The 54,701-nt window shown below is 63.8% G+C and carries 57 protein-coding genes and 1 tRNA gene (2 of these 58 only partly in view); 32 read left to right on the forward strand and 26 right to left on the reverse strand.

From position 1 onward, the window contains the following. The 8 genes in view from ASD07_RS02805 to ASD07_RS02840 are tightly spaced (at most 12 nt apart) and all read left to right on the forward strand, a layout consistent with a single transcriptional unit that may run on beyond the window. Window positions 1-560, forward strand: the final stretch of a protein-coding gene (locus tag ASD07_RS02805; RefSeq protein ID WP_055924814.1) for an acyl-CoA dehydrogenase family protein. Its footprint begins 628 nt before the window's first position; the window shows 560 of its 1,188 coding nt (coding positions 629-1,188); the start codon falls outside the window, past its left edge; it ends in the stop codon at window positions 558-560. A gap of 3 nt (window positions 561-563) precedes the next feature. Then, entirely contained in the window at window positions 564-1,370 is an 807-nt protein-coding gene (locus tag ASD07_RS02810) for a methionine ABC transporter ATP-binding protein (RefSeq protein WP_055924817.1), read from the forward strand. Beyond that, the gene (locus ASD07_RS02815) at window positions 1,363-2,025 is read left to right on the forward strand and encodes a methionine ABC transporter permease (RefSeq protein WP_055924822.1); all 663 of its coding nucleotides are present in this window, start codon (window positions 1,363-1,365) and stop codon (window positions 2,023-2,025) included. Before ASD07_RS02810 ends, ASD07_RS02815 begins: the two co-directional genes overlap by 8 nt. A 12-nt stretch (window positions 2,026-2,037) precedes the next feature. Beyond that, window positions 2,038-2,865 (forward strand): MetQ/NlpA family ABC transporter substrate-binding protein, encoded by an 828-nt coding sequence (locus ASD07_RS02820; RefSeq protein WP_055924825.1) that lies wholly within the window; start codon window positions 2,038-2,040, stop codon window positions 2,863-2,865. A gap of 4 nt (window positions 2,866-2,869) precedes the next feature. Beyond that, a complete protein-coding gene (locus tag ASD07_RS02825) occupies window positions 2,870-4,258 on the forward strand; it encodes an LLM class flavin-dependent oxidoreductase (RefSeq protein WP_055924827.1) in 1,389 nt (462 codons plus the stop codon). Continuing rightward, window positions 4,255-5,238, forward strand: coding sequence for an aliphatic sulfonate ABC transporter substrate-binding protein (locus tag ASD07_RS02830; RefSeq protein ID WP_055924830.1), 984 nt, complete (start codon window positions 4,255-4,257; stop codon window positions 5,236-5,238). Before ASD07_RS02825 ends, ASD07_RS02830 begins: the two co-directional genes overlap by 4 nt. Then, complete coding sequence (locus tag ASD07_RS02835; RefSeq protein WP_082507070.1) at window positions 5,235-6,095, forward strand: ABC transporter permease; 861 nt, start codon at window positions 5,235-5,237, stop codon at window positions 6,093-6,095. Before ASD07_RS02830 ends, ASD07_RS02835 begins: the two co-directional genes overlap by 4 nt. Beyond that, window positions 6,088-6,816 carry an ABC transporter ATP-binding protein gene (locus tag ASD07_RS02840; protein ID WP_055924833.1) on the forward strand — a complete coding sequence of 243 codons (729 nt, stop codon included), beginning with the start codon at window positions 6,088-6,090 and terminating at the stop codon, window positions 6,814-6,816. The genes ASD07_RS02835 and ASD07_RS02840 overlap by 8 nt, the downstream gene beginning before the upstream one ends. Here the strand turns inward: ASD07_RS02840 and epsC are convergent. Then, window positions 6,813-7,730, reverse strand: a complete 918-nt coding sequence (epsC, locus tag ASD07_RS02845) for a serine O-acetyltransferase EpsC (RefSeq protein WP_055924837.1) — start codon at window positions 7,728-7,730, stop codon at window positions 6,813-6,815. The two genes, ASD07_RS02840 and epsC, sit on opposite strands and share 4 nt — an antisense overlap. Window positions 7,731-7,856: 126 nt before the next feature. On the opposite strand from epsC, the gene ASD07_RS02850 reads away from it, so the two are divergent. After that, window positions 7,857-9,059 (forward strand): multidrug effflux MFS transporter, encoded by a 1,203-nt coding sequence (locus ASD07_RS02850; protein ID WP_055924840.1) that lies wholly within the window; start codon window positions 7,857-7,859, stop codon window positions 9,057-9,059. Here ASD07_RS02850 and ASD07_RS02855 read toward each other — a convergent pair. The 4 genes from ASD07_RS02855 to ASD07_RS02870 are packed head-to-tail and all read right to left on the reverse strand — an operon-like array spanning window position 9,029 to window position 11,914. Then, window positions 9,029-9,286, reverse strand: a complete 258-nt coding sequence (locus tag ASD07_RS02855) for a hypothetical protein (protein ID WP_055924842.1) — start codon at window positions 9,284-9,286, stop codon at window positions 9,029-9,031. The genes ASD07_RS02850 and ASD07_RS02855 overlap by 31 nt on opposite strands. Window positions 9,287-9,336: 50 nt before the next feature. Beyond that, window positions 9,337-9,957: a metalloregulator ArsR/SmtB family transcription factor gene (locus ASD07_RS02860; RefSeq protein WP_055924846.1), complete on the reverse strand. Its 621-nt coding sequence runs from the start codon at window positions 9,955-9,957 to the stop codon at window positions 9,337-9,339. Next, the gene (locus ASD07_RS02865) at window positions 9,954-11,195 is read right to left on the reverse strand and encodes an MFS transporter (protein ID WP_055924849.1); all 1,242 of its coding nucleotides are present in this window, start codon (window positions 11,193-11,195) and stop codon (window positions 9,954-9,956) included. Before ASD07_RS02865 ends, ASD07_RS02860 begins: the two co-directional genes overlap by 4 nt. Before the next feature lie 56 nt (window positions 11,196-11,251). Continuing rightward, window positions 11,252-11,914, reverse strand: coding sequence for a GntR family transcriptional regulator (locus ASD07_RS02870; RefSeq protein ID WP_055924852.1), 663 nt, complete (start codon window positions 11,912-11,914; stop codon window positions 11,252-11,254). Window positions 11,915-12,043: 129 nt separating this feature from the next. Here ASD07_RS02870 and dctP point away from each other — a divergent pair, with 129 nt between their 5' ends. Genes dctP through ASD07_RS02920 form a run of 10 tightly spaced genes read left to right on the forward strand, consistent with a single transcriptional unit; the run spans window position 12,044 to window position 21,007 of the window. Continuing rightward, window positions 12,044-13,060 carry a TRAP transporter substrate-binding protein DctP gene (dctP, locus tag ASD07_RS02875; protein WP_055924855.1) on the forward strand — a complete coding sequence of 339 codons (1,017 nt, stop codon included), beginning with the start codon at window positions 12,044-12,046 and terminating at the stop codon, window positions 13,058-13,060. Continuing rightward, complete coding sequence (locus tag ASD07_RS02880) at window positions 13,057-13,611, forward strand: TRAP transporter small permease (RefSeq protein WP_055924858.1); 555 nt, start codon at window positions 13,057-13,059, stop codon at window positions 13,609-13,611. The genes dctP and ASD07_RS02880 overlap by 4 nt, the downstream gene beginning before the upstream one ends. Then, a complete protein-coding gene (locus tag ASD07_RS02885) occupies window positions 13,608-14,957 on the forward strand; it encodes a TRAP transporter large permease (protein WP_055924861.1) in 1,350 nt (449 codons plus the stop codon). Before ASD07_RS02880 ends, ASD07_RS02885 begins: the two co-directional genes overlap by 4 nt. Beyond that, window positions 14,958-16,625, forward strand: coding sequence for a malonate decarboxylase subunit alpha (mdcA, locus tag ASD07_RS02890; protein ID WP_055924864.1), 1,668 nt, complete (start codon window positions 14,958-14,960; stop codon window positions 16,623-16,625). A gap of 8 nt (window positions 16,626-16,633) precedes the next feature. After that, the gene (gene mdcC / locus ASD07_RS02895) at window positions 16,634-16,948 is read left to right on the forward strand and encodes a malonate decarboxylase acyl carrier protein (RefSeq protein WP_055924867.1); all 315 of its coding nucleotides are present in this window, start codon (window positions 16,634-16,636) and stop codon (window positions 16,946-16,948) included. Next, window positions 16,945-17,829 (forward strand): biotin-independent malonate decarboxylase subunit beta, encoded by an 885-nt coding sequence (locus tag ASD07_RS02900; RefSeq protein WP_055924869.1) that lies wholly within the window; start codon window positions 16,945-16,947, stop codon window positions 17,827-17,829. The genes mdcC and ASD07_RS02900 overlap by 4 nt, the downstream gene beginning before the upstream one ends. A 2-nt stretch (window positions 17,830-17,831) precedes the next feature. Then, complete coding sequence (mdcE, locus tag ASD07_RS02905) at window positions 17,832-18,548, forward strand: biotin-independent malonate decarboxylase subunit gamma (protein WP_055924874.1); 717 nt, start codon at window positions 17,832-17,834, stop codon at window positions 18,546-18,548. Continuing rightward, the gene (gene mdcG / locus ASD07_RS02910; RefSeq protein ID WP_082507071.1) at window positions 18,532-19,194 is read left to right on the forward strand and encodes a malonate decarboxylase holo-[acyl-carrier-protein] synthase; all 663 of its coding nucleotides are present in this window, start codon (window positions 18,532-18,534) and stop codon (window positions 19,192-19,194) included. The genes mdcE and mdcG overlap by 17 nt, the downstream gene beginning before the upstream one ends. After that, complete coding sequence (mdcB, locus tag ASD07_RS02915) at window positions 19,191-20,117, forward strand: triphosphoribosyl-dephospho-CoA synthase MdcB (protein ID WP_082507072.1); 927 nt, start codon at window positions 19,191-19,193, stop codon at window positions 20,115-20,117. Before mdcG ends, mdcB begins: the two co-directional genes overlap by 4 nt. Further along, window positions 20,114-21,007: an acyltransferase domain-containing protein gene (locus tag ASD07_RS02920; protein ID WP_055924877.1), complete on the forward strand. Its 894-nt coding sequence runs from the start codon at window positions 20,114-20,116 to the stop codon at window positions 21,005-21,007. Before mdcB ends, ASD07_RS02920 begins: the two co-directional genes overlap by 4 nt. Here the strand turns inward: ASD07_RS02920 and trxC are convergent. After that, a complete protein-coding gene (gene trxC / locus ASD07_RS02925; RefSeq protein ID WP_055924880.1) occupies window positions 21,004-21,438 on the reverse strand; it encodes a thioredoxin TrxC in 435 nt (144 codons plus the stop codon). The genes ASD07_RS02920 and trxC overlap by 4 nt on opposite strands. A 61-nt stretch (window positions 21,439-21,499) precedes the next feature. On the opposite strand from trxC, the gene ASD07_RS02930 reads away from it, so the two are divergent. Continuing rightward, complete coding sequence (locus ASD07_RS02930; protein WP_055924883.1) at window positions 21,500-22,381, forward strand: alpha/beta fold hydrolase; 882 nt, start codon at window positions 21,500-21,502, stop codon at window positions 22,379-22,381. On the opposite strand, the gene ASD07_RS31340 is transcribed toward ASD07_RS02930, so the two are convergent. Genes ASD07_RS31340 through ASD07_RS02960 form a run of 6 tightly spaced genes read right to left on the reverse strand, consistent with a single transcriptional unit; the run spans window position 22,378 to window position 29,948 of the window. Then, window positions 22,378-23,184, reverse strand: a complete 807-nt coding sequence (locus tag ASD07_RS31340) for a substrate-binding domain-containing protein (protein ID WP_055924886.1) — start codon at window positions 23,182-23,184, stop codon at window positions 22,378-22,380. The two genes, ASD07_RS02930 and ASD07_RS31340, sit on opposite strands and share 4 nt — an antisense overlap. Next, the gene (locus ASD07_RS31345) at window positions 23,185-23,829 is read right to left on the reverse strand and encodes an energy-coupling factor ABC transporter ATP-binding protein (RefSeq protein WP_055924889.1); all 645 of its coding nucleotides are present in this window, start codon (window positions 23,827-23,829) and stop codon (window positions 23,185-23,187) included. It lies immediately after the preceding gene. A 5-nt stretch (window positions 23,830-23,834) separates the two neighbouring features. Beyond that, window positions 23,835-24,542, reverse strand: coding sequence for an ABC transporter permease (locus ASD07_RS02945; RefSeq protein WP_055924892.1), 708 nt, complete (start codon window positions 24,540-24,542; stop codon window positions 23,835-23,837). Then, window positions 24,542-25,498, reverse strand: coding sequence for a formate dehydrogenase accessory sulfurtransferase FdhD (locus ASD07_RS02950; protein WP_082507073.1), 957 nt, complete (start codon window positions 25,496-25,498; stop codon window positions 24,542-24,544). Before ASD07_RS02950 ends, ASD07_RS02945 begins: the two co-directional genes overlap by 1 nt. Continuing rightward, complete coding sequence (gene fdhF, locus ASD07_RS02955) at window positions 25,495-28,278, reverse strand: formate dehydrogenase subunit alpha (protein WP_055924894.1); 2,784 nt, start codon at window positions 28,276-28,278, stop codon at window positions 25,495-25,497. The genes ASD07_RS02950 and fdhF overlap by 4 nt, the downstream gene beginning before the upstream one ends. Further along, window positions 28,275-29,948, reverse strand: coding sequence for an NAD(P)H-dependent oxidoreductase subunit E (locus ASD07_RS02960; RefSeq protein WP_055924895.1), 1,674 nt, complete (start codon window positions 29,946-29,948; stop codon window positions 28,275-28,277). The genes fdhF and ASD07_RS02960 overlap by 4 nt, the downstream gene beginning before the upstream one ends. A 99-nt stretch (window positions 29,949-30,047) precedes the next feature. Between ASD07_RS02960 and ASD07_RS02965 the strand changes: the two genes are divergently transcribed. Further along, on the forward strand, window positions 30,048-30,458 hold the full coding sequence (locus ASD07_RS02965; RefSeq protein ID WP_156397824.1) for a hypothetical protein: 411 nt from the start codon (window positions 30,048-30,050) through the stop codon (window positions 30,456-30,458). Here ASD07_RS02965 and ASD07_RS02970 read toward each other — a convergent pair whose 3' ends face one another. Both ASD07_RS02970 and ASD07_RS02975 read right to left on the reverse strand, forming a co-directional pair. Continuing rightward, a complete protein-coding gene (locus tag ASD07_RS02970) occupies window positions 30,459-31,496 on the reverse strand; it encodes a CocE/NonD family hydrolase (protein WP_156397846.1) in 1,038 nt (345 codons plus the stop codon). A gap of 201 nt (window positions 31,497-31,697) precedes the next feature. Then, the gene (locus tag ASD07_RS02975; RefSeq protein WP_055924899.1) at window positions 31,698-32,255 is read right to left on the reverse strand and encodes a TetR/AcrR family transcriptional regulator; all 558 of its coding nucleotides are present in this window, start codon (window positions 32,253-32,255) and stop codon (window positions 31,698-31,700) included. A 116-nt stretch (window positions 32,256-32,371) separates the two neighbouring features. Between ASD07_RS02975 and ASD07_RS02980 the strand changes: the two genes are divergently transcribed. From ASD07_RS02980 to ASD07_RS02990, 3 genes are read left to right on the forward strand one after another with little or no spacing between them, the layout of a single operon-like run. Next, entirely contained in the window at window positions 32,372-32,707 is a 336-nt protein-coding gene (locus tag ASD07_RS02980) for a flagellar basal body rod C-terminal domain-containing protein (RefSeq protein ID WP_055924902.1), read from the forward strand. A gap of 54 nt (window positions 32,708-32,761) precedes the next feature. Further along, window positions 32,762-33,403, forward strand: a complete 642-nt coding sequence (locus ASD07_RS02985) for a phosphoribosyltransferase (protein ID WP_055924906.1) — start codon at window positions 32,762-32,764, stop codon at window positions 33,401-33,403. A 54-nt stretch (window positions 33,404-33,457) separates the two neighbouring features. Next, window positions 33,458-34,411: a gamma-glutamyl-gamma-aminobutyrate hydrolase family protein gene (locus ASD07_RS02990; RefSeq protein WP_055924908.1), complete on the forward strand. Its 954-nt coding sequence runs from the start codon at window positions 33,458-33,460 to the stop codon at window positions 34,409-34,411. On the opposite strand, the gene ASD07_RS02995 is transcribed toward ASD07_RS02990, so the two are convergent. The 6 genes from ASD07_RS02995 to ASD07_RS03020 form a co-directional block, all read right to left on the reverse strand. Next, window positions 34,408-34,884: a hypothetical protein gene (locus tag ASD07_RS02995; protein WP_055924911.1), complete on the reverse strand. Its 477-nt coding sequence runs from the start codon at window positions 34,882-34,884 to the stop codon at window positions 34,408-34,410. The two genes, ASD07_RS02990 and ASD07_RS02995, sit on opposite strands and share 4 nt — an antisense overlap. After that, on the reverse strand, window positions 34,859-35,557 hold the full coding sequence (locus tag ASD07_RS03000; RefSeq protein WP_055924914.1) for a phytanoyl-CoA dioxygenase family protein: 699 nt from the start codon (window positions 35,555-35,557) through the stop codon (window positions 34,859-34,861). The genes ASD07_RS02995 and ASD07_RS03000 overlap by 26 nt, the downstream gene beginning before the upstream one ends. 3 nt (window positions 35,558-35,560) lie before the next feature. Beyond that, a complete protein-coding gene (locus tag ASD07_RS03005; RefSeq protein ID WP_055924917.1) occupies window positions 35,561-35,875 on the reverse strand; it encodes a hypothetical protein in 315 nt (104 codons plus the stop codon). 30 nt (window positions 35,876-35,905) lie between these two features. Then, window positions 35,906-36,985, reverse strand: a complete 1,080-nt coding sequence (locus ASD07_RS03010) for an MBL fold metallo-hydrolase (RefSeq protein WP_162246525.1) — start codon at window positions 36,983-36,985, stop codon at window positions 35,906-35,908. A gap of 101 nt (window positions 36,986-37,086) precedes the next feature. After that, a complete protein-coding gene (locus ASD07_RS03015; RefSeq protein ID WP_055924920.1) occupies window positions 37,087-38,205 on the reverse strand; it encodes a YbdK family carboxylate-amine ligase in 1,119 nt (372 codons plus the stop codon). Window position 38,206: 1 nt separating this feature from the next. Continuing rightward, complete coding sequence (locus tag ASD07_RS03020; RefSeq protein ID WP_055924921.1) at window positions 38,207-39,391, reverse strand: cation:proton antiporter; 1,185 nt, start codon at window positions 39,389-39,391, stop codon at window positions 38,207-38,209. 74 nt (window positions 39,392-39,465) lie between these two features. Between ASD07_RS03020 and fghA the strand changes: the two genes are divergently transcribed. Beyond that, a complete protein-coding gene (gene fghA / locus ASD07_RS03025; RefSeq protein ID WP_055925332.1) occupies window positions 39,466-40,311 on the forward strand; it encodes an S-formylglutathione hydrolase in 846 nt (281 codons plus the stop codon). 7 nt (window positions 40,312-40,318) lie between these two features. Here fghA and ASD07_RS03030 read toward each other — a convergent pair whose 3' ends face one another. Both ASD07_RS03030 and ASD07_RS03035 read right to left on the reverse strand, forming a co-directional pair. Continuing rightward, window positions 40,319-41,272: a chemotaxis protein gene (locus ASD07_RS03030; RefSeq protein WP_055924924.1), complete on the reverse strand. Its 954-nt coding sequence runs from the start codon at window positions 41,270-41,272 to the stop codon at window positions 40,319-40,321. Window positions 41,273-41,414: 142 nt separating this feature from the next. After that, window positions 41,415-41,490: transfer RNA gene (locus ASD07_RS03035), tRNA-Gly, on the reverse strand. A 77-nt stretch (window positions 41,491-41,567) separates the two neighbouring features. Between ASD07_RS03035 and ASD07_RS03040 the strand changes: the two genes are divergently transcribed. The 4 genes from ASD07_RS03040 (at window position 41,568) to ASD07_RS03055 (ending at window position 45,767) form a co-directional block, all read left to right on the forward strand. Continuing rightward, window positions 41,568-43,211 carry a Na+/H+ antiporter gene (locus ASD07_RS03040; RefSeq protein WP_055924928.1) on the forward strand — a complete coding sequence of 548 codons (1,644 nt, stop codon included), beginning with the start codon at window positions 41,568-41,570 and terminating at the stop codon, window positions 43,209-43,211. After that, window positions 43,208-44,260 (forward strand): sensor histidine kinase, encoded by a 1,053-nt coding sequence (locus ASD07_RS03045; RefSeq protein ID WP_055924930.1) that lies wholly within the window; start codon window positions 43,208-43,210, stop codon window positions 44,258-44,260. Before ASD07_RS03040 ends, ASD07_RS03045 begins: the two co-directional genes overlap by 4 nt. Beyond that, window positions 44,248-44,973, forward strand: coding sequence for a LytTR family DNA-binding domain-containing protein (locus tag ASD07_RS03050; protein ID WP_055924933.1), 726 nt, complete (start codon window positions 44,248-44,250; stop codon window positions 44,971-44,973). Before ASD07_RS03045 ends, ASD07_RS03050 begins: the two co-directional genes overlap by 13 nt. Window positions 44,974-45,050: 77 nt before the next feature. Continuing rightward, window positions 45,051-45,767 carry an SDR family oxidoreductase gene (locus tag ASD07_RS03055; protein WP_229207034.1) on the forward strand — a complete coding sequence of 239 codons (717 nt, stop codon included), beginning with the start codon at window positions 45,051-45,053 and terminating at the stop codon, window positions 45,765-45,767. Here the strand turns inward: ASD07_RS03055 and ASD07_RS29890 are convergent. Further along, window positions 45,648-46,646, reverse strand: a complete 999-nt coding sequence (locus tag ASD07_RS29890) for a LysR family transcriptional regulator (protein ID WP_162246526.1) — start codon at window positions 46,644-46,646, stop codon at window positions 45,648-45,650. The genes ASD07_RS03055 and ASD07_RS29890 overlap by 120 nt on opposite strands. 90 nt (window positions 46,647-46,736) lie before the next feature. Between ASD07_RS29890 and ASD07_RS29895 the strand changes: the two genes are divergently transcribed. Next, a complete protein-coding gene (locus tag ASD07_RS29895) occupies window positions 46,737-47,759 on the forward strand; it encodes a metallophosphoesterase (protein WP_082507075.1) in 1,023 nt (340 codons plus the stop codon). Here ASD07_RS29895 and ASD07_RS03075 read toward each other — a convergent pair. Continuing rightward, window positions 47,706-49,334 (reverse strand): sigma-70 family RNA polymerase sigma factor, encoded by a 1,629-nt coding sequence (locus ASD07_RS03075; protein WP_156397825.1) that lies wholly within the window; start codon window positions 49,332-49,334, stop codon window positions 47,706-47,708. The genes ASD07_RS29895 and ASD07_RS03075 overlap by 54 nt on opposite strands. A gap of 166 nt (window positions 49,335-49,500) precedes the next feature. Between ASD07_RS03075 and ASD07_RS03080 the strand changes: the two genes are divergently transcribed. Continuing rightward, entirely contained in the window at window positions 49,501-50,670 is a 1,170-nt protein-coding gene (locus ASD07_RS03080) for an acyltransferase family protein (RefSeq protein ID WP_162246527.1), read from the forward strand. On the opposite strand, the gene ASD07_RS03085 is transcribed toward ASD07_RS03080, so the two are convergent. Beyond that, complete coding sequence (locus tag ASD07_RS03085) at window positions 50,650-51,579, reverse strand: sensor domain-containing diguanylate cyclase (RefSeq protein ID WP_200953745.1); 930 nt, start codon at window positions 51,577-51,579, stop codon at window positions 50,650-50,652. The two genes, ASD07_RS03080 and ASD07_RS03085, sit on opposite strands and share 21 nt — an antisense overlap. A 101-nt stretch (window positions 51,580-51,680) precedes the next feature. Here ASD07_RS03085 and ASD07_RS03090 point away from each other — a divergent pair, with 101 nt between their 5' ends. Continuing rightward, on the forward strand, window positions 51,681-52,571 hold the full coding sequence (locus tag ASD07_RS03090) for a dienelactone hydrolase family protein (RefSeq protein ID WP_055924956.1): 891 nt from the start codon (window positions 51,681-51,683) through the stop codon (window positions 52,569-52,571). On the opposite strand, the gene ASD07_RS03095 is transcribed toward ASD07_RS03090, so the two are convergent. Continuing rightward, on the reverse strand, window positions 52,561-54,701 hold the 3' portion of the coding sequence (locus tag ASD07_RS03095; RefSeq protein WP_200953746.1) for a penicillin acylase family protein. Its footprint extends 247 nt past the window's final position; only the last 2,141 of its 2,388 coding nucleotides appear in the window; its start codon lies off the right edge, out of view — the gene reads right to left on this strand; its stop codon occupies window positions 52,561-52,563. The two genes, ASD07_RS03090 and ASD07_RS03095, sit on opposite strands and share 11 nt — an antisense overlap.

The raw sequence follows: 54,701 nt of genomic DNA on the forward strand, positions 1-54,701 counted from the left end.
CCAGCCTTGTCCTGCTGCCGCCGGGCGAAACACCGGCGCCGCGCGCCACCCTGCGTTCGCAAGTAGCGCAACTGATCATGACCAACCTTTACCTCGGCATCGCAGAAGGCGCGTTCGAAGCGGCCCGCAGCTTCACCAGCGAGCAATCACGGCCCTGGTTCGCATCCAACGTAGCCGCCGCCACCGAAGATCCGTTCGTTCAGCACCGCTACGGCGAGTTATGGACGCTGCTGCGCCCCGCCGCCGTACTGGCGAACCATGCCGCGCACGAGCTCGATGCGGCATTGGGCAAAGGCGCTTTGCTGACCGAGCGTGAACGCGGCGAACTGGCCATCTCCGTGGCCGAAGCCAAGGTCCTGTCGCACCGCGCCGGCATCGAAGTATCGAACCAGCTGTTCGAGCTGACCGGGGCCCGTGCAACTTCCAACAAGCTGGGCCTGGACCGTTTCTGGCGCAACGTGCGCGTGCATACCCTGCACGACCCGATCGACTACAAATACCGCGACCTCGGGCGCTACGCCCTGCACCGCACCTTGCCGGAACCGACTGCCTATTCCTGATCCATGACCACACCACTTATTCAACTGGACCAGGTCGAGCGCAGTTTTGCGCACGGGCCTGGCGAGCGCCTGCATGCAGTGCGCGGCATCAGCCTGTCAATACAGCGCGGTGAAATATTCGGCCTGGCTGGCAAGAGCGGCGCCGGCAAATCGACGCTGCTGCGCATGATCAACCTGTTGGAGCGCCCCGACAGCGGCCGTGTCGTGGTGGATGGTGACGACCTTACTGCTCTGGGCAAGCGCGAATTGCGCACTGCACGGCAGAATATCGGCATGATCTTCCAGCAATTCAACCTGCTGCGAAACGCAACGGTGGCCGGGAACGTCGCTTTCCCCTTGCGTATCCACGGTGCTCAAAGCCCGCAGGAGATTGCCCTCCGCGTGCAGGAATGCCTGGCCCTGGTGGACCTTGAAGAGAAGGCAAGCAGCTACCCTTCGCGCCTGTCCGGCGGGCAGCAGCAAAGGGTGGCAATTGCCCGCGCCCTGGCCAGCAAACCGGCAGTCCTGCTTTGCGACGAACCTGCCTCGGCGCTGGACGCCGAAACTACTCGCGCGCTGCTGGCGACCTTACAGGACGTCAACCGGAGGCTCGGCGTGACCATCGTCATCGTCAGCCACGAACTCGATGTGCTGGCTTCGATCTGCCAGCGCGTTGCAGTCATCGAGAATGGAGTCGTCGCCGAACAGTTCCGCGTCGCGGACTGGCAGGCTCCGCGCCGGACCGCGCTCGGCCGCGAACTCGCAGCCCTGTCGGCGCAAGCTGCGCTGGCCACCGACGTGTCCCTGCGCAAGGAGCCAGTTCATGTTTGAAAAATTCCTTTCGCTGCTGCCCGAACTGGCCGAAGCGCTGACGCAAACGGGCACCATGCTTGGCATCGGCTTGTCGGTGGCGGTATTGCTGGGAGGCCCACTCGGCATCCTGCTGTTCCTGGTCGGAGACGGCCAGTCGCTGCAGAACCGGCCCCTGTCCGCCCTCCTCGGCTGGCTGGTAAATACGGTGCGCTCCTTCCCCTTCATCATACTGCTGGTGTCTCTGGTGCCGTTTACGAGGGCGATTGCCGGCACCTCGATCGGCCCACTGGCGGCAGCCGTGCCGCTATCGGTGGCAGCCATTCCCTACTTCGCGCGCCTGGTCGAACAGAACCTGCGCGAAGTGCCGCGCGGCGTGATCGAGGCGGCCCATGCAATAGGCGCCAGTGAGCTGCAGATCGTGCTGCGCGTGCTGCTGGTCGAATCGCGTTCAGGCCTGGTGCTGGCCCTGACTGTGCTGGCAATCAGCTTCCTGTCCTATTCCGCAGTGGCCGGGGTGGTGGGCGGTGGCGGCATCGGCGACCTCGCCATCCGCTATGGCTATTACCGCTTTGAGACCGACGTGATGTTCGCCACCGTCGCCCTGCTGGTGGTGCTGGTGCAGGCAATCCAGTTCGCCGGCAACCGCCTGGCGCGCCGCCTCGATAAACGATAACAAGGAGTGAAAATGACTGTATTACGACGTTCCGTACTGCTGGCCGCGCTGGCCGCACTGACCCTCGCTGGCGGCACCGCAGCCGCCAAAGACCCGAAGCAACTTGTGATCGGCACCAGCGCCGGTCCCTATGCCGACCAGATCAAGCTTGGCATCAAACCCATCCTCGAAAAGCAGGGCTACCAGGTCACACTGGTGGAGTTCAACGACTATGTGCAGCCGAATATTGCGCTGGCCGAGGGTTCGCTGGATGCCAACGTATTCCAGCACATCGTCTACCTGAACAAGTTTGCGGCCGAACATAAGCTCGCCCTGTCGCCGCTGGTTACCATCCCGACCGCGCCGATCGCCATCTACAGCAGGAAGCACAAGGCGTTGACCGAAGTCCGCGACGGCAGCACCGTAGCCCTGCCCAACGATCCAACCAACCAGGCACGCGCCCTGGTGCTGCTGGAGCAGCTTGGCTGGCTCAAGTTGAAGGCAGGCGTCGATCCTCTGCGGGCCTCCGAGCGTGACGTTGCACAGAACCTGAAGAAGGTCAGGCTGCTGCCGCTGGAAGCGGCCCAGCTTCCGCGCTCGCTGCAGGATGCCGACTATTCCTTCATCAACGGCAACTACGCCTTGGCGTCGGGCCTCAAATTGAACGAAGCCCTGATTACTGAAAAGATTTCGCCCAACTACGTGAACCTGGTCGCGGTCCGCACCGCCGACAAGGACAAACAGTTTGCGCGCGATATCGAAGCTGCCTACAAGTCGAAGGAATTCCTTGCCGTGACCAATAAGCATTTCCGGGACTACGCCAAGACCGACTACCAGCTCGCCCTGGAAAAGGCGCAGTAGCACGATGACCAGGAAAATCCGCTTCAACGCCTTCCAGATGAACACGGCCGGGCACCAGTCGCCCGGACTGTGGCGGCACCCGCGCGACAACAGCCACCGCTATACCGACCCGCAGTATTGGACCGAGTTGGCGCAGCTGCTGGAGCGCGGCCTGTTCGACGCCGTATTCCTGGCCGACGTACTGGGCGTGTACGACGTCTACAAGCAAAGCCACGAGACGGCCCTGGCGCGCGGCGTGCAGGTGCCGCTCAACGACCCACTGGCCCTGGTTCCCGTCATGGCAAGCGTCACCGAACACCTTGGCTTTGGCGTGACGGCCGCCCTCACCTATGAACATCCCTACACATTCGCCCGTCGCCTGTCGACGCTGGACCACCTGACCAAGGGCCGCATCGGCTGGAACATCGTCACCGGCTACCTCGACAGCGCGGCGCGCAACCTCGGCCGGCAACGCCAGCTGGCGCACGACGAGCGCTACGACCTTGCCGACGAATACCTGGAGGTGGTCTACAAATTATGGGAAAAGAGCTGGGAGGACGGCGCTGTGCTGCGCGACAAGGCTGGCGGCATCTATACCGACCCGCGCCGCGTGCATCCCATCGGGCATGAGGGCCGCTATTACAGCGTTCCCGGCATCCACCTCAGCGAACCGTCGCCGCAACGCACTCCCTTCCTGTACCAGGCCGGCAGTTCGCCGCGCGGCAACGTGTTTGCCGGACGCCATGCCGAAGCAGCTTTCGTCAGCGGCCCGGGCAAAGGCGTGGTCAAAGGCTATGTCGACAAGCTGCGCGCCGCGACAGCCGCAGCCGGGCGCGACCCGGCTGGCTTGCTGGTGTATGGACAAGCGCTGATTATCACCGCAGCGAGCAGCCAGCAGGCACGCGAGCGGCATGCCGAGTACCTAGAGCATGTCGACATTGAAGCCGCCCTGGCCCTGCTATCGGGCTGGACCGGCGTCGACTTCAGCCGGGTGCCGCTGGACGCGACGATCGATTACATCGATTCCGATGCCGGCCGTTCGGCGCTCGCCTCATTTACCAGCGCCGATCCCGACCGCCAATGGACGGTACGCGACGCCGCCCGCTTCATCGGCCTGGGCGGGCGCGGCCCGGTGCTGGTTGGCGACGCCGGCGAGGTGGCCGACCAGTTGGAAGACTGGGTCGACAGCACCGGTATCGATGGCTTCAACCTGGCCTTTGCCGTCGCCCATGAATCGATGCGCGACGTGGTTGATTACATCGTGCCCGAACTGCAGCGCCGCGGCCGCTACCGAGCGGCCTACACGCCAGGCACCTTGCGCCACAAGCTGGCAGGCCACGGCCCGCGCCTGGCCGCCAGCCACCCCGGCACCCAAGTTGCCATTTCCACCCTGTCAGCCGAGGAAGCACCATGAAACGCAGGACCCTGTTGCAAGCCGCTGCCGCCAGTGCGGCCCTGAATGTCGTACCGCGTTTTGCGCACGCGGCCGCGCCGCTCAAGGAACTGCGGCTCGATTACGCCTATTACTCGCCAGCCAGCCTGGTACTACGCCGCTTCGGTTGGCTCGAGCAGGACTTCGCGGCCAGCGGCACGCAAGTCAAATGGGTGCTCAGCGCGGGCAGCAATCGCGCACTCGAGTACCTGAATGCCAACAGCATCGATATCGGCTCGAGCGCGGGGCTTGCGGCCCTGCTGGCAAAAGCAAACGGCAACCCTATCCGCACGCCCTACATCTTCTCGCGCCCGGAATGGACTGCGCTGGTGGTGAGCAAGGATTCCCCGATCCGCAACCTGGCCGACCTGAAAGGCAAGAAGGTCGCAGCGACCAAGGGTACCGATCCCTACCTCTTCCTGCTGCGCGCCCTCCATTCGGTCAAGCTGCAGCGCAGCGACATCGAGCACGTCTCGCTGCAGCACGCTGATGGCCGCGCGGCGCTCGAGCAGGGCAAGGTGGATGCCTGGGCGGGGCTGGACCCGCATATGGCGGCCAGCGAGCTGGAAGGCGGGTCGCGCCTCCTTTACCGCAATATAAGCTTCAATACTTACGGCTTCCTCAATGTGCGGGAAGAGTTTTTGGCCAGCCAGCCGGGTGCTGTCAGCCGCGTGATCCAGGGCTATGAGAAGGCACGTGGCTGGATTCGCGCCAACCCGGGCGAAGCAGCGCGCATCCTGTCAGAAGAGGCCAAGGTTTCGCTGCCGATAGCGCTATTGCAGCTCAAGCTGCGCACCGACTTCTCCACCCCGCAACCATCCAGCGAGCATGTCAAGGCCTTGCAGGCAGCGGCGCCGATCCTGCTGGAGGAAGCGCTGGTCAAGCCCGGTAGCGACTTGCCGCGCCTGATCGCGGAGCTGGTCGATACCCGCTTCGCCCAAGCACTGACCGCACGCTTATGAGCGACCAGGCAGCAATCCACCTCGGCCAAGGTGGCTCCCACGCGGGCCAAGCGACCGAAGGCGGCCCGCCCCTGCCCGCCCGCCGCCGGCCCCTCCCAGGCCCGCTGCTTGGCCTGCTGCTGCCGGCCACACTGCTGGCCTGCGCCGAACTGGCAGTGCGCACAGGCATCCTGGCGCCAAACCTGCTTCCGCCGCCAAGCGCCATCCTGGAGACCATTGCGGAGCTGGCGCAGCGCGGGCTGGCTGGCCACGTCGCCGCCAGCGCGGCCAGGGTGGCCATCGGCTTCGCGGCCGGCGCCCTGGCCGCGATCCTGCTCGGCGCTGCCACCGCATTGCACCGGCCAAGCCACGCCATTTTCGACCCGACGGTGCAGGCCCTGCGCGCCATTCCTTCGCTCGCCTGGGTGCCGTTGCTGCTGCTCTGGCTTGGCATCGACGAGGCGCCGAAACTGGTGTTGATTGCCATCGGCGCCTTTTTCCCAGTCTACATGGGCGTCGGCGCCGGCATCCGCGGCGTGGACCGCAAGCTGGTTGAAGTGGCACGGCTGTACCGCCTGTCACCCTCGCAACAGGCAAGGCAGGTGCTGCTTCCTGCCGCCTTGCCTGCCATCCTGACCGGCCTGCGCAATGGCCTGGGCCTGGCCTGGATGTTCATGGTGGCGGCAGAATTGATCGCTGCAAGCATGGGCCTGGGCTACCTCCTTAGCGACGGCCGCGAAACCGGCCGCGCCGACATCATGCTGGCAGCCATCCTGCTGCTTGCCATACTTGGAAAGGCCAGCGACAGCTTGATGCTCCGCCTCGAACAAAGCCTGCTCGCCTGGCGCGACAGTTTTGAAAGCCCCAGCCATGCTTGATATCCGCATCGACAGCAAATCTTACGGCGACCAGCAAGTGCTGGGACCCTTGCAGCTTCAATTGAAACAGGGCGAAGTCGTCAGCCTGCTGGGCGCCAGCGGCAGCGGCAAAAGCACCCTGCTCTCTATCCTTGCTGGACTGGATCGGGAATGGCGCGGCAGCTTGCAACTGAACGGCGCCCCCTTGCAGGGCGTGCACCCGGCCATCAGCCTGGTATTCCAGGAGCCGCGCCTGTTCCCTTGGCTGACGGTAGCCGAGAACCTGCGTTTCGGTCTGCCCTCCGCGGACGATTGCGGCTGCGAACTTGAATTGCTGCTGGCAGAAACCGGCTTGCAAGGCCTGGGCCGGCGCCTGCCCAAGCAGCTATCAGGCGGCCAGGCCCAGCGTGCAGCCATCGCGCGCGGCCTGATGCGCCGCCCGCGCTTGCTGCTGCTGGACGAGCCGTTTTCGGCCGTTGACGCGTTCACCAGGATGAAATTGCAGGACCTCCTGCTGCGCATCGCAGCCCACCACCACCTGACGATCCTGCAGGTCACCCACGATATCGACGAAGCGCTCTACTTGAGCGACCGCATCCTGGTCCTGCCGGGCGGCGGCGGCCCACTGCGCGGGGAGTTCCGCCTTCCACCGGCCAGGCCGCGCAGCCGCGGCGACGCCAGCCTGCAGCCGCTGAAGCACCGCATCCTCGAGCTGCTGAACCTTGCAGAGCAAGCGGATTAGTCGCTGCGCATCTGGGCCTGGGAGACATTGCTGTTCGGCGCTACGCTCTGGGTCAGCCAGACATTGCCGCCGACGGTGGAACCGGCGCCGATGGTGATCCGGCCCAGCACTGTCGCGCCGGCATAGATCACGACATCGTCTTCCACAATCGGATGGCGCGGCGTCCCTTTGATCAACTGCCCGGATTCGTCGGCCGGGAAGCGTTTGGCGCCAAGTGTGACATGCTGGTACAGGCGCACGCGCTCGCCAATGATGGTGGTTTCGCCGATCACGACGCCGGTGCCATGGTCGATGAAGAAGCTGGCGCCGATTTGCGCCGCCGGGTGGATGTCGATGCCGGTGCGCGAGTGGGCGATGTCGCTGACAATGCGCGCGATGAAGGGGGCGCCGAGCTTGTGCAGGCTATGCGCCAGGCGGTAATGCAGAATGGCGACCATGCCCGGGTAGCACAGCAGGATTTCCGCAATCGAGGTGGCCGCAGGATCGCCGGCATAGGCGGCCTGCACGTCCGACACGACCAGCGCGCGGATCTGCGGCAATGAGGCAGCGAACGCCCGCGTAATGCCCTGCGCAGTGGCGATCTGCGCCTCCTCGGTCTCCGCCACCGCGGCGCCGAACTGCAGGCCGCGCCGAACCTGTTCATGCAGGCGGTCCAGCGTGGTATTCAGCGTATCGCCGACGAAATAGTCGATGCTCTCGTCGGTCAGGTTCGGGCGCCCGTAATGCGTGGGGAACAAGGCCGCCGACAAGCCTTCGAGGATTTGCACCAGCTCCGCGCGCGAAGGCAGCTCGCGCACCCTGCGCTGGTGTCGGATATTGTGGGTCGCTTCGCGCGACACGCGCAATTGGTTAACCACCTCGTCGAGGTCCCAACGCGCTGCGCCGCTCGAGGCGCCGTAAGAGTCGATAGCCATAAGGCACAAGAATATCGAAATTACATTAAGAAGCGAAAGAAACTGTTTGCACAAGCTTATGCTTTCCAGTCATAAGCAGATAGTTCGGGATTCCCTTAAAATAGCGCGCTCACTCTCGGGCACCACATGAAGAACATCCTGCTTACCCTGCTGCTTGCCGGCCTGACCATGGTCGGCCCGCTGGCAATCGACACCTATTTGCCGTCTTTCCCGGCGATTGCTCAGACTTTCAACGCCAGCCCGATGGCGATCCAGCAGACCCTGAGCCTGTTCCTGTTCACTTTCGCCTTCATGATGCTGTTCTACGGCACCCTGTCGGACAGCTTTGGCCGCCGCCCGGTCATCCTCTGGTCCCTGGTGCTGTACGTCCTGGCTTCGCTGGGGGGCGCCCTGGCCGGTTCGTTCGGCTTCCTGCTCGGGGCCCGCATCCTGCAAGGCCTGGCTTCCGGAGCCGGCTCGGTGATCGGCCGCGCCATCGTGCAAGACCGCTTTGAGGGCATGGCAGCCCAGAAAATGCTGGGCAACATCATGATGGTGTTCGGCCTGGCGCCAGCCATTGCTCCCGTGCTGGGCGGCTGGCTGCAGGTTTCCTTCGGCTGGCGCTCCATCTTCTGGTTCCTGACCGCCTTTGGCGTCCTGATGTGGGTTGCCGTCTGGCGCTGGCTGCCGGAAAGCCTGCCGCAGGAAAAGCGCCACCTGCTGCACCTGGGCGCCATCGCACGCAACTACTGGATGGTGCTGAAGCACCGCCAGTTCCTGCTGCTGTCGGTGTCGCTCGGGGCGGCCTTCGGCGGATTTGCCCTGTATATCGGCTCCGCCGCGTACTTCATCATGCACATCCTGAAGCTGCCGGAGACGGCCTTCGCCTGGCTGTTTATCCCCTTGATCAGCGGCCACGTGCTGGGCGCCACCGTAAGCGGCAAGCTGGCGCACCGCATGGCGCCGTCGACATTGATCAACCTGAGTTTCGGCCTGATGGCCATCGCTGCTGCGCTCAACGTGGGCTACAACTGGTTCTTCGCCGCGACCATTCCTTGGGCCGTATTGCCGCTTTTCCTGTTCTCGTTCTCACTGGCCCTGGCGATGCCGCCATTGACCTTGGCCGGCATGAACCTGTTCCCGCAGAATAGCGGCCTGGCCGCGTCGATGCAGTCCTTCTTGCAGATGATGCTGTTTGCGCTGGTGTCAGGCCTGGTTGCGCCGCTGCTGTTCGACAGCGCGCTGCACCTGGCGCTCGGCCTGGTGGCATGCCTGGTGGTGAGCTATGCCACCTACCGCGGCGCCACGCATGGCCAACATCAGGGCCAGGGGGCGGGCGTCACTTCCTGATATTGTGGGCCGCCCTGTTCCGGCTCGGGAGCTGGCTGGGGCTTCTCGTGGCCCAGCCTGAGGTTGGCGGGCAGGCCAAGGCCGAGGATTTCCTTCCTGCCCTCGACAAAATCGGAAGAGCTGAGCGGATGTTCGCTGTCCGGCCAGTTGGCAATGGCCCAGTTCTGCACCTCGACAAACCGCTTCCACACTTCGGTGACAAATTTCCGCCTGGTTTCATCGTCCATTGGTGCCTCCGTTGGGTTTCCCCTACTCTACACCAGTGGCGGGAATGCTGTCACACAGGCTTGATCCGGTAGGCACAACGGCGTTCGCCAGCCAGGATGTGCTCCTCGCGCCGTACCTCGCAGCCGGGGCCCAGCACACGCTGGAACACCTCGAGTTCCGAGCGGCAGAAATTCTGGCATTCGCGGGCTGCGGCGCAGATCGGGCAATGGTTTTCGAGCAGAAGCAGCGTGCCGTCGTTTTGCGGCGCGACTTCGGCCATATACCCTTCCACGTCGCGCGCCAGGGCCAGGGCTTGCACCCGCTCCGGCAGCGTCGCACCGTCGCCGATGGCCTCGCGGTAAAAGGCCTCGCTGGCCTGCTCGCGGGCCGTGATCAGCTTGTCCATGCCTTCTTCGCCAAACAAGGCGCGCACTTGCGTGATCAGTTGCAGCGTCAGGTCGGCGTGGCGATCCGGGAAGCGCGCATGGCCGGCGTCGGTCAGCAGCCAGCGGCGCGAAGGACGGCCTACTTTTTCAGCCACGTCCTCAAAGGTAACGAAGCCGCGCTCTTGCGCCGCTTCCAGGTGACGGCGCGCGCCCATCGACGTCAGGTCGAGCAATTCGGCCAGTTGCTGCGCCGTGCGCGGGCCGCGCGTCTTCAACAGGAACAGGATCTGGTCGGCAGTATTCATGCGCCGGCTCCTTCCGTGCGCGCCGCGGCACGCGGTAGGGGCGGCGCTGCCAGTTCGCAGCGCCAACCGCGCAGGCGCCAGCCAGCCCACGCCGCGAGCACGGCGCCAAGCAGCAGGATCAGGCGCGTATCGACCAGCGCCAGGACCGAGCCAATTGTCGCCATCACGATATTCGCGAAGCAGAACGTCATCGACAGCAAGCCCATGACGGAGCCCTGCCCGTGTGCCGCAAAGCGGTCCGCCGCCCACGACTGCACCGTCGCGTTATAGAAGGCATTGGGCAGCCCGAACAGGCAAATCGCCACCATGCCGATCCACAGGTTGCCCAGGGCGACGCCAGCCACCGCGGCCGCCAATGCGAAAGCGAGCCAGCTGGCACGGTGCAGCGGTTCCATGCTGCTCGGCCGGCCGGCAATGATGGCCGCCAGCGTCATGATTGCGCACATCGCCATATTGATGGTTGCAATCCCGCGCGCATCGTAGCCGCCCTGCTCCACCAGCCACAGTGGATAATATTCGTAAAAGCCGGTGATGCCGCAGGTCAGCGCCAACTGCACGATGAACAGGGTACGCAACTCCGGGAAGCGCAGCAGGTTCATGGCGTGGTGCGAGCGCGCCACCTGCCACCAGGATGCGCCATCGCTTGGGACCTTGGCTGCCCGCGGCACCGTGATCGCCACCAGCGCTGCAGCCAGCATGAGCGCTGCCACCGCCACCCAGAACGGCACCGTGATGCCAAAGCCCAGCGTGAAGCCAGCCAGCACCGGGCCCACCAGCCAGCCAAGGTGCAGCGAACCATTCACCAGCGACAGCGCGCGCAGGCGCTGCGGGCCTTCCCGCTTTTCTGCCACCAGGGCACGCGCCACGGCGCCGTTGCCTTCCAGCAGGCCAGTGCCAAAGCGGGCCAGGATAAACAAGGGATAAGACTGCATCACCAGCGCGAGTGCAGTCAGCGCATGGCCGGCAGCGGCGCCAAGGGCAGTCGCCAGCAGGATGGGGCGGCGTCCATAGCGGTCGGACATGGGTCCCAGCAACGCCGAGCCGATCACCAGGCCAATCGGGTTCACCGTCAGCGCAATGCCGAACAACAGCTTGGGCGGCAGGCCGAGGAAATTATTCAGGGAATTGTGTGCTTCGGCAGCAAACAGCGGCGGAAGGATCGGGTATGGCAGCGAAGCGCCCGTAGTGGACAGCAGGCCAAGCAGGCAGGTAGCCGCGATGAGGAGGACATTGTTCATGCCCACCAATATACGCAGGCCTCGACAATAAGTAAACTAAAAACCTTACTTATTATTCAGGCGGCAGATTGGGTCAGTTGCGGCAGCGATGCCATCAAGTCCGAAAAGCGCTGGCCCTGGATCATCACGTGACCGCGCAGCAGCTCGGCCGCCCTGTCGCCGTCGCCGGCGAGGATAGCCTGCACCACGCCCTCGTGCTCGGAATAGGAGTGGCCAATGCGATTGCGCACGCGAAGCTGCAAACGTCGGTATGGCCGCAGCCGGCGATACAGGCCGCGCGTCTGCTCGAAGAGGAAGCTGTTATGGGCGCCTGCGTAGATCGCCTCGTGGAAGGCCTCGTTGCGGTAGTAGTACTCGTCCGGCTCCTGCGCTTCCACGGCAGCCTTGCACGCCTCGTGGGCCGCAAGCAGCACTTGCTGCTCTTGCGGCGTCATGCGGCGCGCCGCCAGGCGGCCGCAGGTCGCCTCCAGTTCGGACATCACTTCGAACATTTCGACCAGTTGCTGCGGCCCCAGTTCCGCCACGATGGCGCCGCGCCGTGGCCGGATCACCACAAGCCCCATCGATTCCAGCTGGATCAGCGTTTCGCGGATCGGCGTACGCGATACGCCGAAGCGGCTCGCCAGTTCGGTCTCGTCCAGGTGCTGCCCCGGCTGCAGCTCGCCCATCGCAATCATTTCCTCGATGGTTTCCCGCAGGGTGGAAGAATGTTTCGTCATGGAACTAAAAGTTCAGTATGTATATGAGACTCCATTATAAGTCGCATATTTCACTTGACAATGTATTTTCTGAAGATATTCTTGTATACATAAAAAACAAAGCTGCATACTTAACCCTTGGAGGATGACATGTCCCAGATGACCCGCAGGTCCGTTGTTGCCGCACTCGCCACCAGCCCGCTGTGGCTGCAAACCGCCTGGGCCCAGTCCGGCTCGCTGAAGATCTCGCACCAGTTCCCAGGCGGCACCTTGGCCGAAGGCGACTTCCGCGACCGACTGACCCGCATGTTCGCGGCGGAAGTGGAAAAGCGCACCAAGGGTGCACTGAAGTTCTCCATTTATCCCGGCTCGTCGCTGATGAAGACCAACGCCCAGTTCTCCGCCATGCGCAAGGGTGCGCTGGACTTGTCGCTGGTGCCGCTGTCCTACGCCGGCGGCGAAGTCCCGGAAGTGAATATCGGCCTGATGCCGGGCCTGGTCACCTCCTACGAACAGGGCTACGGCTGGAAGAACCAGGAGGTGGGCAAGGCGCTGACGCAGCTGCTTTGGGAAAAAGGCGTGGTGCTGGTGAGCTGGATCTGGCAGGCCGGCGGCGTCGCTTCGCGCGTCAAGCCGGTGGTCGATCCGGAGGATGCCAAAGGCATGAAGATCCGCGGCGGTTCGCGCGAAATGGACTTGATCCTGAAAGCCGCCGGCGCCGCCGTGGTGTCGCTGCCCTCCAACGAAATCTACGCCGCCATGCAGACCGGCGCCATGGATGCGGCCCTGACCTCCTCCACCTCCCTGATTTCCTTCCGCCTGGAAGAAGTGTCGAAAGCCCTGACCACCGGTCGCGGTACCTCTTACTGGTTCATGTTCGAGCCCTTGATGATGTCGCGCGCCGCTTACGAGCGCCTGCCGAAGGACCAGCAGGGCGCCATCATGGCCGTCGGCGCCGAACTGGAAGCCTTTGCCAGGACCGCAGCGCAGGCCGACGACACGCAAGTCGCCGCCGTCTACCAAAAGGCCGGCGCCAAAGTAGTCGACCTGAACGCAGCCTCGGTCAAGAAATGGCAAGCCATCGCCCGCACCACCGCATGGAAGGACTATGGTGAGCGCAACGACAACTGCGCCAAACTGCTGGCCCTTGCGGAGAAGACGCTGTGAGCCACGGTTTCGAGCTCAATCCGCCCAAGGATGCGGCGTTGCCGCAGGCTCCGGGCCTGTCGATGGCCGGCGCGCTGCTGGCCAAAGTGAACCTGGGCTTGCTGGTCCTGTCCATGGTGGCGATGGTCACCACGGCCCTGATCCTCACCTACTCCGTGGTATCGCGCTATTTCTTCCACGCGCCGACGGACTGGCAGGACGAAGCGTCGATCTTCATGCTGGTCGGGGTCACCTTCTTCTGCTGCGCCTACGTGCAAAGCTTCCGCGGCCATATCGGGATCGAAGCGCTGGCTGCCATCCTGCCGCCCAGGGCCAATGCGGTGCGCCTGTTCATCGTCGACCTTTTGTCCTTCGTGTTCTGCGCTTTCTTCTCGTGGAAGTCGTGGACCCTGTGGCATGAAGCGTGGGTGGATGGCCAGACCACCACCTCCACTTTCGCACCGCCGCTGTGGATTCCCTATTCCATGATGGCGGCCGGCATGACCTTGCTGACCCTGCAGATCTTGCTGCAAGTGCTGGCTCGCATCACTGATAAAGGAGCCGCAAAATGAGCGAACTGACTTTGGGAGCCTTGTACGGCATCGTCACCTTGGTGGTCATGTTCTCCGGCATGCCGATCGCGTATGCGCTGGGCATTGTGGCGACCTCCTTCATRTATTTTTTCATGCCTGCCAGTGCGCTCGATACGGTCACCCAGAACGTTTATGAGGAAATGGCTTCCATCACCCTGCTTTCGATCCCACTCTTCATCCTGAAGGGCGCGGCCATCGGCAAATCGCCGGCCGGCAAAGACCTGTATTCGGCCATCCACACCTGGCTGCACAAGGTCCCTGGCGGCCTGGGCATCGCCAACGTGTTTGCCTGCGCGCTGTTTGCGGCCATGGCCGGTTCCTCGCCTGCCACCTGCTCGGCCATCGGCTCGGCCGGAATTCCGGAAATGCGCAAGCGCGGCTATTCTCCCGGTTTCGCGGCCGGCATCATCGCAGCGGGCGGCACGCTGGGCATCCTGCTGCCGCCATCGATCACCATGATCCTGTACGCAGTAGCTGCGGAACAGTCGCTGGGCCGCCTGTTCCTGGCCGGTATCGGCCCCGGTGTGCTGCTGGTACTGCTGTTTGCCGGTTACGCCGTCTACCGCGCACGCGCAGAATACCAATTGGCCCTGGTGGCTTACCAAAACGGCGGCGTCAAGTCGGCCTACCTGGAAGACGAGCATTTCACCCTGCGCGAAAAAGTGGAAATGCTGCCGCGCGTGCTGCCCTTCATCGTGCTGCTGATCGGCGTGATGATCGCGCTGTACGGCGGCTTTGCCACCCCGTCCGAAACGGCCGGCCTTGGCGCCTTGCTCGCGCTGGTGCTCATCGCCGTAGTGTACGGCGCCTGGCGGCCGAAGGACATGTCGCCGATCCTGTCGTCCACGATCAAGGAATCAACCATGCTGCTGCTGATTATCGGCATGTCGCTGCTGTATTCCTACGTCATGAGCTACCTGCATATCAGCCAGTCTGCCGCAAGCTGGGTAGTCGGCATGCACCTGTCGAAGTGGGTGCTGCTGGCAACCATCCTGGTGCTGGTCGTGGTGCTGGGCTTTTTCCTGCCGCCGGTATCGATCATCCTGATGACGGCGCCGATCATCCTGCCGCCGCTGCGTGAAGCGGGCTTTGACCTGGTGTGGTTCGGCATCGTCATGACGGTGGTCATGGAGATGGGCCTGATTCACCCGCCGGTGGGCCTGAACATCTTTGTCATCAAGAACATCGCGCCCGACATTCCACTGCGCGACGTGATCTGGGGCGTGGTGCCTTTCCTGCTGCTGATGGTGGTCGCCGTGGTCCTGCTGTGCATTTTCCCCGGCATTGCCACCGGCCTGCCCGACATGATCATGGGAGCCCGGTAAATGAATTCCCCCAACCGCGTCTGGGATAGCCTTCAACGCAACCGCAACGGCCGCCTGGCACGCGCCCGCAGCGTGCTCGGTGGCGAACTGGCAGGCAAGTCACTGCCGGCCGCCCGCATCGCCGACCTGCTGCACGCAGTGCTTGAAAATGGCGACCGCGTCTGCATCGAAGGCAATAACCAGAAGCAGGCCGACTTCCTGGCGCAGGCGCTGGCGGGGCTCGATCCGCAGCGCGTGCACGACCTGCACATGCTGCAGTCGGTGCTGGCCCTGCCCGAACACCTGGACGTGTTCGAGCGCGGCGTAGCGTCGAAACTGGACTTCTCTTTCTCCGGACCGCAGGCCGCGCGCGTTGCCAAGCTGGCGGCGGCCGGCAAGCTCAATATCGGCGCCATCCACACTTACCTTGAGCTGTTCAGCCGCTATTTCATCGACCTGCCGCCGCGCGTGGCCCTGGTCGCTGCGGAAGCGGCCGACCGCAATGGCAACCTGTACACCGGGCCCAATACGGAAGACACCCCGCCTATCGTCGAGGCCACTGCTTTCAAGAACGGCATCGTGATCGTGCAAGTCAACCGCATCGTGGACGAACTGCCGCGCATCGATGTGCCGGGCGACTGGGTCGATTTCGTGGTGCAGTCGCCAACGCCCTACTATATCGAACCGCTGTTCACGCGCGACCCGGCGCAGATTTCCGAAATCCAGGTGCTGATGGCGATGATGGCGATCAAGGGCATTTACGCCGAGTACCAGGTGCAGCGCCTGAACCACGGCATCGGCTTTGACACCGCGGCCATCGAACTGCTGCTGCCGACCTATGGCGCTTCGCTCGGCCTGCGCGGCAAGATCGCCACCAACTGGGCCCTGAACCCGCACCCTGCCCTGATTCCAGCGATTGAAGCCGGCTTCGTGGAATCGATCCATTCCTTCGGCTCCGAGCTGGGCATGGAGAACTACATCCGTGCCCGTCCCGACGTTTTCGCCGTGGGTCCGGATGGCTCGATGCGCAGCAACCGCGCCTACTGCCAGGCCGCAGGCCACTACGCCTGCGACATGTTCATCGGCTCCACCTTGCAGATCGACCTGGCCGGCAACTCGTCCACCGCCACGCTGGGACGCATCTCCGGCTTCGGCGGCGCACCGAATATGGGCGCCGACGCGCGCGGCAGGCGCCACGCCAGCCCCGCATGGCTGAAAGCCGGCGCACAGGCCCGCCTGGGCAGCGGCACCATCCCGCGCGGCCAGAAGCTGGTGGTGCAGATGGTGGAAACCTTCCGCGAGCATATGCAGCCGGCCTTTGTCGAACGCCTGGATGCATGGGAACTGGGCGAACAGGCTAAGATGGCGATTCCGCCCGTGATGATCTACGGCGACGACGTGACCCATATCCTGACCGAGGAAGGGATCGCCAACCTGCTGCTGTGCCGCAGCGCCGAAGAGCGCGAACAGGCTATCCGCGGCGTAGCAGGCTACACCCCGGTCGGCCTGCGGCGCGACAAGCGCATGGTGGAAAACCTGCGCGAGCGCGGCATCATTACGCGCGCCGAAGACCTGGGCATCGACAAACGCCAAGCCACGCGCGACCTGCTGGCGGCAAAAAACATGAAAGACCTCGTGCGAGCATCGGGCGGCCTGTATGACCCGCCCAAGCGCTTCCGCAACTGGTAGGAGCAAAGATGGAAACACTCAATTACCGATTCGAACAAGGCCGCCGCCCGCTGTCGGCCGAACCGCGCATCGTCGGCGTGGTCAGCTCAGGCAACCTGGAGGTGCTGATCGAAAGCACGCCGCTGGGAGGCGCCTGCGAAGTGCAGGTCCAGACCGCCGCAGTCGGCTTCGGCCCGATCTGGCAAGCCGTAATCGGCGACTTTCACCAGCGCTGGCAACTGGCCGACACCCGCATCGCCATCAACGACATGGGCGCTACGCCCGCCGTGGTCAGCCTGCGCCTCGACCAGGCGGTGGAATCCATGCTGGGAGAAGGAAAATGAGCAGCTACCTCGAGGCCAATGCGCGCGAGCGCCTGGCATTGTTCGACAGTTTCGAAGAATTCATCGGCCCTGCGCAGCGCATCGTCAGCCCGCACCTGGCGCAACTGAATGCGCCGGTGTCGTTCGACGACGGCGTGGTGGCCGGCCGCGCCACACTGGGCGGCCTGGCGGTATTCGCCGCCGCACAGGAGGGCGGATTCATGGGCGGCGCCGTGGGCGAAGTGCATGGCGCCAAGCTGGTCGGCATGCTGCGCCGCGCCCTGCTCGAGCGCCCCGCCGCAGTGCTGCTGCTGCTGGAAACCGGCGGTGTGCGCTTGCATGAGGCCAATGCGGGCCTGATCGCAGTGTCGGAAGTCATGCGCGCAGTACTGGACGTGCGCGCCGCCGGCATCCCGGTCGTAGTGCTGATCGGCGGCTCCAACGGCGCCTTCGGCGGCATGGGCATCGTCGCGCGCTGCGCCAATTCACTGGTGATTTCAGAAGAAGGCCGCCTGGCCATGTCGGGACCGGAAGTGATCGAAACCGCCAACGGCGTGGAGGAATTCGACTCGCGCGACCGCGCCCTGGTGTGGCGCACCACCGGCGGCAAGCACCGCTACCTGCTGGGCGACGTACAGCGCATCGTGGAGGACAGCATTCCCGCCTTCCGCCGGGCCGCGCTGGACGCCATCGAAGAAGCCCGCAGCGGCACGGTGCAACTGACCCTGGGCGGCCTGGAAGCGGAGCAAGCCTTGCTGGAGCAGCGCATTGAACGCTTTGGCGACATGCGCGACCCGGCAGAGATCTGGTCGGCGCTGGGTATCGCCGCGCCGCAGGACGTCCCGATGCTGGCTATCGATTCCTTCACCGCCGCCGCGGCGCCTTACCGACTGGGAGCATGACAATGGACTGGAAAGTACTGGCCGATGCCCTGTTCCCCGGCGGACATGACATTTTGGAACGTGAGCAATTCCTGAACGGCACCGCGCGCGTGGACGGACAAACCGTCAGTGTGATCGGCACCACCGGCCATGCGCCGATAGGCGTGGAGATCGCGCTGGCGCAAGCCAAGGCCGTACTGGCGACGGTGCGCAACCATCCCGGCCGCCCGATCGTGCTGCTGGTCGACACGCAGGGACAACGCCTGCGTCATCGCGACGAAATGCTGGGCATTAACAGCTATATGGCCCACCTGGGCAAGTGCATCGACCTGGCACGCCACCTGGGGCACCGCATCGTTGGCCTGGTGTACGACCAGGCCCTGTCCGGCGGTTTCATCACCAGCGGCTTGATGGCCGACGCCTGCTACGCCCTGCCCGGCGCCACCATCCGCGTCATGGGCCTGCCCGCGATGGCGCGCATCACCAAAGTACCTGAAGAAAAACTGCTGGAACTGGCACGCAGCAATCCGGTGTTCGCGCCGGGGCCGGAGAACTATTTGCGCATGGGCGGCTTGCAGGCAATCTGGGAAGGCGACCTGGCCGCCCACCTTGCCGATGCCATCGCCAATGCTCCGCGCGACGACCAGCGCAGCGCCCTCGGCCTCCTGCGCGGCGGCCGCAAAGCCGCGCAGCCGGTCATTGAAGCCATCATCGGCGGCAGCAATGTACGCGCGGCATGATCTTGTGTGGCTGGCGCGGAATGGCTGGCATGAAGTGCTGGCCAGCGCCCCGCACGGCACGCCAGCCCATGCAGCAATCGTCCGCTGGGCCGATGCCGATTGGCCGCTGGTGGTACGCCGCCGCGACGACGCAGCACAATCCGAAGATGCCTGCCTCGGCCTGGCAGCGCCGCCCGATCCCGCCAGCGGCGCGAAACTGCGGCTGCCATTGCGCGTGCCTTCGCAGCACATCGCCCGCCACAGCGCGCCATTGCCGCTGGACGCCGTGACCGACGCCCTTCCCGCGCACTGGCGGGCCTCCTTTGCCCGCCTGGCTGAATCCCGCGCAGGCCTCGATCTGCGCGTGTTCGGTTCGCTCGCCCTGCAAGCACTGACAGGCCAGGCCTACCTGCGCGACGCCTCCGACATCGACCTGCTGTTCCGACCGCGCGACAGCGCCGAACTGGATGAAGGCACCCTGCTGCTGGCCAGCCACCACGACGAACTGCCGCTGGACGGCGAGATCATTTTCCCAAGCGGCCAGGCCGTGGCGTGGAAGGAATGGTTCACGACGCGCGCGCGCGCCGAGCGCGTCCTGGTCAAATCGCAAGACGGCGTCAAACTCGGCACGCGCGCGGAGCTGCGCGCAGAACTGGAGCCGGCATGACTGCCCTTGCCAGCCCCGCGCAGCAGCCGCCGCGCGCCCTGGCAACCGCCGCCCGCCGCAGCGCCAGCGCCCAGCCGCGCCGGCACGCCGCACATGCCCTCTCGCGCGAAGTGGCCCTGCGCGCGGTGCGCAGCCTGTACCACGAACTGGCTCTGTACCCCAAGCCCGGCCTGGTCTCGCTCGTCGATAACGGCAGCCATACGGATATGGACGCCGCCACGTTCATGCGCAGCCTGTTCTCGCTGCGCCACTACTACGCCCGCATCTGCCGTGCCGGCTACGACGGCGTCCCTTTCATCGAACTGAAAAAACTCGGCATCGCCGCCGAACAGCGCATGATGGCCGCCACCAAGGGCATCAACACCCACCGCGGCGCCATCTTTGCCCTCGGATTGCTGTGCGCCGCGATGGGGCGCGTACGCGCCTTGCGCATGACATTGACGCCGGCCGCCTTGCGCACCGCACTGCTGCTGCACTGGGGAGAAGAACTGGCGGCCCACACACACGCCATTGGCGACTCGCATGGCCGGCAAGCGGCAACCCGGCACGCCGCCAGCGGAGCCCGCGAAGAAGGCGCCCTTGGCCTGCCCTCGGTATTTGACGTCGGCCTGCCCGCCCTGCAAACCGCGCTGGCACGCGGCGCGCCAATGCTGAATGCCCGCGTCGAAGCCATTTTTGCCCTGATGTCCCACATCAGCGATACCAACATCTACCATCGCGGCGGGGCCCAGGGAGCCGACACAGTACGCCACGCGGCCCGCCATTTCCTGCAGCAAGGCGGTACCGCAAACCCGCAATGGAAAGAGCATGCATTGACTTGCCACCAGCGCTTCATCGCCCAGCGCCTGTCGCCCGGCGGCGCCGCCGACCTGCTCGCCGCCACCTGCCTGGTGCATAGCCTGACCGCAATGCCCCCGCCATGAAAAGCCGCCTGCTGGTTCTATGCCCCGGGCAAGGCAGCCAGCACGGCGCCATGTACGACCTGGCCCGTCGCGACCCGCACGGCGCTGCGCTGCTGGCGCAACTGGCGCCATCGCTGCCTGACTTGTCCGATCCTGGCGCGATGTTCAGCAACCGCAGCGCCCAGCCGGCCATCGTGGCCAGCACCCTCGCCATGTGGGAAGCACTGCGCCGCGATTGCCCGCAGCCCGCGCTGGTGGCCGGCTACAGCGTCGGCGAATTGGCAGCCTACGGCGTTGCAGGAGCATTCACGCCGGAACGCACCATCGCCCTGGCCGCGCGGCGTGCCGCGCTGATGGACGCTTGCGTCGCCCCCGGCAGCCCCCAAGCCATGCTCGCGGTCAGCGGCCGGCGCCCGGCAACCCTGCGCCCGCAATTGGCCGCCCATGGTTTCCACATAGCGATCGAAACCGGCGAAGACAGCTGCATCGCAGGCGGCCCGGCGGCAAACGCCGCAGCCATATCGATCCCAGGCGCACGCATTGCGCAACTGCCGGTCGCCGTCGCCTCCCACACACCCTACCTGCAAGCGGCAGTCGAACCATTCGCAACCCTGCTCGCACAGGAAGAATTCGGCACGCTGCACACCCCGGTCCTGGGTGGCATTGACGCCATGCCCGTGCGCGACAGGGAGGCAGCCATCAGCCACCTCTCGCGCCAGCTTGCTGAAACAATTGTCTGGTCCGAATGCATGGACGCCTGCGCCGAGCGAGGCATCACCGCCGCCCTGGAACTGGGGCCGGGAAACGCCTTGTCGAAGATGTTGTCAGCGCGCCATCCCGGCATTGATTGCCGCTCGGTGGCAGACTTCCGCTCAATGGATGGAATCCGAAACTGGTTGGCCCAGTTCTAGCGCAGGTGCTGCTGCACCCAGGCGATTATGCTCTTGCTGTCCATGGCGCCAGCCTGGCGCGCCAGTTCGCGGCCGCCCTTGAATACCGCCAGCGTGGGGATGCTGCGGATGGCATAACGCGCAGCCAATTGCTGCTCCGCCTCGGTGTTCACTTTCACCACGCGGAAATACGGTTCCAGGTGCTGGGCTGCCTGCTCGTAGAACGGCGCCATCGTGCGGCAAGGGCCACACCACGGCGCCCAGAAATCGACCAGTACCGGGATATCGTTGCGCTCAATATGCTTAAGGAAGCGCCCCGTCGACAAGTCCACCGGGTGCCCGGTGAACAATTGCCGCTGGCACTTGCCGCAGGTTGCTTCTTCTTCCAGGCGCACTGAAGGCACACGGTTGACCGCGTCGCAATGGGGGCAGACGATATGCAAGTTTTCCATAGGATCCAGTATAGCGCAGGCTTATAATCCCGAGGGCACGCTTCGCCCGCCAGGAGGCAACATGGAATACGTGAACACCGACCGCTTGCGCATTGCCTTCCGCCAGCATGGCGACATGCAGGGGGAGCCGATCTTCCTGCTGCACGGCTGGCCGGATGATATGCACACATGGGATGGCGTCCTGCCCTACCTGGCAGGCTGCGGCTACCGATTGATCGTGCCCAGCTTGCGCGGCTTTGGCGAAACCCGCTTCCTCGATCACGCCACGCCGCGCAGCGGCCAGTTAAGCGCCCTTGCCCAGGATTTGCTGGACTTCGCCACGGCACTGGGCATCGAACGATTCAATGTGGTCGGGCACGACTGGGGGGCCCGCGCCGCCTACATCGCCTCCCTGCTGGCTCCGCAGCGCGTGATGCGCTGTATGGCATTGTCGGTCGGCTGGGGCACCAATGACCCGAACCAGGCACTGAGCCTGCACCAGGCCCGCAATTACTGGTACCAATGGTATATGTCGACCGAGCGCGGCGCCGAAGCGCTGCGCAAGGAACGGCGCGAACTCGCCCTCCTGCTGTGGCGCACCTGGTCGCCATCGTGGCATTTTGGCGAGGGCGTTTTCCACGACACCATGCACGCCTGGGACAATCCGGACTGGATCAACGTGACGCTGCATTCGTACCGCCATCGCTGGGGCCTGGCCCTTTCCGACCCACATTACGCCATGCAGGAAGACCGGCTGCGGCACGATTCCGTCATCGGCGTGCCGACGCTCACCTTGCATGGCACGGAAGATGGCGCCAACAGCCCGCAAACTTCCGAACACAAGGACCACCTGTTCAGCGGGCCGTATCACCGCGCGCTGCTGGCCGGCGTCGGCCACTTCCCGCAGCGCGAGAATCCGGGTGCAGTGGCCGATGCGCTTCTCGCCTGGCTGCAGCGCGCTTAATCAGGCTTGGCGCTTGGGAAGAACAGCTGCTGCCCGCCCGGCCGGAACTGCGCAATTTTCGCCTGTCCCTCCGGCGACGTAATCCAGTCGATCAACTGGCGGGCGCCCTTGTAGTTCACGCCCGGATGCCTGGCCGGATTAGTGGCGATAATGCCGTAAGGATTGAACATGCGCTGGTCGCCCTCAACCATCAGGGCCAGGCCGGTCTTGGCCTGGTACACGCCGTAGGTCGCGCGGTCGGTCAGGGTATAGCCGCCCATCTCGGCCGCCATATTCAGCACTTCACCCATGCCCAGGCCCGCCGACACGTACAGCGCAGCGGCCGGCTGCGCGCCTGCCTGCTTCCAATAGGCTTTTTCCATGATGTCCGTGCCGGAATTGTCGCCGCGCGAAATAAACTTCGCCTGGCCGCCAGCAAGCCTGCGAAACGCAGCCAGGACATCCTTGCCGCCCTTGATGCCCGATGGATCACTGGATGGGCCGACCAGAATGAAGTCGTTGTACATCACGTCGCGCCGGTCCACGCCCCAGCCTTCAGCAACAAATTTGTCTTCCGCCGAACGCGCGTGCACCAGGGTGGCATCCACGTCGCCATTCTTCGACAGCTCCAGCGCCTTACCTGTGCCGACCGAAATCACATGCACCTTGCTGTTGGTCCTGGCCTCGAAGGCCGGCAGCAGGTAGGCCAGCAAGCCGGAGTTTTCCGTGCTGGTGGTGGTGGACAGCCGGATAATCTGCTGGGCATACGCGCTGCCGGACAGCGCAAATGCTGCGGCAAAGGCAAGCAGGAGCCGACGCTTCATTCATTTCTCCTCTAGTTGGCCGTCGCGCAGCTTCAGGCGCCGCACATCCGGCAGGTTGATCAAATCCCGGTCGTGGCACGCCATGACGACCGTGCTGCCCGACTGCGTCAGCGAAGGAATCAATGCCAACACCTGTTCGCGCGCCTCGCCATCCAGGCTGGCGGTTGGTTCATCGAGCAGCAACAGGCGCGGATGCAGCACCTTGGCTCGAGCCAGCGCCACGCGCTGCTTTTCACCGCCTGACAAGGTGGCCGGTCGGCTGCCGCGCAGGTGCTGCACACCGGCCCAGTACATCGCTTCTTCAACCAGTTGCGCCGCATCGGCGCGCGCCATGCCGCGCGCTTTCAGGCCGTAGCCGATATTGCCGGCCACACTGGTTGAGAACATCACAGGATGCTGGTGCACGTAGACGATTTCGCGGCGCAGTGACGCCGGATATGGAGCCAGCGTCACCGCTTCGCCCGCGAAGTGAATGCCCTCCGCATCGGCCGGCGCCAAGCCAGCCAGTACCCGCAGCAGCGTGCTTTTTCCGGCGCCGTTCATTCCGGTCAGGACGTAGGCTCGCGCTCCATCGAGCTTGAAGTCCTTCAAGTCGAACAGCAGGTTTTCCCCATAACGCTTGGTCAGGCGGGCAATGGATAGCATGGGCGTCACCCCCGTCCCCGGGCGGCATGGGCGTCGCCTTGCAGCACCAGCATGGCGCCGTTCATTGCCAGTGCGATGGCCACCAGCACCACGCCCAGTGCGATGCCCTGCGCGAATTCACCCTTGCTCGTTTCCAGTGCAATGGCAGTCGTGATAGTGCGGGTTTCGCCGGCGATATTCCCGCCCACCATCATGGCGCAGCCGACTTCCGAAATCACTCGCCCAAAGCCGCTGATAATTGCCGCCATCACGCCAAAACGCACTTCAAAAAGAAGTGTCGACATGACGCGCCAGGACGAAGCGCCGTGCGCGATCGCCGTTTCAGCGAAGCGCGGATCTGCCGCCTGAACGGCCGCCAGTGTAAAGGCCAGCAGCACCGGGAGCGCAATCACCACCTGCCCCGCCACGATGCCAGGTTGAGAGAACAGCCACTGCAGGCCGCCCATCGGCCCGTGGCGCGACAGCATCATGTACAGCAGGAGTCCAATCAGCACCGTCGGCAACGACAAGGCCGCCTGCACCAGCCAGATCACGATACGCCTGCCGCGAAACTCGCTCATCGCGATGGCGTAGCCGCCGGCAATCGCAATTGGCGTAGCAATCAGCAAGCCAAGCACGCTGGTGCTGACCGACACCCACACAATCCGCCACAGCACAGGATCGCCATTGAACAGCAATCCGAACGCCCCGCGCACCGCATCGGCCAGCCCCATCAGCCCTCCCTGCCCAGCTCGTGTCCCACCATGGGGTCACACCCCAAAGGGGACACGGGCTCAGCCGGTTCCACGGACGAGCCCGTGTCACACTTGGGGTGTGACCCCATGGTGTGACACGGGCTCGGCGGTAGTTCGGCCAACTCGGGTTCGGCGACCAGGCGCCCGGGGGATGTCAGCAGCAGGAAGTGGCGGCCGGTGCAGCGGGCGAGCAGCGTCATGCCGAGGTGGCTGGCGACGCTGTGGCCCATTTGCGTGGTGCCTGAGCGCGACAACAGGAATGGAATCGACATCTGCGCCCCTTTGATCACCATTTCGGATGTCAGGCGGCCGGTCGTATAGAACACTTTGTCGCCGCCGTCCACGCCGTCCAGCCACATTTTCCCGGCGATCGAGTCGACCGCATTGTGGCGGCCTACGTCTTCGACAAAGTACATCAGCTCGCCCGCTTGCGTGAACAGGGCGCAGCCGTGCACCGAGCCCGCCTGCTTGTAGATCGACTGCTGCGTGCGGATGGCCTCGACAATCCGGTACACGCCGGATTGCTTCAGGCGTGCGTCGGGCGGCAGAATGATGTCGTCCACTTCGTCCATCAGGTCGCCGAACACGGAACCCTGGCCGCAGCCGGTTGTCACCACTTTGCGCGCGGTGCGCTGTTCGATGTCGGCTACCCCTTCGCGCGTCCTGACTGCCGCTGCGCCAACCGACCAGTCGACATGGATCGATGCCACATCCTCCACCGACCGCACCAGGCGCTGGTTGCGCAGGTAGCCAAGCACCAGCGCTTCCGGCGCGCCGCCCAGCGTCATCAGCGTGACCAGCTCGCGTTTGTCCACGTACACGGTCAGCGGGCGTTCGGTGGGGATGTGGATCTGCGAGCGGCGTCCTTTTTCGTCGATTGCTTCCACTTCCTGCGTCAGCGGCACGCTGGCGTGCGTCATTTCCGGTAGTCTCATGCGCCTGCCGCCTCCATCGCTTTGCCGCCGCCAAAACTGGACTGGGCGCCGAGCGTGCCGCCCAGCGTGACTTTGATTGCACAGTACTTGAATTCGGGGATCTTGCCAAACGGGTCGAGGACCGGGTTGGTCAGCTTGTTGATCGCTGCTTCGTAATAGCAGAACGGCACGAACACTGCGCCGCGCGGCGAACTGTCGTCGGCCCGTGCATACAGCGAAACCTGCCCGCGCCGCGATGCTATCGTCACCACGTCCCCTGGCTCGCCGCCCAGGGCTGCCAGGTCGAGCGGATGCACCAGGGCTACCGGGTCGGGTTCGATCGCGTCCAGCACCGCCGTGCGGCGTGTCATGCTGCCGGTGTGCCAGTGTTCGAGCTGGCGTCCGGTGATCAGGACCATCGGGTACGCGGCGTCCGGCCTTTCGTCGGCGGGAATGATATCGGCCGGCACAAAACGCGCCCGGCCAGACTCGCGCGGGAAATCCTGCGTGAAAACCACCGGCGTACCGGGATCGCCCTCCTCGTGGCATGGATAGGTCACCGCATGTTCGCGCTCCAGCCGTTCCCACGTGATGCCTGCGATGCTTGGCATCACCTGACGCATCTCTGCAAAAACGCCGGCTGCGCCGCCATATTGCCAGTTCAGGCCCAGTCGTTGCGCGAGCTGCTGGATAATCCACAAATCCTGCCGCGCTTCGCCCGGCGGTTCCAGCGCTTGGCGTCCGATCTGCACCAGGCGGTCGGTATTGGTGAAACTGCCGGTTTTTTCGGGGAAGGCGCTGGCGGGCAGGATCACGTCGGCCAGGTAGGCCGTTTCGGTGAGGAAGATGTCCTGCACCACCAGGTGCTCGAGCGTCGCCAGCGCTGCCCGGGCATGGTTTGCGTCGGGATCGGACATGGCGGGGTTCTCGCCCATGATGTACATGCCTTTGACCTGTCCTGCCGCGGCGGCATCCATCACTTCCACCACGGTCAGGCCGGGCTTGTCGTCCAGCGTGCCGGGCTCCAGTCCCCAGGCGCTTTCGAAACGGGCTTTGGCGGCTGGTTCGGTTACGCGCTGGTAGTCGGGGTACATCATCGGAATCAGGCCGGCGTCGGAGGCGCCCTGTACATTGTTCTGCCCTCGCAGCGGATGCAGGCCGGTGCCCGGCCGGCCGATCTGCCCCGTCATCAGCGATAGTGCAATCAGGCAGCGTGCATTATCGGTGCCGTGCACGTGTTGCGAAATGCCCATGCCCCACAGGATCATCGAGGCGCGGGACTGGGCGTACAGGCGGGCTATTTCGCGAATGGTTTCGGCCTCGATACCGCAGATTGGCGCCATGGCTTCCGGACTGTAATCGGCCACGTTCGCCGCCAGCTCGTCGTAACCGATGGTGCGGCTGGCGATGAAATCCTTGTCCACCAGCCCTTCCGTCACGATCACGTTCATCATTGCGTTCAACAATGCGACGTCGGTATCCGGCTTGAATTGCAGGAAGCGGTGGGCGATGCGCGACAAGTCGGAGCGGCGCGGGTCGCATACCACCAGCTTGGTGCCCTGGCTTACGGCATTCTTGATCCACGTCGCCGCTACTGGGTGGTTGACCGCCGGATTGGCGCCGATCAGGATCACCACTTCTGCCTTCATCACATCCTTGACCGGGTTGGATACGGCGCCCGAACCTATCCCTTCCAGCAGCGCGGCGACCGAGGAGGCGTGGCACAAGCGGGTGCAATGGTCGACGTTATTGCTGCCGAATCCGATGCGCACCAGCTTCTGGAACAGGTAGGCTTCTTCGTTGCTGCCCTTGGCCGAGCCGAATCCGGCCAGCGCGCGCGGCCCGTTCGTATCGCGGATGGCTGCCAGCTTGCCGCCGGCCAGCGCCAGCGCTTCTTCCCAGCTCGCTTCACGGAATACGTCGTATACGCGCCCAGGGTCCATGGTGAAGCCGCCCGATTTTGGCGGGGCATCGGCGCGCCGTACCAGGGGCTTGACCAGGCGGTGCGGGTGATGGGCATAGTCGAAGCCGTAGCGGCCCTTCACGCAAAGCCTGCCCTGGTTGGCTGGCCCGTCGCGGCCCTCCACGAACAGGATCCTGTTGCCCTTGACGTTGTAAGTGAGCTGGCAGCCAACGCCGCAGTATGGGCAAACGGAGTCGACGCGTTTGTCGGGCAGCGCCAGCGCGGCATCCCGCGCCGGCATCAGGGCTCCGGTCGGACAGGCTTGCACGCATTCGCCGCAGGCCACGCAGGTCGATGCGCCCATCGGGTCGTCCATGTCGAACACGATCTTCTCCTGGTCGCCGCGCCAGGCCAGGCCGATCACGTCATTCATCTGCTCGTCGCGGCAGGCACGCAGGCAGCGCGTGCACTGGATGCAGGCATCGAGATTGACCGCGATGGCGGCATGCGAGAGGTCGCGCGCGGGCTGCCGGCGGGCTGTGAAGCGCGGCTTGCCGAGCGCCAGCGCCGCAGCCCAAAATGCGACTTCGTTATGCCGCGTATGCCCCTGCTGCGGCATATCGGCCAACAGCAGTTCCAGCACCAACTTTTGCGCTGCGAGCGCGCGCGCGCTGTCGCTGCTGACTTTCATGCCTAGCGTGGGATGCCTGCAGCATGCTGGCGCCAGCACCCGCTCGCCATCGATCTCCACCATGCATGCGCGGCAGTTGCCCGCTGGCGCCATGCCGTCCATGTAGCAAAGGTGCGGGATCCGGATGCCTTCGCGACGCGCCGCCTGCAGCAATGTTTCGCCCTCTGCCGCCTGCATCGCGCGGCCATTGAGTTCGAAGGCGATCATCGCCTTACCTCGTGCGGAAAATATTTCAGCACGCAGTCGACCGGATTGGGCGCGGCCTGGCCAAGCCCGCAGATCGAGGCGTCGCGCATCACTTGCGAAAGCTCCCCGAGCAGGCTTTCATCCCACACCGGCTGCGCGACCAGGTCGACCGCCTTCGCCGTGCCAACGCGGCATGGCGTGCATTGGCCGCAGGACTCGTGGCGGAAGAACCGCATCATATTCCCCGCCGCGGCACGTGCGCTGTCATGCTGCGACAGCACGATGATGGCGGCGGAACCGATGAAGCATCCATATGGTTGCAAGGTGTCGAAGTCGAGCGGGATGTTGTTCATGCTGGCGGGAAGGATGCCGCCCGATGCGCCGCCCGGCAGGTAGGCGTAAAGCTGGTGACCGCCCGGCATGCCGCCGCAGTATTCGTCGATCAGCTCCTGAACCGTAATGCCGGCTGGCGCCAGTTTGACGCCGGGCTGATTCACACGCCCGGACACAGAGAACGAGCGCAGGCCTTTGCGTCCATGGCGGCCATGGCTGGTGAACCATGCCGCGCCCTTCGCCAGGATCTGCGGCACCCAGTACAAGGTCTCGAAATTGTGTTCAAGCGTTGGGCGGCCGAACAGGCCCACTTGGGCCAGATACGGTGGCCGCAGCCGCGGCATGCCGCGCTTGCCCTCGATCGATTCGATCATGGCGGATTCTTCGCCGCAAATATAGGCGCCGGCGCCGCGCCGCAGGTGAATGCGGGGCGAGCCGTCGCCCAGTCGCGCCAGCTCTTGCTGCAGCAGCTGGCGGCAATCGTGGTATTCGTCGCGCAGGTAGACATAGATCTCGTCGATGCCAACCGCCCAGGCGGCGATCAGCATGCCTTCAACGAATTGCCGGGGATTGTGTTCGAGGTAGAAGCGGTCTTTAAACGTTCCCGGCTCGCCTTCGTCGATATTGACCGCCATCAGGCGCGGCCCTGGCTCGTTGCGCACAATCCGCCATTTGCGCCCAGCCGGGAAGCCGGCCCCGCCCAGCCCGCGCAGCCCGGCATCTTCGAGCGCACCAATCACAGCCTCCACCGAGCGTGCACCGGACAGGCATTCGCCCAGGACCGCAAACGCTGCGCCCTCGCCCTCGCCGATGCACTGCGCGGCGCCGGTGCTTGCCGCGGCCGCGACGGCCGCCGACACGCTCTCGCAGCTGGCCAGGCCCGACGCCCGCTGGCCCACCAGCACTGCCGGGGCCTGCTCGCAGCGTCCGATGCAAGGCGCCGATACGATCCGCACCTCCCGCCCCAGCATCGCCGGCAAGCGCGCCAGCAGCTCGCCAGCGCCAGCCATCTCGCACGACAAGCCATCGCACACGCGCACCGTCAGCGCCGGCGGCGGGAGCTCGCCTTCGCGAACGATATCGAAATGGTGGTAGAAGGTGGCGACTTCGAAGACTTCAACCTGCGCCAGCCGCAACTCGGAAGCCAGTGCAGCCAGGTGCGCCGCCGACAGGCAGCCATATGCATCCTGGATCAGATGCAGAAACTCGATCAGCAGATCCCGCCTGCGCGGCAGGCCGTCCAGCAAAGCCTGCACCTGCTGCAGTGCAGCAGCGTCGACTTGCCGGCCTTTCGGCCGCTGGCGCTTCCTCTCCCGGCTGGCACCCTGCACTGCAATAGGAATCATGCCCTGATTCACCTCGCGAAATGGCCTTGCTTACCTCAGGGTATCATGCGTGGCCCTGGGGCGGAACATGTTATCGTCAGTATAAGGATGCCACAGCACGGGAGGTCAACCGTGGAAAATTTTCAATCGCTGGCGTCCATGCTGGACCTTTACCAGTTGAGCCTGACAATCGTCCTCGTACTGCATGCGTTCAGCCTGGTTCCACAATGGCAGCGCCAGTATTTCCATCCGCGCCTGATGCGGGTGGCGATGCTGGGAATGATGCTGGGGATCGCGCAAGGCGCGGTGATCGCCACCGCCGTGGAGCTTAGCGCGATCGCGCGGGGCGGCGGCCTTGCCCTGCTGGGCGCCGCGATCATGATGCATGCCTGGGTGGCGCTGCAAAACCTGCTGGCCAGTTACGCCTTCGTCCACCTGCACCGCGCCAGTGCCGTGCTGGCCTGCCGCATGCGCTGGGGCCAGCGCCCGCTCGGCTACCTGAGCGCCGCGCTTACCGTCGTCGCCGGACTGACGCTGGCGTGATCAGTTGCGGCCGGCAGTGCCGTGCTCGGACCAGACAATATCGTTATCCACCGAATACAGGCGGCACGGTTCCTTGCTCGCCGCCTGGCAGGCCGCCAGCGCCTTTTCGTTGGTGTTCTCGCCCTCTTCCGCCCAGCCCCATGAACCGGTGGCCGAAATCGCAAAGGCGCGCGGCGTAGCTTTGTTCAGGAACTCCCGATACTGCTCGCGGCCACGCTGGGGCACGTAGGGAACGGCACCTACGTCATCCAATGCAGCATAGCGGGTGGCCTTTTGCGCCGGCGGTTCGGCCACGGCGTAGACCTCGCGGGTCGGCATGCCGACGCCGGCCAGGAAGCGCTCGACTTCCGGCAACCAGACCGCCGCACCATCGCGGTTGCCGAGCAAACCGTGCGCGTCTTTCTTGAACGCGCCATAAGCCACCAGGTCAGCCTTGCCGCCGGCCGCAGTGAAAGCGCCATGCATGCGTGCCACCAGTTCCGGTCCGAAGTAGCTGTCATTCGCGCCATACATCCACATGCTCGGCAGCTTGTTACGGCGGCCGTACTCGCCAAACGCCTTGACCAGGGCGCCCTGCCAGTTGCACAGGTCGCCATGCACCTTCAGGCCCCCGGCAAAATTCATGATGCCGCGCACACCCGGCAGGTCCTGGGTAGCCGCGGCCATGCTCGCCAGGCCGCCAAACGACTGGCCGGCCAGCACGATATGATCATTGTCGACCCAGGGCTGGGTACGCGCGAAACGCACCACGTCGGCGATATCGCCCGCCTGCTCGTAGCCATTGGCCGTCATATTGCAGCCATATTCAACGAACTTGCCGGTCGAATTGGCAAAGCCGGTACGCATCGGCACCATTACCGCGTAGCCGCGCCGCACGAAGGCCGTGGCCAGGTAAATGAAGCGGTCGCGCGACTGGAACTTCGGATTGCCCGGTGCCTTGCCATGGTTGATGATCAACAGCGGGAACGGGCCGGCGCCAGGAGGACGGAAAACAGTGGTCTCCAGTTGTACGCTCTGCGCGCGGCCGGCCGGAACCATGATGATCTGCTCATGCAGGCGAGAGTCGAGCGCAGCTTCCCCGGCCCGCGCGAATGGCAGGCTTGCACAGGCCAGCAGTATGGCGGCGACACGTGCGGCGAAGGAATTAATGATGCTCTCCGGAACAATGCGTAGGGGCAATATCCCAGATTCTTATGCGCACCGCTCAGGAAAGCAATCCCAAAACGACAAACGTAGCAATTAACTCAGCTTCAGGAGCATGGAACGCATGGATTCCAGTACTTCGTCGGCTAATTCGGGGTCGGTTTTGTAGACATTTCGCGACACCGAGATGCCGCCCACCAGCGCTGCCATGACCGCGAGCGCCTGTTGCCGCTGGCCTTCCCCGGCCGGCAGCTGCTGGCTGATGTATTCCACCATCTGGCGGAAACCGCTGGTATAGCCTGCACCCACTGAAGCATCCTGGCGCGCCACCTCGCTGGCGGCAGCCGCCAAAGGGCAGCCTTGCGCAAGGTTGTCGCGCTGTTCCGGCGCCAGGTAGTAATCGACCAGTTGCGCCAGCGTCACCGGGTGCTCAGTCACCTTGCCATAGGCGGAACGTGTGCTGAACTGCATTGCCTCCGCCGCCAGCGCGTCTTTCGAGGGGAAATGGGCGTAAAGCGCGCCATGGGTGAGCCCGGCGGCCTTGCTGATCTCTGCCACGCCAACCCCGTCAATCCCCTTTTCCCGGAACAGCCGGGCAGCCGTTTCGACCAGCACTTGCCGGTTTTCCGCTGCTTTTTCCCTGGTGATCTTCATGGCCAGCCTCCCCCGCATCAATCATTGCGGTCATCATCATACCATGTGTTGCACGGCCTGCTTATTTTTTGGGCAGTGATTGGTAATTTCCATGTGGAATCATGTAAACTGGCGCCATGACGATCTCCGCACTCCAGGCCGGCCTGTCCGGCCTTCAAGCAAACCAGCGCGCCCTGGACGTGGAAGGACACAACGTCGCCAACCTGGCGACACAGAACTTCCAGCCGCAGCAGGCCACGTTCCAGGAAACCGCGGGCGGCACCAGCGTCACCATTTCCACTGCGGCACGCGACCTGTCGGCTGCCGCCAACGCTGGCGGCGCACCGTCAGGCACCGATCCGGCCAGTTCGATCACCAACTCCCTGGTCTACAAGGCCAACTTCGACCTGTCGGCCAAAGTGATCCAGGCTGCCGACGAACGAATCGGTACACTGCTCGATATCAAGGCTTAACGCCAGCGCCTTCCCGCGCTATGCTGTCGTATGTGCAGCGTGGCGGAGGCTAGCATGGACGACATCGAACTCCCCCTTCAGGACCGCAATCAAGCCGCCGAGCTGCTGGCCGAAAAGCTGGTGTACCTGCGCGGCAGCCGGCCCCTGATCCTTGCCATTCCGCGCGGCGCCGTGCCGATGGGGCGCATCATTGCCGACCGCCTCGATGGCGAGCTTGATGTAGTACTGGTGCGAAAAATTCCCTCTGCCATCGATCCCGAGCTGGCGGTCGGCGCCGTGGACGAGCATGGCAACCGCGAGCTGGCGCCCTATTTCAACCGCACCCGTACCAGCATGGAATGGGTCGAGTTGCAGACCCACGAGCAGCTTGAGCTGATGCGCCGCCGCCGCGCATCATACGGCAGCAGGCGGCCGCCGGCCAACCCGGAGGGCCGCACCGTGGTGATTGTCGATGATGGCCTGGCCACCGGTTCCACCATGGCCGCAGCCCTGCGCTCCACGCGCGCGCGCAAGCCAAAGCAGCTGATTGCCGCCGTACCCGTGGCTGCGCCGGATTCGCTGGAAGTGATCGCGCCTTTGGCCGACGGCATTGTCTACCTTGCCGCGCCGATGAACTTCATGTCCGTCAGCCGCCATTACCGCAGCTTCCCGCAGGTGTCGGAAGAAGAAGTCCTGGAGCTGCTGGCGAGCCAGTAGTGCGACTTTGAATTGCCGCGTGTGCGACACTGGCGCAGAGGAGGCAGCCAACGGATGACCGAACACGATCCCCGCAAACAGGATCGCCGCGAAGGAGACCGCGGGCAGCGGCGGCGCGCCGGCGACGCGCCGCGCTACCTTGATCCCGGCGAAACCATCTTCACGCTGTGGGGGCGCGTGATCGTTGCGCGCTACAAGCGCTGGGCTGCCGCCGCGACGCGGCATATCGTCCAGCGGCCTTTGCACATCGGGGTTTCGGCCCGCATCTACCATCCCGAGCCCGGCGCCACGGGGCTGCGCAGCAAGAACCTGCAATATCTCGAAGAGTCCGTGGCGCAGTGGGTGATGTCGCGCGACGTACTGGTGTTCATGATCCCGACCGTGAATACATCGGGCCTGCTGCACCCCTCCAATATCCGCCTGCGCGACTACGCCAAGCACCTCGACGGCCTGGTGCTGCAAGGCGGCGCCGACGTATCGCCGCAAAGCTATGCCGAAGCGCCGACCAAGCCTGAATGGAGCGGCGACCGGGCGCGCGACATGTACGAACTGGAGCTGTTGCATGAATTCGTCGAAGCAGGCAAGCCGGTGCTGGGTATTTGCCGCGGATGCCAGCTGCTCAACGTCGCCTTCGGCGGCAGCCTCTACCAGGACATTGCGACCGATGTTCCGGACGCCCATGCCCACGTGTCCGACGATTACGACCGGCACCGGCACGAAGTCACTTTCCCGCCCGGCTCCTCGCTGCCTAATATGGTCAGGGGCCCGCAACGCGCACTGGTGAACTCCATCCACCACCAGGCGGTGAAGTCGCTGGGCAAGGATATGCAGGTGGAAGCGCTGTCCTATCCGGACAATATGATCGAAGCAATCCGCTACACGCGGGCGCCCTTCGTAATGGGCCTGCAATGGCACCCCGAATTCCACCGCGCGGGCGGCGTTGAACTGCTCGATTGCACCGGCATCCTCGACAGCTTCCTCCGCGCCGCGCGCGAAACGCGCTTTTAACGCTTGCAGGGCTTCCCGTCGTATTGCAGTTGGTGCTGCCTATACGCGCTGCCATTCCAGCGCTCGATAGGGAAGCAGAAGCCCGGACCGCCGATTTCGATGTCGGGCCAGCCGTCCTTGCCCCTGGTATGGAGCACAGTCAGGATGCCGGCGCCATGGGTAATGAGCTTCCATTTGCCATCGGACTGCCTGCTGACCAGGGCATAGCCGACGCCAGTATCGCCATAGCATGCCGTGCCGCTTTCCGTGATGATTGCTTCAGGTTGGCCGTCGCCATTCAGGTCTTTGACTTGTTCGATCGCGCCCGGCACATAGCTCGCCCCGGAGTCAGCGCAGGACTTCCATGCTTTTCCATGCTGTTTGAAGCCCGCGGCCTTGAATGCGGCAGCTTCGTCCGCCGCTGGCAATGTGTTTGCAGCTGCCAGCGAGGCCTGGCTGAACACCAGGCTAAATATCGCGATAATCAGTTTCATATTGCCATCCTCCCCGCTTTGGCCATTCTAATCCATGTGGTAGCTCAGCAGGACCAAAGAGGAAATGCAATACCCGGCGGCGACTGGTGCCTGTTGCTTTTGAGGAACGATGTAACAGTAGCGGTCGCATCACCAGCAGGTCGCCCACCTGCGCCAGGCAGGCTTGCTCGTCCTGGCGCAATGCCGCCGCATCCTGCGGCGGAATGACTCCTTGCCGGTGCGACCCCGGCACCACATGCACCGGACCGTCCTCCGCACCGCAAGGGTCAAGATGCAGCCGCACTGCGACCAGCTGTTCCAGCAATCCGCTCGGAGGCTGCACATACCAGCCATCTTCCTTGCGCGACCAGCCGCGCAGGGCCGTCCCCTCGACCTGCTCGTACACAGGGATGCTCAGGTCCTGGTGCACCGGCACCAGCCAGTTCACGGAACCCGATTTTTCGAAGAAAGTGCATTGCGCAGGGACGTGGCCGGCCGGCAGCAGGTTCCGAACCGCAGGTGAAGCAGTGAGGAAGCCCGCAAGCTCTGCACACCAAGCCTGCGACAGCAAAGTCCGGGACCCTGCCGTGTCGTGGGTACCGATTTGCGCGGCATAGCGTGCGCATTGCCCGGCATCGACGGCACCGGCAATGACCGCAAACCCGCGCCGCGCAAAATCGGCAGCGTCAGCCATCGTTTAAGGTTTTTCGTAGAAGACCAGGGAGCTGCCCAGGGTCAGGGATTCTTCGATGTGAGGGTGCAGGTCAACGAACGGCTTCTGCTCCAGCATTTCAGTTTGCAGGACACTGAACGCGTCCATCGCAACTTCCTCGAATCCGAACTTGCTGGCCTCGATAATCGCAGAGTCCCAGAGGGCATCCGCGCCTTCCTGCAGCAGGAACAGCATGCACTTGTGCAGCGCATGCTCTTGCGGGTGTGCGTATTCATAGACCGGCTTGCCTTCGAAAATCCCTTCGAAGGTGTAGATCCCCAGGACACTGTTATCGCTCATGAGCTATTCGAATTAACTGGAAGTGCCTGATTATACTGCGGACCGGGGTCGTCCCAATGCCCCGAACAGCCACCAGAAAATGCCCGATATCAGCGCCAATGCAGTGCCCAGCACTGCCAGCGAGCGCCAGGAATACAGCACTGACGCCGGAACAAACGGCGGCTGGTATATCAATAGCTGGTCTTGCCGGTGCATATGCAGCGGCAGGCCAGGAGCGAGGTAGCTCTCGGCCAGCACAGGCTTGGCGGCACCGCTCGCCAGCTCGCCCATCGCCAAGCGGACGCGATCGGCCCAGTCGTGATCAAACTCCGGCTTGCCATGGGCGCCGAAATACCGATAGGACTTGCTCGTCGTGGCCAGCAGTTTCCCGATTTCATGAGCGTAGACGCACGTGTCGCTGCCGGGCAGGAATACGACCAGTCCACCCAGGTGCTGGTAGAGGAAGTCGCCGGCAAACACCAATTGACGCTCACGGTCGACGAAGGTTGCAGACTCCTGCGCATGGCCCGGCGTAGAGCGGATTTCGATGGCGCGGCCGCCAAGGTCAATCTTCTCGCCGTCCCCCAACCAACGCTGGATGCGCAAGGCGCGCGAGCCGGTGAGCGATTCCGCGGCAGCGATCTGCAGCCTGCCGCCCTGCGCCCTGGATTGCAGCTCTGCTGTCGCGAGCACCAGCGCACCTTCAAATGCATCCAGGTCTCCGATATGGTCGAAGTGGAAGTGCGAAAGCGCGAGCATGAGGGGCTTGGCAGTCAGGCTTTCGGCCAGCGCCCGAATCGAGCGGATGTTGGCGGGACGCTCGCCGGATCCAGCGTCAATCAACAGCGCGCGATCGCCGCCAACCAGCAGGTAGGAAGAGTTGTATTGTGAGGATTTGGGTTCCGCGATGATGTAGCTGCCATCGTCAATCGCCTCAACCGCATACCAGTCGTCCACGTAGCGCGCCTTTTCACTCCACAGCTGGCCGGAGCGCAGCTTACCGAATACCTGGTCGCTGGCAAACGGCATCCTGGCGAGCAACGATGCGCCAAGCACCAACGCAAGCAGGAGAATGACAGTGGCGACAATGGCGCGCCTGATGGCGCGGGGCTTTGCGGGAACGGCGGACATGGTGCGGCGCGACATGTTGAAAAAATGTCAATTATATCCAATCGCCTGGAATTCCGCGCGTCGCCGATAGCGGCTGGCGCCCTGGCGCCGCCGCCAGCCGATCAATTACCCCTGAACTTCGCAATCGCCGCATCCACCACGCCCTCCACGCTGCCGGAGGAATCGAATTCCGCCCGCAGGTAGTGGGCATCGCTGCCCATGTGGGTCACCTGCATCAGGTGGTTCAGCGCAGCGCTGCCGCCCAGCGCTTCGGCATGCAGGTCCATGCGGCGCAGCGTGGTCAGGATGTCTTCACGCAGTGACAGGCTCTCGTAGGTCTTCGGATGCACCACCGTGCCATCGAGCCCGAAACGGCAGGCCTGGAAGCGGTTGTAGTTGTAGACCAGGTAGTCGTCTTCGGCCGGCGGCTCCTCCTTGCGCTCCAATAGATAGGAGCACAGGGCCTGCAGATAGCAGGCCAAAGCCGCGGCGCGTTCCACCGTCAGCGGCGTGTCGCAGACGCGCAGCTCGATCGTGCCGTATTCAGGCTTGGGGCGGATGTCCCAGTAGAAGTCCTTCATCGACTTGATCACGCCCGTATGCTCCATCTTCGAGAAGAAGCTGTGCTCGAACTCGTCCCACTTCAGGATGAACGGCGCGCGGCCGCTCATGGGGAAGGCGAACACGCTGTTCAGGCGCGCGGAGTTGAACAGGGTGTCGTTCCCCTGTACGTAGGGCGACGACGCCGACAGCGCGATGAAGTGCGGCACGTAGCGGCTCAGGGAATGCAGCAGGTACAGCGCATCGTCGCCGCTGGTGCAGCCGATGTGCACGTGCTGGCCGAAAATCGTGAACTGCTTGGCCAGGTAGCCATACAGCGCCGACACTTCCTTGAAGCGCGGCTTCGAGAAGATCTTGCGCTCCGACCAGCGCTGGAACGGGTGCGTCCCGCCGCCGCAAATGCCGATATTCAGCGTGTCGGCCGCCCGTACCAGGGTATCGCGCGTTTCGCGCAACTGGGCCACCAGCTCGCTGTGATTGGTGTGCACGTCGCTGTTAATCTCGATCATGCTCTCGGTGATCTCCGGCGTGACGTGGCCGGGAAACGGCTTGCGCGCCAACAGGTGCAGCAAGTCCGGGCTCGACGCGGTCAGGTCGAAGTCGGACAGGCTGACCAATTGCAGCTCGAGCTCGACCCCCATTGTCAAAGCTTGCGACGATTTGAATTCTTCCAACGGCATATCAGCCCTCCTCTTTTGCCGTTTCGCGCGCCCGGATCAGCGCGCGCTGCGTAATGACCGGCCCCAGCACTTCCATGAAAAGTGTCATGGCGGCCAGCGCAGCCAGTTCATCCACCAGCACAATACCCATATAGCGCGTCTGCTCCAGGAGCAGGATGCCGAACACCGACATCGGCGACAGCGCTACGCCGATCAACGCGCCCTTGCGCCATGAAATACCGGCCACGTGCGAGAGCAGCGCGACGGCGATGGTCTTGGTAGCGAAGCGCACCAGCAACAGCAATGCGCCCAGCGAAGCACCGAACACTACGCGCTGCCAGTCCAGCGTGGAGACAGCAAACACAAACAGCAGCACCGTCAACAGTTCGCCGATCGCGCCAAAGTTACGCTGCGTGCGCGTGAAGGTCACGCGGCGATGGCGCGCCATCAGGCCGAAGGTCAGGGTCGCCAGCACGGGCGACAAATCGGCCGCCTGCGTGATCGACACCAGCAGCACGACCACCATGGCAAAAGCCACGGTGCCATCTCGCGCCAGCGTGCCAATGCTGCGCAGTAGCGCCGGCACCAGCATGCCTGCCACCGCGCCCAGCACGGCCGAAGCGAGCAGCTCGATCACGCTGCGCGACACGGCTTGCGTCAGGCTGCCGGAGGTCTGGAATACCCAGAAACCAACCACCACCTTGAACACGAACAACGCAAGCACGCAGTTCATTGCCACCAAATGCAGCACGCGCTCCGTCACCTGGCCCGAACTGCGTTCCTCATTAATCACGCGCAGCACGCCTGCCGGCGAAGTGGACATCGCCAAGGATGCAAGCAACAGCGCCGTCAACGGCGGCATGCCTTGCCAGTAAGCGATTGAAAACACTGCGCCGAACGTGAGCGCAGATTCTGCCAGGCCGCTGACGGCAATCCAGGGATTGACGCGCAGCCAGCGCAGGTTGATGCGGTAACCGAATTCAAACAGGATGAGGCCGAAAGCGATATTGGCGAGCAGCGTTACCTGGCTGCTGCCGTCCGGCACAAGAAGATCGGGCATCGCCTGCGCAAGCAGGAAGCCCACCAAACCGTACACACTGATGCGCGGCAGATTACTCCAACGATGAACGAACTCACCTGCGAGCCATGCCAGCAGCATGGCGCAAGGCCATGCGAGTTCGTCAGAGATGACTAACAAATCGGTCATAAACGTACCTCCGAGCCGTACTATATTGCAATTGTGAAAAACGCGTCGCACTTATCTCCGTTACAATGCCATGCATGGACATGATCAGCGAACACGTTTGCCATGGTGGAGTGCAGCGCTTCTACCGGCATGAGTCGGAAGCGATTGGCTTGCCAATGCGCTTCTCCATCTTCATTCCGCCGCAGGCAGCGCAAGGGCCCTTGCCCGCGCTGTTCTATCTCGCGGGACTCACCTGCAGCGAGGAGACCTTTGCCATCAAGGCCGGCGCGCAGCAGCATGCCGCGCGTGAAGGCTTGGTCCTCATCGCGCCGGACACCAGTCCGCGCGGCACGGGCATTGAAGGTGAAACAGCGTGCTGGGATTTCGGCGAAGGCGCGGGCTTCTACCTCGATGCGACGCAAGCGCCGTGGTCGCAGCATTACCGCATGGAGAGCTACATCCACGAGCTGCGCCAACTGGTGATCGATGAACTGCCGGTCGATGCCAAGCGCATCGGCATCTTCGGCCATTCGATGGGTGGGCATGGCGCCTTGACGCTGGCCTTGCGCAGGCCGGACCTGTTCCGCAGCGTATCGGCCTTCGCGCCGATTGCGGCGCCGGTACGCTGCCCTTGGGGGCAGAAAGCGTTCGAGGGCTACCTGGGGCCGGACAAGGAGACCTGGCTGCAGCACGACGCCAGCGCATTGATGTCGGTACAGGACGAAGCACCCTTCCCTAATGGCATCCTGATCGACCAGGGCCTGGCCGACAAATTCCTTGAGGAGCAGTTATATCCGGGAGTGTTCGAGGATGCGTGCCGCGCCGCCGGACAGCCTTTGGAGCTGCGCCGGCATGCGGGCTACGATCATGGCTACTACTTTATTTCGAGCTTCATTGGCGACCATGTGAAGCTGCATAGCCGCCAGTTAAAAGAGCTTTGAAGCGACATTACTTCGTAAGCACCTTGCGGATCGTTTCCGCAAGTTCTTCCGCTACGAACTTGGCCACGTAGGCGTCAGCACCGACGCCCTTTACGTGGTCCTCGTTGGTCTTGCCGGACAACGAAGAATGGATCACCACCGGGATCTTGGAGAAGCGCGCATCCTGCTTCACCAAGCGGGTCAGCGTGAAGCCATCCATCTCCGGCATTTCCAGGTCGGTCAGCACCAGGGCCACACGGTCTTCCACCGGAATGCCTTCGGCCTTGCAGCCTTCGGCGATGTGATTGAGCTTGTCCCACGCTTCCTTACCGGTCTTCATCATCACGAACGGCGCATGCATGGCTTCCAGGCCGCGCTCGATCAGGTTGCGCGCAACGACCGAATCGTCAGCAGCCAGGATGAAGGTACCTGGCTTCAGCGGCAGGCGGCCGACGGCGGTTTCGTCGATTTCCTTACCGTCGCTTGGGGACAGGTTGCGCAGGATGGTTTCCACATCCAGCACCTGCGCCAGGCGGGTGTTCTGCACGTCGCCATCGACGCGCGCAATCGAGGTCACCATGCCGCTACCGTGGCTGCCTTCAGCGCTCAGCACCTGGCTCCAGTCCAGGCGCACGATCTCGTCCACCGATTCAACGGCGAAGGCTTGCGTGGTGCGCGCGAACTCCGTCACCAGCATGATGTTCAGGCCAGTCTTTGGCTTGACGCCGACAATGCCCGGCAAGTCCATCACAGGAATAATCTGGCCGCGCAGGTTGACCACACCCAGCATATGCGGCTCCGAACCTGCGACGGCGGTCACGGTCGGCATCGCAACAATCTCGCGGATCTTGAAGACGTTAATGCCGTATAACTCGGAATTGCCACTGGTGCCATCGACACCGAGGCGGAACAACAGCAGCTCGAACTTGTTGGAGTTTGTGAGGTTGCTACGCTCGTCAACTTCTTGTTGAACGGAATTCATCGATCGCTCCAGTCTGCTTTAAATGGCATTCCCTTTGGTATGGAATGTTTCGGCAGTATACCGGCCTTTTTTTGACATCCGGGAGCGATGAGGGGCAGAAACAACAAAAAAAGGACGCACGTTGGCGTCCTTCTAAGAATTCTGGAGCGGGAAAAGAGTCTCGAACTCTCGACCTCAACCTTGGCAAGGTTGCGCTCTACCAACTGAGCTATTCCCGCAGGGGAGGCGCTATTATGACAGCCACTATCCAGAGTGACAAGTTCTTTTTCGTTTGTCATGCCCCTATAATATCCGCATGGATTCTATCGAGATAGTTTTGGCAATGCTGCTGGCCGTGATCGCCAGCGCTTACATGAAGCGGATACTTTCCGGCATTCCCCTGCCCCTGGTGCAGATCGGTCTTGGCGCCAGCATTGCCGCATGGTCGGGCCACGGCATCCAGCTCGACCCGGAGTTGTTCTTCCTGCTGTTCATCCCGCCGCTGCTGTTCCTCGATGGCTGGCGCATCCCGAACACGGGCCTGTTCCGCGACCGCGTCGTGATCCTTGAACTCGCCCTCGGCCTGGTGATCTTCACCGTGCTCGGCGCCGGCTACCTGATTCACTGGATGATCCCCGCCATGCCGCTGCCGGTGGCATTTGCGCTGGCGGCAATCCTGTCGCCAACCGACCCGGTTGCCGTCGGCTCGATCGCCTCGCGCGCACCGATCCCGAAACGCCTGATGCACATCCTGGAAGGCGAAGCGCTGTTGAACGACGCCAGCGGCCTGGTGTGCTTCCGCTTTGCCGTGGCGGCCGCACTGACCGGCTCCTTCTCGCTGGCCAACGCTTCGCTGACCTTTGTCTGGCTGGCAGCGGCAGGCATCGCGACGGGTGTTGCCGTGACCGGCGCCATCGCATGGCTGCAGGGCCGGCTGACCACGCGCTACGGCGAGCCTGCCGGCTCGCCAATCCTGGTCAGCCTGCTGATTCCATTTGGCGCCTACCTGGTCGCCGAGCGCCTGCATGCTTCCGGCATCCTGGCCGCCGTGGCGGCGGGCATCACCATGAGTTATGTGGAGCTGGGCGGCCAGGCACTGGCCGCAACCCGCATCCAGCGCACCGCCGTATGGGACACGGTGCAGTTCACGCTGAACGGTGTGATGTTCGTGCTGCTCGGCGAGCAGTTGCCTGACATCCTGCGCGGCGCCAGCGAGTCGCTGGAGCAGAGCGGCCATATCAATCCATGGTGGCTGGTGCTGTATGCCTTCGCCATCAGCTTCGGCTTGATTGCGCTGCGCTTTGCCTGGGTGTGGGCAACGCTGCGCGTGACCCTGTATCGCCGCAGCCGGCGCGCCTCCCCGGCGCAAGGCGGCAAGCCGCACTGGCGCCTGCTGCTGGCAACTGCGCTGGCCGGTGCGCGCGGTGCGATCACACTGGCCGGCGTGCTGACCTTGCCACTGTTCATGCCGAACGGCGATCCTTTCCCGGCGCGCGACCTGACCATTTTGCTGGCCAGCTCGGTGATCCTGATTTCCCTGCTGGCGGCAAGTGTCGGTTTGCCGCGCCTGTTGGGCAGCATGCGCTTGCCGGAAGAGCCGGCAGAGCGGCAGCAGGAAGATATGGCGCGGCGCCAGGCAGCATCGGCGGCGATCGCAGCCATCGAGCGCGCCGAACTGGCGTTGGCCGACGCCCACCATCCCGACGTGCTGCCGCAAGCGGCGGCGCGCGTAATCGCGCTGTACGAGTACCGCCTGAATGTGGCCTGGTCGGCGGAAGACCAGAACAAGGAACACTTCCGCAAGCTGGACCGCGCCGAGCGCGAACTGCGCCTTGCCGCCATGGTGGCCGAACGCCAGGCTATCTTCGACCTGGCGCGCCACCACACCATTTCCGACGAAACGGCACGCAAGCTGGTGCGCGAGATTGACCTCGTCGAAGCACGCCACCAGAAGAAATGAACCGGCGCGCCACCCTTTCACTCGCTGGCGCGTGGCTGCTGTTCTGGGCCCTGATGGTGGCGACGGCGATCCAGGACTTCCTGCGCCATGACGACCATGGGCCGCTGTGGCAACCCATCCTGTGGGAGTCGTCGTCGATGGTCGTGGCCTCCCTGCTGCTGGCGATGCAAAGGCTTGCCACGCGGCGCCATGACACCCTGCTGGCAACTCCCGCGCCCTGGTTTGCACGGCAGGCTCTATGGCTGCCGGTATGGTGGATACTGTTTACGCCGTTGGCGTTTGGCATCCGGCACGGCGTGTACGCCCTGCTGGGCGCGGAGTACCAGCATGAACCCTGGGGCGAGACCTTGCTTTACGAGAACGTGAAGATTTCGGTCTTCGTCATTATTTTTACCCTGATTACCTTTGGCGTGCTGTCGTATCGCGCCGCCGAACAAGCCAATGCCAACTGGCGGACGGCCCAGCTGCACCAGCTTACGCAGCAGATGCAGCCGCATTTCCTGTTCAACGCGCTGAACACCATTTCTTCGCTGATGCACACCGACGTCGAACGCGCCGATGCGACGCTGGTGCAGTTGGCCGATGTCCTGCGCGCGACGCTGGACGTCAGCGGCCAGCAGCAGGCGCCATTGTCGACCGAACTTCGCCTGTTGCGCGGTTATGCGCGGCTGATGGAGGAGCGCTTTGCGGACCGCGTGCAGATCGTCTGGGAAATTGATGCGGCCTGCAGCGATTGCCTGGTGCCGGTGATGAGCATGCAGCCTTTGCTGGAAAACGTCTTCAAGCACACCGTCGAACGGCGTCGCGGCGTGACGAAGATCGCCATCAGCGCGAAACGCGATAGCGGTGCTTTGCTGCTCACAGTCAGCGACGATGCCGGGCACCTCGCTGCGCACGGCACCGATAGCGGCGTTGCGGTAAGCGGTATCGGTGTGCGTAACTTGCGCGAAAGGCTGCAAGCACTGCACGGCGAACAGGCGACGCTTCAGTTGCGGCAGCTCGCACCTGCTGGCGTGCGCGCTCAAATGAGGTTGCCATGCGTATCCTGATCGTTGACGACGAGCGCCCTGCGCGCGACAAGCTGCGCCGCATGCTGGCGCAGGAGGCGGACATCACCGCCATCGAGGAGGCACGCGATGGCGTGGAGGCGCTGGAGCAAGCCGCCAGCTTCGCACCTGACGCCATTTTCCTCGACGTGCAGATGCCAGAAGTCAGCGGCCTGGAAGTGGCCGCCTCCCTGCCCCATCCGGCGCCGCTGATCGTGTTTGCCACCGCCTTCGATGAATACGCCGTGCCGGCCTTCGATGCCAACGCCATCGACTACCTGCTGAAGCCCTTTGACTCTGCCCGCCTGCAACGCGCCATGCAGCGCCTGCGTGAACGCCTGGCAAGCCGCGCACTGCAAGGGGAGCGCGCTCCGGGCGCCATCGGCCTGCCGCTTCAGCAGCTGCTGGTCAGCGAGCGCGGCGGCACCCGCGTGGTCGCCGTCGCCGACATCCAATGGCTGGAGACAGCCGACAATTACGTGGTGCTGCACACCTCACAGGGCACCCCGCTGTTGCGCCAGACCCTGACCGACCTGCTGGACAGCCTGGGCAAGCAATTCGTGCGCTGCCACCGCCGCGCCGCCGTCCGGCTATCCCTCATCGACAAGATCGACCTGGAAGGCCGACTGGTCCTGCGCAACGGCGCCCTCGTGCCGCTTGGGCGCAACTTCAAGGCAGCCATACTGGAGGCCGTCACCCATCGGCAATCCCGATAACTGCAATCGCCAATTCCCGTTTCCATTTCAAGCGATGAGCCGCGACAATGACCCGGCTCACAACGGAGGGAGAAAGCATGGAACGGGTATTGATCGCCGGCGGCAGCTCCGGCATGGGATTGGCGCTTGCGGAGCGCCTGCTGCACGAGGATTGCGCGGTGACGATCGCAGGCCGCTCGAGCGCAAAGCTGGCCGGCGCGCGGGAGAAGCTGCAGAACGCGCCGCAGCTCGCAACCGTCGCAGCAGACATCACACAGGAGGATCAGCTTGCCAACATGTTTGCGCAATGCGGCCCGTTCGATCACATCGTCTGCACCGCGGCAGACATCGGCGGCGCATACCAGCTCTTGCCGGACATCGATATCGCAGTGATGCGCAAGGCAATGGATTCCAAACTGGTCGGCCCGCTCTTGCTGGCCAAATACGGCGCGCCCTCGCTGCCAGCCTCCGGCAGTATCACCTTCACCTCAGGCATCGCCTGGTGCCGGCCAGCGGCACGCGGCTCGGTGGTGGCCGCGATCAACGGCGGGCTTAACTCGCTCACCTACGCACTGGCGGTGGAACTGGCGCCCATCCGCGTCAATGCAGTTTCGCCTGGCTGGGTCGACTCGCCGATCTGGGAATTTGTCGCCGGCGATGCAAAGGCCGGCATGCTCGAAGGCATGGCAAAGAAGTTACCGGTTGGGCGCGTCGGCAGCGTCGGCGACATTGCCGACGCGATCTGCTTCCTCATGCGCAACCGCTTCGCCACCGGCAGCGTATTGCATGTCGACGGTGGACACCGGATGGTGTAGGCCGAGGCCTTTCTGCCGGACCGCATCCTGGAACCGGCGCAAGGCAGGCGGCAATTGCCTTGGCCGCCAGGCCATATGGATGCCGACGCGCCCGGTGCCATCCTCCCATGGCAACGCAACGATCCCTGCATCAAGCCCCGCAAAGGCCAGCCGTGGCATCAACGCACAACCGAACCGGGCGCGAACCATGCTCACTATCGCGCCCAGGCTGCCGTATTCACCAGCCACTTGCGGCAACGGGAATCCTCGCGTCGAGAACGCGCTGTCAAACATGCCGCGATAGGCGCACCCCTGCGCCGTCACCAGGAAGCGTTCGCCCGCAACATGCTGCGGCCCGACGCTGGCTAACTCGCCAAGCACGTGACCGGCCGGCACCAACAATGCCAACTCGTCCGAACCGACGCACTCGCTGTGCAGGCCGCTGTCAGGCGGCGGCTGCGTGAAAGTGAAACAGAGGTCCAGCGAGCCATCCCGCACCGCTTCGCGCAGCGCGCCAGTGCCTGCCACCTGCAAATCAAGCTGCAGCCCGGGATGCCTGCCCTGAAAGTCGGCCAGCATCGGCGCCAGCCAATGCGCGCACAAGGTTTCCAGCGCCCCAATCGTCAAGCTGCCCCGCAGCTCCGTATCGCCGGCCACAATGGCGCGCGCATCGGCTGCCAGCGCCAACAGGGACTCGGCATATTCCACCAGCTTTCCGCCCGCATCGGTGAGAGCCAACTTACGCTGCGAACGCTCGAACAGCGCCACGCCTAAATCCGCCTCCAGCGCCTGGATCTGTTCGGTCACGCTGGACTGTGCGAGATGGACCTTCTGCCCCGCCCTGGTGAAGCTGAGCGTGGAAGCCACCGCAAGAAAAGTTCGTAAATGTTTGAGCTGCATGCTCCGCATTATCGCCGAGATCCCGCATGAAAATCGTTTGAACTTTTGGTAGGCCTGCCTGTCCATACCAGACTAACCAGGGAGACCATCATGCCAGAACAAAAACTGCTTGCAACCTTGCTGCACATTTCCGACCTGCACATCGGAAGCCTTGATCCAAGCACAGGCGATGCCACCATCAGCCAGGCCGTGCAATTCGGCCTGGATAACTTTCCCATATTCGATGGACTGCTCGGGCATCACGCCACTGGCCTGCGCGCCCTCGCAGAATTTGTCGAGAAACTGCGCGCCAGCGACGAACAATTCCAGATTCTTGTCACCGGCGACCTGAGTCGCAACGGCGATGCGCATGAACTCGCACTGGCACGCCGATTCTTTGAAAGCGAAATCGACATTCTTCCACCCAACGGCGATTATGTCGGCCTGCATGCCGCCGGAAAAATCATCACAATTCCTGGGAATCACGATCACTGGGCAGGAATACCGGTACCGATAGGTGCGACTCCGTCCAACTTTTACCACTACTTCATTGGTGCCCTTCCCGCCACGCGCAGCCTCCCGCTCGGAAATCTGGGCCATGAGCTAACCTTGATTGAACTTGATTCGGATGCCGACATTCGCCCCAATTCCATCCAGCGCAGCTATGCACGAGGCAGCTTCCGCTCGCAATTGCAGTTGCTTGACGCCATGCTTGAACCACGCAAAGCACGTGAAGTCCGCGTACTGGTCATCCACCATGCACAGACATGGACAGGATTCAGCCTGGCCATAGCCCACGCTACGAAGCAGGCCCTGGATCAGTTCCTGCAACAGCACGAAATTGCCGTGATCTTGTGCGGCCACACGCACAAAGCCTCCGTGCGGCGCCACTATGCCGGCGCCAGGGAGTGCTGGGAATGCGGTGCGGGTTCAACGACACAATTTGATGCCGTTCCCCGCAAATGGCGCGTCAGGCTGCGCAAACCGGACAGCGTCAACCTCGAGCCGAATGCCTTGATGCTCCACCGCATCTTCGCCGTTGATGGCAGGCTCGAGTGGGCAACGACAACCTACCACCGTTCAGCAACGGGCTTCACTGCCGTTCATGCCCCGCACGAGTTCGCGTTGCAATAGCGCCGAACCTTGTGCCAGGTCGCGTTGGTTGGCGCACCAGCGCTGGACCAGCACGTCTTGCGCGAGAAGACCTTCCGGGCGCGCCGTTTCCGGCATTTGGGAAAACGTGTTCGCGCCCAGGTAGCAATAACCGCCAACCAGCAGGGGCGATGCCTGCAACATGCAGAAAAGGCTGCGGGCAAGCGCCGGCACCCGTTCCAATTCCAGGTCGAGCGTGCCCGCAACGGTTCCGTTCAATAGCGCCTGGCTGATCGCTACACTGCTGCCCTTTTGCTTGACGACGATGTCGGTGTCTGCGCTTTTGCGGGCTACCGATCCGTCTCCGGCGCGCCGAAGGGAGCGGTTGAACAGCAATTCAATTTCACGCAAAGCCTCGCACACCATGCCGGGCGTCAGGCCGTATTTCAACAGTCGTTCGCCGGCAGGATCGCCACTTCTGCAAGAGGCATGGTACTGGCGCAAGTGCGGCACCAGGTCAGGCGGCAGTTTGCCGACACCCATGAGCGCGAGTTCCCACTGGCCAAGCCCGGACGGTGGGCGCATTTCATCCAGCTTTTCAAGCAACGCTGCCCAGGCATCAGCAATCACCTGCTGCTCGCCATTGAGTATGGCTGCTATCGATGGCTGGAGTTCCTCAGTTTCAGCATTCTGCAGTTCGCCGCTACTCAACGCTGCATACACACTTGCAAGCCATTCCGGATGTTCAGCCAGCGCGGCGCACTCGCCAGGATCAAGCAACAAGTCCTCCTGCTCCAGCGCCAGGCGGATCTGCTGCGCGTGCGTGCGCAAGCTCTCCAGTGCGTCGCTATCATCAAATGCGCTGAGTGCTTTCTTGAGTATATCGATTTCCGGCATGATCTTTCTCCCCTGGCGATCAGGCTGCGCGGCACGCCGTACTGAATTCAGCAGTGCTTGTGCAAAGCGTGCCTTGGCCTGGTTCACCTGTTCGGTTGACATTCCGAGTTCGGCGGCCACAGTGCGTGGCGCCTGGTCCATGACCCAGACCCGGTAAGCAATGTCGGCATCGGTCGATTGCGGCCGTGCCTCGATCAATTGCAACGCGACCCGGCTGACCGTGGCAGCCAGTTGGTCGCGCAAGCGATAGCGCGTGAGATGATGTTTCTCCGCAAGTTCGCGCTCGCCGGGCCCATAGTCCGACAGGAAGTCGGCCAGTAGTGCCTGCTCGGCTTCGGGCAGTAGTGCGATGGCAGCCTTGAGCTGGGCGATTTGCTGTTTCATTTCTACAGCCTCCAACGGCAAGGGATCGGCTGCGGCCAGGTCGAGGCATTCTTCAATGTCGACGGCACGCGAACGCAGCCGGTGCAACTTTATCTGCCGGCGGCGGCCAAAGCGGTAAAAGGCGGTGGCGAGATAGGGGGCGAAATCGCCCTTGGCCGAGTCAAAGCGGCTATTGAGCGGTTCCCATTCAAGGAAAAAGTCATGGATCAGGTCGCGGGCGTCGTGCGGCTGGATGTGATAGCCATCGCGTACCAGCTTGCTCAGCACGCGCCACAGCAGCGGCTCGTACTCGAGGAAATCCCTGGGGGACGCCAACGCACTCATCAATATCTCCAATCGGGGCACTCAATACAGTCATATTGCACGGCGCCGGCCGGCTGGTTGAAATCTGCGTCAATGAATACGTTCGCCCCTGCCAAATGCTGTTCGCCACCTATTGCTGGCTTGGCAAGACCGGTGTCCTTAAGCTGGATTCATGTCCAACCCTGCTTGCCAAACCATCATGCAAAACCAACGCCTGTATTTCCTCGACTGGCTGCGCATCGGCGCTTTCTTCCTTCTCGTGCTGTACCACACCGGCATGTATTACGTGACCTGGGACTGGCATGTCAAAGCGCCCCACCCCAGCCAAGCCATCGAGCCGCTGATGCTGCTTTCGTCCCCTTGGCGCATGTGCCTGCTGTTCCTGATTGGCGGCGCAGCAGCGGCTTTCCTGCTCGACAAACTGGGCGGCAAGGGCCTGGCCAAGGAACGCAGCAAACGCCTGCTGGTTCCGCTTATCTTCGGCATGTTCTTCATCGTGCCGCCCCAATCCTACTTTGAAGTGGTGTCGGACGTCGCCTACCAGGGCAGCTATTTCGACTTCATGCAGCTCTATTTGCGCGCCTATCACGGCTTCTGCGACAACAATGGCTGCCTCGACTTGCCGACCTGGAACCACCTCTGGTTCCTGCCCTATTTGTGGATCTACACCCTGCTGCTGGCAGCCATCGGCAGCCTGCGCATACAAGCCATGGGCGCCTGGCTGCTGCGCCACCTGCAGGGCTGGAAGCTGTTTGTCCTGCCGGTGGCATTCCTGGCTGTCGGCCGCATCCTGCTGTTGCCGCATTGGCCGCATACCCATAACCTGACGTCCGACTGGCATAACCATGCGATGAGCCTGCCTTACTTCCTGCTGGGTGCGGCCATGGCACGCCGCGGTGAATTCTGGCAGCGACTGGAAAACGTGCGTTTTGCCGCGCTGGGATTCTTCCTCGCGAGCTGGGCATCCATCATCTTCTATTACGCATCGGGCGACACCTACAAGGACTGGCTGCCGCTGGCACGCGTCGTCTACGCACTGTGCCAATGGAGCGCCATCATCGCTGTGTGCGGTTTCGGCCATCGCCACCTGAATTTCGACAGCGCCAAGCGCCGCTACCTGACCCAGGCAGTGTTCCCGGTCTACATCCTGCACCAGACGTTGATCATCTGCCTGGCGATGGCACTGCGCGCGGCCAATCTGGCGCCCGCGACCGAAGGCGCACTGATCGTGGTGCTGACGCTGGCCATCAGCTTCGGAGTATTTGAGGTAGTGCGCCGGGTGCCGCTGCTGCAGCCGCTGTTCGGCGTGGGGAAAGCGGCAGGCACGACGCCTGCCGCCAAGGATGGATTAGTTCAGCACCTTGCGTGAGCGCTTGGCGCGGTACATCTCGGCATCGGCTATCGCGAGGGCTTCCTCCAGGTCGATGCCGGGCTTGCGCATTGCCATGCCGATCGAAGCCCGCACATCGTAACCGGCCAGCGTTTCCTGCACCCGCAGCAGCATGGCCTGGGCGTCGAAATAGTCGCACTCGACCATCAGCATGGCGAACTCGTCGCCGCCCATGCGCGCTACCACGTCGGAACCGCGCGTGACTTCCTTCAGTGCCTTGCTGCAACGGATCAACAGGGCATCGCCGGAGGCATAGCCCTGGGTATCGTTATAGAACCTGAGATCGTCCAGATCGATTGACACCACGCAGGCCGGGTGCCCATAGCGACGGCAACGCTCATCCTCGCGCACCATCAGCATGTCCCAGCCGCGCCGGTTGTACAGGCCGGTCAGTTCATCGCGCGTGATATCGACGTCCATCCGCTCGGCCTTGCGCACCGCTTCGGTACCGGCCAGCTCGGCTTCCAGCAAGCCGCCCAGCAGCTCGCCCATCAGTACGATCATGTCCTTGTCTTCCCGGATGCGCTCCGGTTGCGGCTCGGGATCGATGGCACACAAGGTGCCGAACAGGGTGCCGTCGGCGCGCCGCAGCGGCACGCCCACATAGGCGCCGATGGTGATCTTGTCGGTAATCGGGGACTGGGCATAGGCCGGCTCGCTCGCCACGTCGGGCGCGATGTGCGGACCCTGCCCTTCGACCATGCGTGAACACAAAGTTTCCGCCCAACTATAAACCTGTCCTGCCTTCACGCCATAACCATGGTCGTCGGCGAACAGGACGATCCAGTCTTTCCCGTCGGTACGGGTGACCATCCACAATTTGAAGCCCAGGCGCTGCCGAAGGAATTGCATGGTGGCCTTGGAAGCGGCCGCAAAATCGTTCATCATTGCTTGCCTCATCAATAGCTGGTTCCGGCACGGAGTTGAAGTGTCATTATGCACCGGTCGGAGTAGACTTGACAGCGCTAATTTACCTGGAGACTCACACGATGACCCGCCTGACCGCCAAGGACTTTGAACCGGAAGTACTGGAGCTGTTCGACAAATACGTGCATGGCCAGTTAAGCCGCCGCGATTTCATCGCATCGGCAACACGCTATGCGGTGGCCGGCGCGACCGGCGCCAGCCTGTTGGCGACACTGGCGCCCAGCTTTGCCGCGCCGCTGGTAGCGGCCGACGACACGCGCCTCAAGGCTGGCTACGCGGAGTATCCCTCACCTCAAGGCTACGGCAAGCTGCGCGGCTACCTGGTGCAGCCGGCCGCGGCCAAGGGCAAGCTGCCCGCTGTGCTGGTGGTGCATGAGAATCGCGGCCTGAACCCGCATATCGAGGACATCACGCGCCGCCTGGCGCTCGATGGCTTCCTGGCCTTTGCACCGGATGCCCTGTTACCGCTGGGCGGCTATCCCGGCGATGAGGACAAGGCGCGCGAACTGTTCTCCAAACTGGACCAGGCCAAGACCCGCGCCGATTTCCTGGCGGCGGTGCAAATCCTCAAGTCGCACCCCAGCGCAACAGGCAAGGTCGGCGTGGTGGGTTTCTGTTATGGCGGCGGCATGGCCAATTACCTCGCGACCATGGTGCCTGACCTGGCGGCGGCCGTGCCCTTCTACGGCGCCCAGCCGCCGGCTGCCGATGTGCCCAAGATCAAGTCGCCCCTGCTGGTGCACGATGCCGGCAACGATGCGCGCATCCTGGCCGGCTGGCCGGCATACGAGGCTGCGCTGAAGGCAGCCGGGAAGGCGTACCAGCACTTCGTCTATCCCGGCGTCGAGCATGGCTTCAATAATGACACCACGCCGCGCTATGACGAAGCCGCCGCCAGGCAGGCCTGGCAGCGCACCGTGGACTTCCTGCGCGCGAACGTCGCTACTTCGTAAAGGTCAGCGTATAGGCGGACGCTCCCGGCAACAGGGGCGTGGCCTTGCCTGCGACCCAGTCGGCATGGCCGGCCAGGAAGAATGGCGACAGAGGGTGGCCGCTCTGGCCGCCCGGCATATTGAACAGGCCCTGTTCCTCGCGCCCCGGCGACACCGTCATGCGCTCGGACTGGCCGAAAGCCGGGCCGGCCACGCGCGGCATATTGCTGTCGCCCGGAAGCTGGTCGGGCGGCACGCTGAGCCACTTCTTCAGCATCGGTAGCGCGCCCGCAATCGGGTGTGCAATCTTCGCCGTGTTGCGCGCCCCCCAAGTGGCGGAAGCCAGCGGCTTGCCGCCGGCCGCCAGGTGTTCGATGGTGCGGTCCAGCGCTGCCAGTTGCAGCGCCTTCCAGTCTGCATACCCCGGCGGCAGCCAGCCGCCCGGCTGTTCATCCAGCAGGCGTCCCAGCACAACCGGCCAGCGGCTGGACGCGGCGCGCATATTGGCATCCTTGTCCAGCTTGGCCAACTCGATATTGGCGCCGCCATACAGCAGCTCATATAAGGACCACATAAAGGCCCGGCTGGCGCGGTATGCCACCGAATCCACGCTGGCGTGGCCGTTCCAGTTGTCCTTTAACAGGTGTGCCAGCTCGGCGCGCTGCGGCTTGCCTTTCACGGCTTCCGCATCCAGCACGGCCAGGGCGCGCTCACGCCACTGCGAAATGAACAGCGCGCGGTCGTCCAGCATCACGCTGTACACGCCCTTCTCGTCGGTCTTGTCGCCCAGCGCTGCCAACGCGTCGCGCGCCTGTTTGGCGCGGGCGCCCATATCGAAGCCGCCGTCGCCCAGCTTGACGGAATCGGCGCCCAGCAACTGGCGGCTGTTGGCCGTGACCAGCTGGCCGCCGGCCGGATTGCGCACCGATGGATACCCGCCCGCCGGCAGTAAGCCTTGCCAGCCGCGCGTGCTGCCATTGGCCGACAGCGGGTAGCTGGCATCGACCGGCGTGGCAGGCCGTTGCGGCAGCGGGCCGACGATGGTCCATCCGATATTCCCGTCGCTGTCGCCTGCCACCAGGTTCTGCGCCGGCATGCCGACTTTCGGCGCCAGTGCCAGCGCGTCGGCAACGGTGTCCACTTCCTCCATATGCCGGATCGCCAGGTTCACCGCCTTCACATCATGCGCCACCCAGTGCACCGCATATTCGCGGCCGCCGGACAGCATGATCGGGCCCAGCGAAGTCTCGCGCACCTTCATGGTGACGGCCGGCTGGCCCTTGACCAGGATGGTCTCATCATGCACCACCGGCGTTTCCCAGCCGCCCGGCAGCTTGGCCTGGCCTGGCCTGTCCCTGGCCGTAGCAACTTCCACCAGGTCGACATAGTCGCCATAGCTGTTGGTGAAGCCCCAGGCCACATTGCCGTTGCTGCCCGCCACCACGGCCGGCACTCCGGGAATGCTGACGCCGACGATGCGGCGCGTGCTGCCATGCTGGCCCGGCACTTGCAACAACAGCCGGTACCAGGTGTTCGCCAGCTTGATCCCCAGGTGCATATCGTCGGAAACGATAGCCCCGCCACTAGCGCTGCGCTTGCCGGACACAGCCCAGTTATTGCTGCCCACGCCGTCGACAAATGCTGCGGCAGCCAGCGTTGCCGGCTCCCTGGCCACGCCCTTGCCCCACCAGTCCGGCGCGCGGGCCGGAATTGGCGCGTCAGGCGCCGGTGGGCTGGCAGCATCCAGCGGTGCATCCCACTGCGTGCTGGCCGGCAGCAGGAAGGCCAGCTGCTCGGCATTGGCGTGCTCCTTCAGCCAGCCACGCGCCAGTTCGCGGCCGATGCCTGTCACTTGCAGATCAATATACATCGCCCAGGCCACCAGGAAGGAGTCTTCCAGCGCCCACGCACGCGGACCGACGCCCACCAGGCCATATTCAAAGGGCCGGTTGCCGAGCGCGTTCAGGCCCTCGTTGACGCCCGCGGTATAGCGCTCCAGCAGTTGGCGGTCGGCAGGCGGCATGGCTGCGATCGCCTGCGCGGCGCGGGCGCGAAAACGGTGCAGGCGGTTGATGCGGTCGGTCTCCAGCGCCTTTTCGCCAAACAATTCGGACAGCTCGCCGGCCGGCATGCGGCGCAGCAGGTCCATCT

The sequence above is a fragment of the Duganella sp. Root336D2 genome (assembly GCF_001425005.1).
Classification (GTDB): Bacteria; Pseudomonadota; Gammaproteobacteria; order Burkholderiales; family Burkholderiaceae_D; genus Rugamonas.

Excerpts from the sequence above, each read along its gene's own strand:
- ASD07_RS02810 (WP_055924817.1), top strand. The coding sequence starts at position 564 with ATGACCACACCACTTATTCAACTGGACCAGGTCGAGCGCAGTTTTGCG.
- ASD07_RS02815 (WP_055924822.1), top strand. The coding sequence starts at position 1,363 with ATGTTTGAAAAATTCCTTTCGCTGCTGCCCGAACTGGCCGAAGCGCTG.
- ASD07_RS02820 (WP_055924825.1), top strand. The coding sequence starts at position 2,038 with ATGACTGTATTACGACGTTCCGTACTGCTGGCCGCGCTGGCCGCACTG.
- ASD07_RS02825 (WP_055924827.1), top strand. The coding sequence starts at position 2,870 with ATGACCAGGAAAATCCGCTTCAACGCCTTCCAGATGAACACGGCCGGG.
- ASD07_RS02830 (WP_055924830.1), top strand. The coding sequence starts at position 4,255 with ATGAAACGCAGGACCCTGTTGCAAGCCGCTGCCGCCAGTGCGGCCCTG.
- ASD07_RS02835 (WP_082507070.1), top strand. The coding sequence starts at position 5,235 with ATGAGCGACCAGGCAGCAATCCACCTCGGCCAAGGTGGCTCCCACGCG.
- ASD07_RS02840 (WP_055924833.1), top strand. The coding sequence starts at position 6,088 with ATGCTTGATATCCGCATCGACAGCAAATCTTACGGCGACCAGCAAGTG.
- epsC (WP_055924837.1), bottom strand. The coding sequence starts at position 7,730 with ATGGCTATCGACTCTTACGGCGCCTCGAGCGGCGCAGCGCGTTGGGAC.
- ASD07_RS02850 (WP_055924840.1), top strand. The coding sequence starts at position 7,857 with ATGAAGAACATCCTGCTTACCCTGCTGCTTGCCGGCCTGACCATGGTC.
- ASD07_RS02855 (WP_055924842.1), bottom strand. The coding sequence starts at position 9,286 with ATGGACGATGAAACCAGGCGGAAATTTGTCACCGAAGTGTGGAAGCGG.
- ASD07_RS02860 (WP_055924846.1), bottom strand. The coding sequence starts at position 9,957 with ATGAATACTGCCGACCAGATCCTGTTCCTGTTGAAGACGCGCGGCCCG.
- ASD07_RS02865 (WP_055924849.1), bottom strand. The coding sequence starts at position 11,195 with ATGAACAATGTCCTCCTCATCGCGGCTACCTGCCTGCTTGGCCTGCTG.
- ASD07_RS02870 (WP_055924852.1), bottom strand. The coding sequence starts at position 11,914 with ATGACGAAACATTCTTCCACCCTGCGGGAAACCATCGAGGAAATGATT.
- dctP (WP_055924855.1), top strand. The coding sequence starts at position 12,044 with ATGTCCCAGATGACCCGCAGGTCCGTTGTTGCCGCACTCGCCACCAGC.
- mdcA (WP_055924864.1), top strand. The coding sequence starts at position 14,958 with ATGAATTCCCCCAACCGCGTCTGGGATAGCCTTCAACGCAACCGCAAC.
- mdcC (WP_055924867.1), top strand. The coding sequence starts at position 16,634 with ATGGAAACACTCAATTACCGATTCGAACAAGGCCGCCGCCCGCTGTCG.
- ASD07_RS02900 (WP_055924869.1), top strand. The coding sequence starts at position 16,945 with ATGAGCAGCTACCTCGAGGCCAATGCGCGCGAGCGCCTGGCATTGTTC.
- mdcE (WP_055924874.1), top strand. The coding sequence starts at position 17,832 with ATGGACTGGAAAGTACTGGCCGATGCCCTGTTCCCCGGCGGACATGAC.
- mdcG (WP_082507071.1), top strand. The coding sequence starts at position 18,532 with ATGTACGCGCGGCATGATCTTGTGTGGCTGGCGCGGAATGGCTGGCAT.
- mdcB (WP_082507072.1), top strand. The coding sequence starts at position 19,191 with ATGACTGCCCTTGCCAGCCCCGCGCAGCAGCCGCCGCGCGCCCTGGCA.
- ASD07_RS02920 (WP_055924877.1), top strand. The coding sequence starts at position 20,114 with ATGAAAAGCCGCCTGCTGGTTCTATGCCCCGGGCAAGGCAGCCAGCAC.
- trxC (WP_055924880.1), bottom strand. The coding sequence starts at position 21,438 with ATGGAAAACTTGCATATCGTCTGCCCCCATTGCGACGCGGTCAACCGT.
- ASD07_RS02930 (WP_055924883.1), top strand. The coding sequence starts at position 21,500 with ATGGAATACGTGAACACCGACCGCTTGCGCATTGCCTTCCGCCAGCAT.
- ASD07_RS31340 (WP_055924886.1), bottom strand. The coding sequence starts at position 23,184 with ATGAAGCGTCGGCTCCTGCTTGCCTTTGCCGCAGCATTTGCGCTGTCC.
- ASD07_RS31345 (WP_055924889.1), bottom strand. The coding sequence starts at position 23,829 with ATGCTATCCATTGCCCGCCTGACCAAGCGTTATGGGGAAAACCTGCTG.
- ASD07_RS02945 (WP_055924892.1), bottom strand. The coding sequence starts at position 24,542 with ATGGGGCTGGCCGATGCGGTGCGCGGGGCGTTCGGATTGCTGTTCAAT.
- ASD07_RS02950 (WP_082507073.1), bottom strand. The coding sequence starts at position 25,498 with ATGAGACTACCGGAAATGACGCACGCCAGCGTGCCGCTGACGCAGGAA.
- fdhF (WP_055924894.1), bottom strand. The coding sequence starts at position 28,278 with ATGATCGCCTTCGAACTCAATGGCCGCGCGATGCAGGCGGCAGAGGGC.
- ASD07_RS02970 (WP_156397846.1), bottom strand. The coding sequence starts at position 31,496 with ATGGTTCCGGCCGGCCGCGCGCAGAGCGTACAACTGGAGACCACTGTT.
- ASD07_RS02975 (WP_055924899.1), bottom strand. The coding sequence starts at position 32,255 with ATGAAGATCACCAGGGAAAAAGCAGCGGAAAACCGGCAAGTGCTGGTC.
- ASD07_RS02980 (WP_055924902.1), top strand. The coding sequence starts at position 32,372 with ATGACGATCTCCGCACTCCAGGCCGGCCTGTCCGGCCTTCAAGCAAAC.
- ASD07_RS02985 (WP_055924906.1), top strand. The coding sequence starts at position 32,762 with ATGGACGACATCGAACTCCCCCTTCAGGACCGCAATCAAGCCGCCGAG.
- ASD07_RS02990 (WP_055924908.1), top strand. The coding sequence starts at position 33,458 with ATGACCGAACACGATCCCCGCAAACAGGATCGCCGCGAAGGAGACCGC.
- ASD07_RS02995 (WP_055924911.1), bottom strand. The coding sequence starts at position 34,884 with ATGAAACTGATTATCGCGATATTTAGCCTGGTGTTCAGCCAGGCCTCG.
- ASD07_RS03000 (WP_055924914.1), bottom strand. The coding sequence starts at position 35,557 with ATGGCTGACGCTGCCGATTTTGCGCGGCGCGGGTTTGCGGTCATTGCC.
- ASD07_RS03005 (WP_055924917.1), bottom strand. The coding sequence starts at position 35,875 with ATGAGCGATAACAGTGTCCTGGGGATCTACACCTTCGAAGGGATTTTC.
- ASD07_RS03010 (WP_162246525.1), bottom strand. The coding sequence starts at position 36,985 with ATGTCCGCCGTTCCCGCAAAGCCCCGCGCCATCAGGCGCGCCATTGTC.
- ASD07_RS03015 (WP_055924920.1), bottom strand. The coding sequence starts at position 38,205 with ATGCCGTTGGAAGAATTCAAATCGTCGCAAGCTTTGACAATGGGGGTC.
- ASD07_RS03020 (WP_055924921.1), bottom strand. The coding sequence starts at position 39,391 with ATGACCGATTTGTTAGTCATCTCTGACGAACTCGCATGGCCTTGCGCC.
- fghA (WP_055925332.1), top strand. The coding sequence starts at position 39,466 with ATGGACATGATCAGCGAACACGTTTGCCATGGTGGAGTGCAGCGCTTC.
- ASD07_RS03030 (WP_055924924.1), bottom strand. The coding sequence starts at position 41,272 with ATGAATTCCGTTCAACAAGAAGTTGACGAGCGTAGCAACCTCACAAAC.
- ASD07_RS03040 (WP_055924928.1), top strand. The coding sequence starts at position 41,568 with ATGGATTCTATCGAGATAGTTTTGGCAATGCTGCTGGCCGTGATCGCC.
- ASD07_RS03045 (WP_055924930.1), top strand. The coding sequence starts at position 43,208 with ATGAACCGGCGCGCCACCCTTTCACTCGCTGGCGCGTGGCTGCTGTTC.
- ASD07_RS03050 (WP_055924933.1), top strand. The coding sequence starts at position 44,248 with ATGCGTATCCTGATCGTTGACGACGAGCGCCCTGCGCGCGACAAGCTG.
- ASD07_RS03055 (WP_229207034.1), top strand. The coding sequence starts at position 45,051 with ATGGAACGGGTATTGATCGCCGGCGGCAGCTCCGGCATGGGATTGGCG.
- ASD07_RS29890 (WP_162246526.1), bottom strand. The coding sequence starts at position 46,646 with ATGCAGCTCAAACATTTACGAACTTTTCTTGCGGTGGCTTCCACGCTC.
- ASD07_RS29895 (WP_082507075.1), top strand. The coding sequence starts at position 46,737 with ATGCCAGAACAAAAACTGCTTGCAACCTTGCTGCACATTTCCGACCTG.
- ASD07_RS03080 (WP_162246527.1), top strand. The coding sequence starts at position 49,501 with ATGCAAAACCAACGCCTGTATTTCCTCGACTGGCTGCGCATCGGCGCT.
- ASD07_RS03085 (WP_200953745.1), bottom strand. The coding sequence starts at position 51,579 with ATGATGAACGATTTTGCGGCCGCTTCCAAGGCCACCATGCAATTCCTT.
- ASD07_RS03090 (WP_055924956.1), top strand. The coding sequence starts at position 51,681 with ATGACCCGCCTGACCGCCAAGGACTTTGAACCGGAAGTACTGGAGCTG.